Genomic DNA, 57,671 nt, shown 5'->3' on the forward strand with positions numbered 1-57,671 from the left:
CGCGCCAGCGACCCGACGCAAGCCCCCGACGCCCGCAAGCGCCGCGAAGCGATCCGCGAGCGCAATCTGGTGATCGGCTCGGCCGTGCTGAGCGCGCCACTCGTCGTGCCGATGCTCGTCGCGCCGTTCGGCATCGACGCAATGCTGCCCGGCTGGCTGCAGCTCGTGCTCGCGTCGATCGTCCAGTTCGGCTTCGGCGCACGCTTCTACCGCGCCGCCTGGCATGCGGTGAAGGCGCGTACCGGCAACATGGACCTGCTCGTCGCCTTGGGTACGTCGGCCGCGTTCGGCCTGAGCCTCTGGATGCTGCTGCGCGACCCCGCCCACCCGGGCCATCTGTATTTCGAGGCATCGGCCGTCATCGTCACGCTGGTGCGCTTCGGCAAATGGCTCGAAGCGCGCGCGAAACGCCAGACGACCGAGGCGATCCGCGCGTTGAACGCGCTGCGCCCCGACCGCGCGCGCGTCGTCGAGCACGGCGTCGAACGCGACGTGCCGCTGGCCCGGGTGCGCGTCGGCACGACCGTCAGCATCCGTCCCGGCGAGCGCGTGCCCGTCGACGGCCGCATCGTCTCGGGCCGCTCGCACGTCGACGAATCGCTGATCACCGGCGAAAGCCTGCCGGTGCCGAAGGACGACGGCGACCCGGTCACGGCCGGCTCGATCAACGGCGAAGGCGCGCTCGTCGTCGAAACCACCGCGATCGGCGCGGAGACGACGCTCGCGCGCATCATCCGCCTCGTCGAATCCGCGCAGGCAGAGAAGGCGCCGATCCAGCGGCTCGTCGATCGCGTCAGCGAAGTGTTCGTGCCGGCGATCCTCGGCATCGCCGTGCTGACGCTGATCGGCTGGCTGATCGCGGGCGCCGGCACCGAAACGGCGATCCTCAACGCGGTCGCGGTGCTCGTCATCGCGTGCCCGTGCGCGCTCGGCCTCGCGACGCCCGCCGCGATCATGGCCGGCACCGGTGTCGCGGCCCGCCACGGCGTGCTGATCAAGGACGCGCAGGCGCTCGAACTCGCGCAGCGCGCAACCGTGATCGCGTTCGACAAGACCGGCACGCTGACCGAAGGCAAGCCGTCCGTGACGGCGTTCGACGCCGTCGGCATCCCGCGTGAGCAAGCACTCGCTCTCGCGGCCGCGGTCCAGCGGCAAAGCGACCACCCGCTTGCGCGCGCCGTGGTCGCCGCGCACGATGCGGACGTCGTGGCACGCGGCGGCGACGCAGGTTCGGTCGAGGTCGCCGTCAATGCGCGCGCGGTGGCCGGACGCGGCGTCGAAGCGCGCGTCGACGGGCAGTTGCTCGCGCTCGGCAGCACCCGCTGGCGCGATGAGCTCGGCATCGTGGTGCCGCCCGAACTCGACGCGCGTGCCGCGGAACTCGAACGCGCGGGCAACACGATTTCGTGGCTGATGCGCGCCGATGCGCCGCGCACGTTGCTCGCGCTGATCGCGTTCGGCGACACCGTGAAGCCCGGCGCGCGCGACGCGATCGCGGCACTGTCGGCGCGCGGCGTCGCGAGCGTGCTCGTGACGGGCGACAACCGCGGCAGCGCGGCGGCCGTCGCGGCATCGCTCGGGATCGGCGAAGTGCATGCGCAGGTGCTGCCCGACGACAAGGCGCGCGCGGTGGCCGAACTGAAGCGCACGCACGGCGGGATCGTCGCGATGGTCGGCGACGGGATCAACGACGCGCCCGCGCTCGCCGCGGCCGACGTCGGCATCGCGATGGCGACCGGCACCGACGTTGCCATGCATACGGCCGGCATCACGCTGATGCGCGGCGATCCGGCGCTCGTCGCCGATGCGATCGACATCTCGAAGCGGACGTACCGGAAGATCCAGCAGAACCTGTTCTGGGCGTTCGTCTACAACCTGATCGGCGTGCCGCTCGCGGCGCTCGGCTGGCTGAACCCGGTGATCGCGGGGGCGGCGATGGCATTCTCGAGCGTCAGCGTCGTGACGAATGCGCTGCTGCTGCGGAGATGGAAAGGACGGGCGAGGTGATGGGGGCCGTGACGAGCGCCGGACCGTCCGATGGGCAGCCGGCGCTCGTCATGTATGGAATGCGGAAGGTTGCGGCGCTTGCCGACCTGTGGGGCGCAGCCGCAGCATGCATGCCCTGCGTCGAGACAGATGGCCGGAAGAAGGCCGGGGAAACGGTAACGCGCGTCACCGGCACGCACACGACCGGCTTCAGCCCGGAACAACCGGCTTGATCAGCGTCGTCGTGATCGGCGCGAAGCCGCAGGCGCGATACAGCGCACGTGCGGCCGTGTTGTGATTGAACACCGACAGCCCGATCTCGGTGACGCCATGGCGGCGTGCCTCGACCTCGAGCGCATCGAGCGCGCGCGTGGCCCAGCCCTGGCGACGCCGGGACGGAACGATGTCGAGGTCGTAGATGAACAGCGTGCGGTTCGGCCCTTCGGGCACGATCGCGTACCAGAGGTCGCCAACCGTGTCGCCGCTGGCGGCGTCGATCAGTTGGACGAGTGTCTGGCCGGAGGTGAGCAGGCCGTCGGGCAGCAGCGTATCGAAGCAGGCGCGGGCGCGGGCCGCCGCGTCGCCGGTCTCGTTCTGCCCGGATGACACGAGATCGCGCGCGTAGCCGTCGATGGCGCGCGTGCGGTATGCGTGGAATTCGCCGGCCGTCATCGGCCGCATCTGCAGCATGGCCTGGGGTCGCGAGGGAAGTCGGACTTCCAGTGTAGCGGGACGGTCGCACCGGCGCGCGATGCGGCGGTGGAAAACGGGCAGGCAGTTGCGGCGAACGCCGCGCCGAATCAGCGAATCAGCGAATCAGCGAATCAGCGAATCAGCGAATCAGCGAATCAGCGAATCAGCGAATCAGCGACGGTACAGGACGATCGGCACGAGGTTCGCACGACGCACGCGCTCGGCTTCGGCATGACGCGCGGCGTACGAGTATTCCGCGTCGAGCGGCAGGTGCGGGGAGACAAACAGGTCGTCGATCTTTTGCAGCAGGGCGAAAATGAAGCTCATGAGAGACTCCTGACAGATGATTCTAGGGTTTTCCCTTAGGTTGACTCCATTCTAAGGGTTTTCCCTGAACTCCGCCAGCTCGCCGCATCAGTTTGCCGCACCCGCTCCGCACCACAGACGGACGAGCCATCACGACCTCCTTGTCAGGTCGCGGTTTGCAGGTAGGGTCGGAATATTTAGTGCGCCCGACGCATGCGCTTTGCGGCCGCCGCCTCACGGTTCGCGTTGCGCTGAAGCCGGTCGACCTGCGACAGCATCGCCTCGTGGTGTTCCGCGAGGGTCATCAGCGTTGCCTGCTGCGTCGACAGATCGGCAGCCAGCCGGTCGATCCGCAGTTGCCGGGCGTCCAGGTCCTGATTCAGGTGCGCGATCTGCCGCGTTTGCAGCACCAGCGCGACGAGCCCCGCGAACACGACGACCGCCAGCGCCAGCAGCATCCGGTTGACGCGGCGCATCTCGCGATCGGCCGCCTGCTTCAGGCCGGCCATCTCGGCCTGCAGCGTGGCAAGCCGATCCGACAGCGGGCGCAGATGGGTGTCTGCATCGAAGGCCGGCGCGCTCGGCGCGTCCGGTTGCGGGCGATCCGCCGACGGCTTCGTCACGAACGACGCCGCGGACGCCATCGGCTGCGCGACCGGCGCGGCCGGCGCGGCGGTTGCTCGCGCGGCGTCGCGGGCACTCGCGGCACTCGCGGCACTCACGGCAATCGAGGCAATTGCGGGCTCGGCCGGTTCGGCCGACGCCTGCGGTTCATCAGATGGCGCGGTATGCGCCGGGGGCGATTCCAGCTCGGCGCCGACAGCCGCCGCTTCCGGCGCGCTGCGCACTGCCGCCGTTTCGCGTGTGCCGGCGGCCGCACGTCGCTTGCCGCCGGAGGCTCCGCGACGCCCTCCCTTCGTGGTCTCGCCGGCCGTCCGCGCTGCTTCAGCGTGACCGACCGGCGCGGCGGCACCTTCCGCCTCGCCGCCCGCTTTCACCGAACGGTCGCCGAGCACCGCATCGATCGCACCGCCAACCGCGCCACCATTCGCCGTCGTACGATCGGCGTTCGTCTCGCCCGCGTCGCCAGCTTCCGACACGCTGCCGGTCTTCACCTGGCCACCGCCGGTTGCCTGCTCAGCAGCTGCAGTCGCGGCGATGCCGTCGGACTGCTGCGCATCGGCTAGCGTCGCTACGTCGGCATCGGCCGCGCGCACGACATCGACCGCATCGCCGTTTCCACGCGTCGATGCCGACGCTGTCGTCGTCGCGACGTCGGGAGCCTGCTCCACCGCGCCGGCGGTGTCGCCCGGCGCGGCGAATCCGTCGAGCGTCGCCTGCCGGCCGGCGTCCTCGCTGTCCGCGACGGCGGCGGCCGTCTCAATGTCCGTCACCGCGTCATCGCGCGCGACGACCGGTGCACGCGCAGCCGGCTCGAGCACCGGATCGCCGAACAGGTCGAGCCTACGTTCGTCCCGCGGTGCATCGCCGCCCGCCGCGTTGCCGGACCGCGCGGTTGCCTTGGCGGCGGTGTCTGCCGCGGCCGCGACGGAGCGCGGACGCGAACGGGCCGACGAGCGGCCGGAGCGGGAATGGGAGCGAGGCAGGGAAACGGATTCGGTCATGGAGTCGGATGACAGGCCCGCGAGCGCGGAATCGGAGGTCGAACGGAATCAGCGACGGCCATTGTCGCATGACCGATCGCCGATCCGGCCGATCGGATGCCGTCTATTCGTCGCCCGACAACCCGTTGCCTTCCTCGAATCGAGTCACGCACGACAGCCCGCGCAGCTTGTCGCAGATCGCGCGGTATTCGAGATCCGACACGCGGCCAAGCGCGATACGCACCTCATCGTGCTCGCCCGTGTCGTCGGCGCGCTGCACGATGAACTGCTTCACGCGCGCGCTGTCCGGGCCGAGCGCCGCGTGCAGCGAATCGAACGTCAGCGCGCCGCTCACCACCGTCAGCGCGAGCTGGCGGCGCTGCCGCACCGTGAAGTAGCGCCGCTCGAGCGGCTTGATGCCGGCCAGGATGATGATCGTCGCGGAGATCGCTGCGACGTACAGGCCACCGCCCACCGCAAGGCCGACCGCGGCGACCGACCACAGGCTTGCGGCCGTCGTCAGCCCGCGCACGATCTCGCCGCGCAGCAGGATCGAGCCAGCGCCGAGGAAACCGATCCCCGACACCACCTGCGCGGCGATCCGCGACGGATCGAGCACGATATGGTCGCTGCTGCCGAGCACGTCGGCGAAACCGAACGCCGACACGATCATGATGAGCGTCGCGCCGACACAGACCAGCATGTGCGTGCGCAGGCCGGCGGCCCATGAAAGGCGCTCGCGCTCGAAGCCGATGACGCTGCCGAGCGTCGCCGCGAGAACCAGCCGCATCACGAGTTCCAGGTTGCTGAGCATCCGATTTATCTCCTTTTTTGAGGATGGCCACGCGGAATGGTTTATCCTTGGCCCCGGCCGCGCCGCTCCGGGCCGCGCCGACTCGATTCGATCCAAGCGCTCAACCCCGCCATGTCCGTTCCCGATTCCGCTTCCGCCCAGACCGCCCGATTGCGCGACCATTTTGCGCACGTCATCTTGCCGATCTGGCAGAGTTCAGGGTTCGACCGCACGCTGCGGCTGCCGTTCGAGGCCGTCGATCCGGCCACCCATGCCCCGCTGCCCGTCACCCGTTATCGCGCAATGGCGTGCGCGCGGCAACTGTTTGTGTTCGCGCAGGCCGGCGACACCGCGCACGCGGCCACGCTGTTCGACTCGCTGTGCAGCCGCTTCCGCGACCCGCGCCACGGCGGCTGGTTCTACAGCGTCGACGCCCAAGGCGCGCCGCTCGACACGACCAAGGACCTCTATACGCACGCGTTCGTCGTGTTCGCGTGCGCCGCATGGCATGCGGCGTCGGGCGACGCCGCGGCGCGCACGGTCGCCGAGGACACCGCCGCACTGATCCAGGACCGCTTCGCGCCGCAGCCGGGTGACGCGCTGCTCGACGCCGCGCGCCACGCCGATTTCTCGTCGTCGGGCAGCGGCGCGCTGCAGAATCCGCTGATGCACCTGACCGAAGCATGGCTCGCGGCCGCCGATGCGTTCGGCGACGCCGCGTTCAACGATGCGCTCGCGCGCACCGCGCAGGCCATCGAGCGCACGTTCGTCGATCCGGCGAGCGGCTGCGTCGCCGAGCTGCCGCTCGGGGCGGCCGACAACCGCTTCGAGCCCGGCCACCAGTTCGAATGGTTCTACCTCGTCGACGCGGCCGGCACTCGGCTCGCGCAGACCGGGCTCCCCGACGCGCTCGCGCGCGCGTTCGCGTTCGCCGAACAACACGGGATCGATCCGCAGACGGGCGCCGTATGCGCGGCGGTCGACGCGCAAGGCGTCTGCATCGACGGCACGCAGCGGATCTGGGCGCAGACCGAATACCTGCGCGCGCTCGCGACGCATGGCGGCACGTCGGCCTCCGCGCCGCTCGCGCAGCAGATCGAGCACTTCGCCGCGCGCTTCCTGCATCCGCGCGGCTGGTTCGAGTGCAAGACGGCCGACGGGCAGGTGTCGCGCGCCGACATGCCGTCGACGACGCCCTACCACCTCGCGACCGCTTACGCGGCGCTACCCGCCGCGTCGTAACCGGCTGCGGCAAACGACGACGCGCGCGCATCGCGAACACCGCGAACCGCGCGCGCGCCGCCCAGTTCGAACACCGACACCGCCTGCATCAGGTGCGCGGTCTGGTCGTTCAGCGACGCGGCGGCGGCCGCGACTTCCTCCACCAGCGCCGCGTTCTGCTGCGTGAGCTGGTCCATCTGCGTGACGGCCTGGTTCACCTGCTCGATGCCGACGCTCTGCTCGACCGACGCGGCCGTGATCTCCGACATCGTCTGCACGACGCGCGTGATCGATGCCGATACCGTCCGCATCGCGTCGCCGGCACGCTCGACGAGCTCCGAGCCGCCGTCGATCTGCGCGACCGACTCCTCGATCAGTGCCTTGATCTCCTTCGCCGATTGCGCGCTGCGCTGCGCGAGCGAGCGCACTTCGCCCGCGACCACCGCGAAGCCGCGGCCCTGCTCGCCGGCCCGCGCGGCCTCGACCGCCGCGTTCAGCGCGAGGATGTTGGTCTGGAATGCGATGCCGTCGATCACCGAAATGATCTCCGCGATCCGCCCGGAGCTCTGCGCGATGCCGCGCATCCGGTCGATCACGCTGTCGACCACGCCGCCGCCGTGGCGCGTCGCATCGAGCGCCGCGTCGGCCAGCGCGCTGGCTGCACGCGCGCTGTCGGTGTTCTGGCGGACGGTCGCGGTGAGCTCCTCCATGCTCGCGGCGGTTTCCTCGAGCGACGCGGCCTGCGTGCCCGTGCGCGCGGACAGGTCCGCGTTGCCGCCTGCGATCTCGCCCGCGCCGAGGTGGATCGCGTCGGACGCGTGACGCACGGTGCGCACGGTGTCTGCGATGCTTGCCTGCATCGCGGCGAGGCCGCGCAGCATCCGGTCGATCTCGAACACGCCGCCCGCCCGCACGGCTTCGTCGAGCCGACCCTGCGCGATCCGCTCGAAATGACGGCCGGCTTCGTCCAGCGGCGCGACCACCGCGCGCCGCGCGGCCGTGTAAATGGCCGCGCTCGCCGCGAGCATCGCCACCAGCAGCACGATGCCGACCCACTTGAACCACTGCATCCCGCTGTCGATCGTGTCGAGCGCGTCGCGGCTCGACGCGCCGCCGTACTCGGCGAAGCGGTGCAGTTCGGCGAGGTACGCGTCCTGGAAGCCTTGCGTCGGCTGGTCGAGGAACGCCTGGATGTTGTCGGCGTCGAGGAACTGCACGAGTTCGCCCAGCGCGCCACGCAGCGCGCGATAGCGCTCGGCGAGCGCCGCGACGCGCGCGCGGTTCGTTGCGTCGACTGCCGGTGCGGCCGTCAGCGCGGCGAATGCCTTGTCCGCTTCGGCAAGCGACGCGCTTGCATGGCGGATGATGTCGTCGGGCTTCGGGCCGCCGCGCACCATCCGCGTGCCGGCACGCGACAGGTTCACGCGCGCGTCCAGCAGGCGCTCGGTCGCCTGGCTGGCCGCGTCGACCTGCGCGATCGCGACCTTCGACAGAGCGTCGACGCCGCCGCGCGTCGACGCGAGCGCCCAGAAGCCGAGCGCCTCGATCGCGAACAGAAAGAGGCAAAACACGGTCAACACGCCGAGCAGACCCGACGCGAGCTTGATTTTTCCGAACATGGGGGAGATTCCTGGAGAGCCGACGATGGAGCAATGCCCCGACATTAGCGGCATTTCTTCGTCGGACTTTAGGCTCCTGGCCAGCGGATCTCCGCTATTCCCGCCGAATCACCCGCAAACGAGAGCATCTCGCGCGTTCGACGCAATAATCGCGTCGCATCGCGCCAGCAATCGCAAGAAACGCGGACGAATTTCCTTGCTTATCCGCAGCCCCCTTCCTAGAGTTCAGCGCAAGCGGACACGGATTGCGAGGAAGTCGATGACGGACATCACGGATCACGCGCGCGGCGCATTGCGCGCGCAACCGTTCAGCATGCTGCTGGGCACGGAGCTGATGCATATCGGCGACAACGAGGTGTCGCTGTGCCTGCCCGTGCGGGAAGAACTGCGGCAGCAGCACGGCTTCGTGCACGGCGGCGTGATCGGCTATCTCGCCGACAACGCGCTGACGTTCGCCGGCGCGCTCGTGCTCGGCCCGCGCGTCATCACCGCCGAATACAAGATCAACTACCTGCGGCCGGCCGTGAGCGGCACGCTCGTCGCGCGTGCGAAGGTCGTCTATGCGGGCCGGCACCAGGCAACCTGCCAGTGTCACGTGTTCGTCATCGACGGGGATCACGAGCGGCTCGTCGCGATCGCGCAAGGCACGATCAACCGCGTCGGCGACGGCAAGATGCCGGATGCGCCGGAGGAAAAGGCGTGAGCCGGATTGGCCGATGACGTGCTTCGACGAGCCCTATTCCGTGTCCTGAACCGAAAATTGAAATGGAACGTCGGGACGCACGAATCGAAGCCGAATGTCGTTCAGGACGGGGACGAAGCGTCGCTTTTCAAACACGTAGTACGACATTGAGAGACCGATACGAGACTCCTGCGCATCGTCCAGCAGATAGCTGTTCTTCGGAAACGCAAACTTCCCGTCCGGTGTTGCCAATACCGCCCGACAGGACGAAAGCAGGCTGGGCAAATGAAGAAACGTCACGTCCTTTTTCGCCGCAAACGGATTGATCAGCAGGTAAATCTGCCGGTGGCGGTCAGCTTCGCCCGACCCGCTGCCGCTTCCTTCCACGCAGAGAGCGGGCGGACGGTGGCGCACGCTTTCGGCAAAAAATACGCTAGCGCTGCCTGGGTAAATTTCTACTGGATGCTCACCCGGGAAAGTCGTTGCGTTCGAAAAGCGATAGATTTTTCTGCCAATCGTCACGCGGTTCCCCACTATTTCGACGTGTTGGGTCTTCCCGCCCGACTCGACGCCAAATTCTCCGTAGACATCCCCGCTCCGGTCGGAATATAGAACGCTTGCGTCGTGCTCGATCGGGCCGCCGAACGCCGCACGCGATTGGACTGCATAGAACTCGTCATAGCTGCCGTAGGTCGTCGAGCCATGGGCGCCGCTTGCGAAGGCTGCCAGGATAGCCGCCAACATCACTGCAGATTTCATCGGTATGCCTTTCCCCCGCTCGCGTTCAGGTAGTGAAGATCGTGCTGCCCAAATAGCGTGCTAACGTGCGCGGCCGTCGACACCCATACCGGTCGCAGCGCCCGCATTCACCACCGTCGACGATTGTCACGGTTCTCTTGTGACGGATTCTCCATTAAACAATGGCCTCGCGCCGCTTCTCCGGCACGCCGAAAAATGTTGTCCGATGGCGAGCCCCATTTGAAGCCGTCACGAATCTTGAGACGATTGCCGCCATTGATAAGGATTGCTCGACGCAAAGTCCGGCACGCCTATTCCGCACCGTCCCCCGTCGACGGCAGGTACCGCGGCGCCACGCGCGCGCGAATATTGCCGTTCCCGTCGATGCGATAAATCCCGCGCGCCGCATTGTGCGGATGCGCCGCCGCTTCGGCCATGCTCAGCACCGGCGCAAAGCACGCGTCGGTGCCTTCGAGCAGCGTGCGCCAATGCGCGGACGGCTGCTGCGCGAACACCTCGGCGAAACGCGCCTTCAGCGCCGGCCAGCGCGCGCGATCGTACTGCGACGCCGGATCGACGTCGGTCAGCCCGAGCCGCTCGACCAGCAGCGCATAGAACGGCGGCTCGAGCGCGCCGATCGTCACGCATTCGCCATCCGCGCAGCGATATACGTCGTAGAACGGCGCGTCGTGGAAGAGGCTCGGCTGTGCGCCGTCGAGCTGCCCGTTCGCGCGCGCCCACAGCGCGAGCGAGCCGAGCATCGACACGATGTCGACGATCGCGCCGTCGACCACGCGCCCCGGGCCGCCGCCGCGCACGTCGAACAGCGCGCAGACGATCCCGAACGCGAGCCCGAGCGCGCCGCCCGCATCGCCGACGACGGTCGGCGGCACACCCGGACGGCCGTCGCGCGGCGCGGACAGGGACAGCAGCCCCGTCAGCGCGACGTAGTTCAGGTCGTGCCCGGCGGCCATCGCGAGCGGGCCGTCCTGGCCCCAGCCCGTCATCCGTCCGTACACGAGCTTCGGATTGCGGCGTGCGCACGCGTCGGGCCCGAGGCCGAGGCGCTCCATCACGCCCGGTCGCAGCCCCTCGATCAGCGCGTCGGCCTGCGCGATCAGCGCAAGCGCTGCGTCGCGGCCGGCCGGGGTTTTCAGATCGAGTTCGACGATCGTCTTGCCTTCGCGCAGCAGGTCGCCGTCGCGGCCCTGCAACGCGTCCGGCGCGCTCGTGCGACCGGCCGGACGCGCGATCAGCGTGATGCGCGCGCCCATTCCGGCAAGCATCCAGCCCGCGAGCGGGCCGGGGCCGAGACCTTCGAATTCGACGATATGGACGCCGGAAAGCGGCGCATCAAGCGACATGCGATTCTCCTGTCGACCAGCGTTAGCGCTTTAGCGCTTACGCTGGTCCCATGCTTCGCGGTCGACCAGCGTACCTCTTCAACGCTTACGCTGGTCCCATGCTTCGCGGTCGACCCGCGTACCTCTTCAACGCTTGCGCTGGTCCCATGCTTCGCGGTCGACCCGCGTCGGCTCTTTAGCGCCTGCGCTGCCCTCATGCACCACGATCGGCCCGCTTGCGCGCATCGGTACGACCACGGGCCCAACGCATTGGGTATGAGGATCGCCTCCGTCACGCGTGCGTTCAACGAAAAAATCCCTGCGCAGCGGGTTCGCTTCGCAGGGATCGGGTACCGGTTCACCGCCGCGTGGTTGCACGCGAGAACCGTCGCGCGTCAGAACGCATCCCCCGGCACGCGCACCCAGCCTTCCATCAGCACACGCGCGCTACGGCTCATGATCGCCTTCGTGACGGTCCACTCGCCGTTCTCGAGCTGCGCTTCCGCGCCGACGCGCAGCGTGCCCGACGGATGCCCGAAGCGCACCGCGTTGCGTTCGCCGCCGCCCGCTGCAAGGTTGACGAGCGTCCCGGGAATCGCCGCAGCCGTGCCGATCGCGACCGCCGCCGTGCCCATCATCGCGTGGTGCAGCTTGCCCATCGACATCGCGCGCACCAGCAGGTCGACGTCGCCCGCGTTCACGCGCTTGCCGCTCGATGCAACGTAATCGGCCGGCTTCGCGACGAACGCGACCTTCGGCGTATGCTGCCGCGTCGCGATTTCATCGAGCGTGTCGATCAGGCCCATGCGCAGCGCGCCGTGCGCGCGGATCGTCTCGAACTTCTCGAGCGCCTTCGCATCGCCGTTGATCGCGTCCTGCAGCTCGGTGCCCGTATAACCGATCGCTTCCGCCTCGACGAAGATCGTCGGGATCCCCGCGTTGATCATCGTCGCCTTCAGCGTGCCGACGCCCGGTACCGCGAGATCGTCGACGAGGTTGCCGGTCGGGAACATCGACCCGCCCGACCCTTCTTCGTCGGCGGCCGGGTCCATGAACTCGAGCTGCACTTCGGCGGCCGGGAACGTGACGCCGTCCAGCTCGAAGTCGCCCGTCTCCTGCACCGCGCCGTTCGTGATCGGCACGTGCGCGACGATCGTCTTGCCGATGTTCGCCTGCCAGATCCGCACGGTCGCGATGCCGTCGCGCGGCACGCGCGCCGGATCGACGAGGCCGCCGCTGATCGCGAACGGGCCGACCGCCGCCGACAGGTTCCCGCAGTTGCCGGTCCAGTCGACGAACGCCCGATCGATCGCAACCTGACCGAACAGGTAGTCGACGTCGTGACCGGGTCGCGTGCTCTTCGACACGATCACCGTCTTGCTGGTGGACGACGTCGCGCCGCCCATTCCGTCGATCTGCTTGCCGTACGGATCTGGGCTGCCGATCACGCGCAGCAGCAGCGCGTCGCGCGCGGCGCCCGGCGCCTGCGCGGCGTCCGGCAGGTCCTGCAGCCGGAAGAACACGCCCTTGCTGGTGCCGCCGCGGATGTAGATCGCCGGAATCCTGATTTGAGGAATATGAGCCATGTTTGCGTTATCCCTGTTTGCCCCGGTCAAGCCGCCTGCGACGATTCGAGGAAGTCCTGCGCGAAACGCTGCAGCACGCCGCCCGCGTCGTAGATCGACACTTCCTCGGCCGTATCGAGCCGGCACGTCACCGGTACCTCGACACGCTCGCCGCTCTTGCGGTGAATCACGAGCGTGAGATCGGCGCGCGGCGTACGCTCGCCGATCACGTCGAAGGTCTCGGTGCCGTCGATGCCGAGCGTGGTGCGGTTCGTGCCCGGCTTGAACTCGAGCGGCAGCACGCCCATCCCGATCAGGTTCGTGCGGTGAATCCGCTCGAACCCTTCCGCGACGATCGCCTCGACGCCCGCGAGCCGCACGCCCTTCGCGGCCCAGTCGCGCGACGAGCCCTGGCCGTAGTCGGCGCCGGCGATCACGATCAGCGGCTGCTTGCGATTCATGTACGTCTCGATCGCTTCCCACATCCGCATGACCTTGCCTTCCGGCTCGACGCGCGCGAGCGAGCCCTTCTTCACCGCGCCGTCGACGACCGCCATCTCGTTGATCAGCGTCGGGTTCGCGAAGGTCGCGCGCTGCGCGGTCAGGTGGTCTCCCCGGTGCGTCGCGTACGAGTTGAAGTCTTCTTCCGGCAGACCCATCTTCGTGAGGTACTCGCCGGCCGCACTGCTCGCGAGAATCGCATTCGACGGCGACAGGTGGTCGGTCGTGATGTTGTCGCCGAGTACCGCGAGCGGACGCATGCCCGTCAGCGTGCGTTCGCCGGCAAGCGCGCCTTCCCAGTACGGCGGACGGCGGATGTACGTGCTCTGCGGACGCCAGTCGTACAGCGGCGCCGCACGCTCGCCCGCATCGGCCGTGCGCGCGAACATCGGTTCGTAGACCTTGCGGAACTGCTCGGGCTTCACGCTCGACGCGACGATCGCGTCGATCTCCTCGTCGGTCGGCCAGATGTCCTTCAGCGTGACGGGCTTGCCGTCCTGATCGTGGCCGAGCACGTCCTTCTCGATGTCGAAGCGGATCGTGCCGGCGATCGCATACGCGACGACGAGCGGCGGCGACGCGAGAAACGCCTGCTTCGCATACGGGTGGATGCGGCCATCGAAATTGCGGTTGCCGGACAGCACGGCGGTCGCATACAGGTCGCGATCGACGATCTCCTGCTGGATCTTCGGATCGAGCGCGCCCGACATCCCGTTGCAGGTCGTGCATGCGAACGCGACGATGCCGAAGCCGAGCTTCTCGAGTTCCGGCAGCAGGTTCGCTTCTTCCAGATACAGCTCGACCGCCTTCGAGCCCGGCGCGAGCGAGCTCTTCACCCACGGCTTGCGCGTGAGACCCTTCGCATTTGCGTTGCGCGCGAGCAAGGCCGCGGCGATCACGTTGCGCGGGTTGCTGGTGTTCGTGCAGCTCGTGATCGCGGCGATGATCACCGCGCCGTCGGGCATCTCGCCCGCCTTCTCTTCCCACTGGCCGGCGATCCCGCGCGCGGCGAGATCGGACGTCGGCAGCCGCTTGTGCGGATTCGACGGTCCGGCCATGTTACGCACGACGCTCGACAAGTCGAACGTCAGCGTACGCTCGTATTGCGCATTGCCCAGCGTGTCGGCCCACAGGCCCGCCGCCTTCGCGTAGGTCTCGACCAGCTTCACCTGCTCGTCGCTGCGGCCGGTGAGGCGCAGGTAGTCGGTCGTCTGGCCGTCGATGAAGAACATCGCGGCCGTCGCGCCATATTCGGGCGCCATGTTCGAGATCGTCGCGCGGTCGCCGAGCGTGAGGCTCGCCGCGCCCGGGCCACGGAATTCCAGATACGCGCCGACCACCTTTTCCTTGCGCAGGAACTCGGTCAGCGCGAGCACGACGTCGGTCGCGGTGATGCCGGGCTGGCGCTTGCCGGTCAGCTCGACGCCGACGATGTCGGGCAGGCGCATCCACGATGCGCGGCCGAGCATCACGTTCTCCGCCTCCAGGCCGCCGACGCCGATCGCGATCACGCCGAGCGCATCGACGTGCGGCGTGTGGCTGTCGGTGCCGACGCAGGTGTCCGGATACGCGACGCCGTCCTGCGCCTGGATCACCGGCGACATCTTCTCCAGGTTGATCTGGTGCATGATGCCGTTGCCCGGCGGGATCACGTCGACGTTCTCGAACGACTGCTTGGTCCATTCGATGAAGTGGAAGCGATCCTCGTTGCGGCGATCCTCGATCGCGCGGTTCTTCGCGAACGCGTCCGGATCGAAGCCGCCGCACTCGACGGCGAGCGAGTGGTCGACGATCAGTTGGACCGGCACGACCGGGTTCACCTTCGCCGGATCGCCGCCGCGCTCGGCGATCGCGTCGCGCAGGCCCGCGAGGTCGACGAGTGCCGTCTGGCCGAGGATGTCGTGACACACCACGCGCGCCGGGAACCACGGGAAGTCGCGTTCGCGCTTGCGCTCGATGATCTGCTTCAGCGAATCGGCGAGGATCGCCGGATCGCAGCGGCGCACGAGGTTTTCGGCGAGCACGCGCGACGTGTACGGCAGCGTGTCGTACGCGCCGGGGGCGATCGCTTCGACTGCAGCACGCGCGTCGAAGTAGTCCAGCGACGTGCCGGGCAGGGGTTTGCGGTAGGCGGTATTCATGATGTGGGGCGGAATTCGGGGTAAGACGTTGCGCGCGCGCCGGCGGCCCGCATCACGGGCGCCGGCGCGCGCGGCCGGCGATCAGCGCTTCTCGATCGGCACGAACTGCAGGTCTTCCGGACCGGTGTAGTTCGCGCTCGGGCGGATGATCTTGTTGTCGACGCGCTGCTCGATGATGTGCGCGCTCCAGCCGGACGTGCGCGAGATCACGAACAACGGCGTGAACATCGCGGTCGGCACGCCCATCATGTGATACGACACCGCGCTGAACCAGTCGAGGTTCGGGAACATCTTCTTCGCGTCCCACATCACCGACTCGAGGCGCTCGGCGATGCTGTACAGCTTCAGGTCGCCCGCTTCCTTCGACAGCTTGTGCGCGACGCCCTTGATCACCTTGTTGCGCGGATCGGAGATCGTATAGACCGGGTGACCGAAGCCGATCACGACTTCCTTGTTCTCGACGCGGCGGCGGATGTCGGCTTCGGCGTCGTCCGGCGAGCTGTAGCGGCTCTGGATTTCATACGCGACTTCGTTCGCGCCGCCGTGCTTCGGACCGCGCAGCGCGCCGATCGCGCCGGTGATCGCCGAGTAGATGTCCGAGCCCGTGCCCGCGATCACGCGGCCGGTGAACGTCGATGCGTTGAACTCGTGCTCCGCGTACAGGATCAGCGACGTGTGCATCGCGTCGACCCACGACTTCGACGGCGTCTTGCCGTGCAGCAGGTGCAGGAAGTGGCCGCCGATCGAATCGTCGTCGGTTTCCGTCTCGATGCGCTTGCCGTTGTGCGAGAAGTGGTACCAGTACAGCAGCATCGAGCCGAGCGACGCCATCAGGCGGTCGGCGATGTCGCACGCACCCGGCAGGTTGTGATCGTCCTTCTCCGGCAGCACGGTGCCGAGCACCGACACGCCGGTGCGCATCACGTCCATCGGGTGGGCCGATGCCGGGATCTGCTCGAGCGCGGCCTTCAGTGCGTTCGGCAGGCCGCGCATCGCGCGCAGCTTGGTCTTGTAGGCGGCCAGTTCGGTCAGGTTCGGCAGCGTGCCGTGCACGAGCAGGTGCGCGATTTCCTCGAACTCGCACGATTCGGCGACGTCGAGAATGTCGTAGCCGCGGTAGTGCAGGTCGTTGCCGGTCTTGCCAACCGTGCACAGCGCCGTGTTGCCGGCCGTCACGCCCGACAGCGCCACCGACTTCTTCGGCTTGAATGCGCCTGCGGCGGCCGGTGCTGCTGCGTCTTTCGTCTCGCTCATGTTTCTACTCTCCAATGTGTATCGGTGTAGGCCGCACTTGGCGCTTTAGCGCTTGGTGCGGTCCCATGCAAAGCTGTCGACCGCATCCGGCGCTTCAGCGCCTGGTCCGGTCATGCAAAGCGCCCAGGACACGCGTCCCGGCGCGCGGGCCGCGTTACTTCTTGCCCTGCGCGAACAGCTCGTCGAGCTTCTGCTCGTATGCGTGATAGCCGAGGAAGTCGTACAGCTCGGCGCGGGTCTGCATGGTCGGAACGGCAGCCTTCTGCGTGCCGTCGCGGCGCAGCGTCTCGTAGAAATTCAGTGCGGCCTTGTTCATCGCGCGATACGCGCCGCAACAATACAGCGCGATGTCGACGTTCGCCTCGCGCAGTTCGTCCAGCGTGAACAGCGGCGTCGAGCCGAACTCGGTCAGGTTCGCAAGGATCGGCACCTTCACGGCCGCCTTGAAACGACGGTAGTCGTCGAGCGTCTTCATCGCTTCCGGGAAGATCATGTCCGCACCGGCTTCCACGTAGGCAATCGCGCGCTCGATCGCCGCATCGATCCCTTCGGCGGCGGCCGCGTCGGTGCGGGCCATGATCACGAACTGGTCGTCGGTGCGCGCATCGACCGCGGCCTTCACGCGATCGACCATTTCCTCGGTCGGCACGACTTCCTTGCCCGGACGGTGGCCGCAGCGCTTCTGGCCGACCTGGTCTTCGAGGTGGACGGCCGCGACACCGGCCTTGATGAACGAGCGCACCGTGCGCGCGATATTGAACGCGCCGCCCCAGCCCGTATCGATGTCGACGAGCAGCGGCAGGTCGGTCGCGTTGGTGATCCGGTTCGCGTCGATCAGCACGTCTTCCATCGTGCTGATGCCGAGATCGGGGATCCCGAGCGAATTCGCGGCGACGCCGCCGCCTGACAGGTAGACGGCCTTGAAGCCGACGGCCTGCGCCATCTTGGCCGCGTACGCGGTGATCGCGCCGACCACCTGCAGCGGCTGCTCGGCCGCGACTGCCGCGCGGAATTTCGCGCCGGCGCTCTGAAGATGCGTATTGCTCATGAACGGCCTCCTGAAGGAATGCCCATACACAGCAAGAGCCGGGCCAGCTCGCGAAATGCCGCTAACCCACTGATTCTTAAGCAACCGGCACGTGAGATGAAACGCCCGGATATTTCAATTCAGCAATTTCATGTTTCAAAAATGAAATCACACGCGCATAATCGGTCGTCATGGATCTCTCCTCGACCAAGCCCGTCGGCCCGGCCGATCGTACGGTGCGCCCGCGCATCTGGGCGATGGGCATCAGCCGCCTGCGCGACCTGTTTCGCGAGATCGCCGGCGAATTCGACGAACGCGCCGACGTGCGCATCGTCACGCGTGCGTACGAAGACGCGCTGAGCGCGATCGCGGAGGCCGGCACCGCGCGGCCCGACGTGATCGTCGCGGCCGGCTCGAACGGCGGCTTCCTGAAAACGCGTGCGCAGGTGCCGGTCGTGGTCGTGTCGCCGACCGGCTTCGACGTGATGCAGGCGCTCGCACGCGCACGACGCGATGCGTCGCGAATCGCGCTCGTCAGCGCCGGCGAGACACCGCCCGAAGTGCGCCGCTTCGTCGCCGCCTACGGCCTCGACGTGCAGTTTGCGTCATATCAGTCCGCGCAGGAAGCCGAAGCCTGCGTGCACGACCTGCACGACCGCGGCATCGAGACGATCGTCGGCCCCGGCCTCGTCACCGATCTCGCGGCGAGCGCCGGCATGGGCGCGGTGTTCCTGTATTCGCACGCGTCGGTGCGCAAGGCGGTCGAGACGGCGCTCGAAGTCGCATACGCGACGCACGCCGAGGCGTTTCGCCGCCAGCGACTCGACAACCTGTTGCAGCACCTGCGCGATGGCGTGGTCGCGCTCGACGCGCGCGGTCGCGTCGAGGCGATCAACGAGCGGCTCGCGTCGGCGCTCGGGGTCGAACCCGCAGCGGCCGTTGGCCATGCGCTCGTCGACCTGCGGCCCGAACTGCGCACGCTGCGCGGCGAGGACGGCGACGCCCTCGCGACCGTGCGCGGCGTGCGCTACGTCGTGCACCGCGGGCCGCTCGTCGACCGCGGCGTCACGTCGGGCAGCGTGCTGACGTTCCAGGAATCGCGCGCGGTCGAACGGCTCGACCGTGCGCTGCGTTCGCAGCCGAACACGCAGCAGTTCGCGGCACGCTACGCGCTCGACGACGTCATCGGCGCGTCCGCGCCGATGACGCGCGTGCGCGATCTCGTGCGCCGCTACGCGAAATCCGACGCGACCGTACTCGTGCTCGGAGAGAGCGGCACCGGCAAGGAAATGATCGCGCAGAGCCTGCACGCGCTGTCCGTGCGGCGCAGCTATCCGTTCGTCGCGATCAACTGCGGCGCGTTTCCGGAAGCGCTGCTCGAGAGCGAGCTGTTCGGTTACGAGGAAGGCGCGTTCACCGGCGCACGGCGCGGCGGCAAGACCGGGCTGTTCGAGGCCGCGCACCGCGGCACGCTGTTTCTCGACGAGATCGGCGAGATGCCGCCGTCGCTGCAAAGCCGGCTGCTGCGCGTGCTGCAGGAGCGCGAGGTAATCCGCCTCGGTTCGACCGAGCCGATCCGCATCGACGTGCGCGTGATCGCCGCGACGCACCGGCCGCTGCTTGCGGCGGTCGAAGCCGGCACGTTCCGCGCCGACCTGTATTACCGGCTCAACATCCTGAACATCGGCCTGCCGCCGCTGCGCGAGCGGGCCGCCGACATTCCGGCGCTCGCGGCCACGCTGCTCGTGCAGGCCGCGCGGCGCGAGCCGAGGCTGACCGAACGCGTGCGCGAGGTCGACGATGCGATGCGCGTGCTCGACGCGACGCAGGCGACGCTCGCGCGCTACCGGTGGCCCGGCAACGTGCGCGAGCTGCAGAACGTGGTCGAGCGGATCGCGGTGGAACTGGCCGAGGACGTCGACGAACACGAGCCGGACGCCGCGTGCGCGGCGCTCGCGCCCGACGCGCTGCAGGCGATCGCGCCCGAGTTGTTCGCGGGGCCGCCCGACGCGGACGATGCCGACGACGCGCAGACGCTCCACGCACGCCGCCGCCGCGCGGAAGCCGACGAGATCCGCGCGGTGCTCGACGCGTGCGGCGGCGACCGCGATCGCGCGTGCGCGATGCTCGGCATCAGCAAGACGACGCTGTGGCGGAAGCTGTCGGCGAAATAGGTTCGGGTCGGACGGACGGGATGGGTGGAACGGTTGGAACAGGCGGCCCCATCAATCGACCTTGTGATAGTGGCGGTACGCCTTCGCGCGATTGCCGCACGACGACATCGAGCACCAGCGGCGGCTGCCGTTCTTGCTGTCGTCGATAAACAGCCACTGGCATGCGTCGTTCGCGCAACGCTTGACCTTCGCGAGCCGCGCGCCGCCCAGCAGGTCGGTCGCCGACCACAGCACCGGGCTCAACAGCCCCGCGAGCGTCGCGCCCGCCTCCCCGATCCGCCACGCATAGCCGCCGTCGACCCGCGCGAGCTCGACGCGCGGTGCCGCTTCCACCAGAAAACCGCCCAGCAGCGCGAGATCGCCGGCTTGCGGCTCGCGCCGCTCGGCCTGCGCATGAAAGAGCCGATAGAGCGCCTCGCGCAACGCGAGCGCACGCGCCAGCATCGCCGGCTCGCCATTCCTTTGCTGCGCTTGTGCGCGACACGCGTCGGCCAGGCCGGCCGGCACGCGCGCCTGTTCGCGGCACCAGGTGAACAGATCGCCCGGCGTGCAGAAGGTTTCCGTCGGCGCGTCGGCGCCGCGCCAGTACAGCGTGTTCGCGAAATCGATGCTCAGCGTTTCGGACGGCGCCGGAATCAGGCAGTCCATCGTGACGGAAGGTTGCGTTTCGTTCATGCCTCGATCGTATCTAACCACCATGCCGGTTGACAAGCACGCAGGCGCTTCCTAACATAACCGTCATGGTGGTTAAAAACAGGTTTGCTGCACTGACGTCCCCCTTCAGTTCAAGGAGCCACACATGATCGATCACCTTTCGTTCGGCGTTGCCCACATCGACCGCAGCCGCGCGTTCTACGACAGCACGCTCGGTGCACTCGGCTACAAGCGCCTGCACAGCGACGACGGATCCCTCGGCTATGGCACCACCGAACCGGTGCTGTGGTTGCAGCACGCGGCGCGTCCGGTCGTTGCCGATCCCGAGTCGGGGTTGCACGTGTCGTTCCGCGCGGCATCGCCGGTGGAAGTCGATGCGTTCTACCGCGCCGCGCTGCAGCACGGCGGGCAGGACAACGGCGGGCCGGGCAAGCGCGAACACTACGGTCCCGGCTATTACGCGGCGTTCGTCGTCGATCCCGACGGGTATCGGCTCGAAGCCCATTGCGAGCTGGACAACGTCGTCTGATCCGCTTCGTACGGACGCGGATGAACGACAAGGGCCCGGTTCCGCATCGCGCGGAACCGGGCCCTTGTCTTTGCTGCATCGGTGTTCGGTGCGCGACGGTCGCCGCCTGCGATCATGCGAGGCGAGCGGGCTGGCCGATCGGACAGCACTGCGGATATCGGCGAGTGGCGGCGGGTTGCACGCGCCACGCGATCCACGCAAGCGCTTACTGCGCGTTGCGCGTGCTCTGCAGCTGCTCGCCGAGCCCTTCGATCCCGAGACGCACCATCTGGCCGGCCTTCAGGAACACCGGCGACGGCTTGATGCCCATCCCGACGCCCGGCGGCGTACCGGTCGTGATCACGTCGCCCGGCTGCAGCGTCATGCAGGTCGACAGATAGGCGATCAGTTGCGCGACGGTGAACACCATCGTGCGCGTGTTGCCGTTCTGATAGCGATGGCCGTCGATCTCGAGCCACAGGTCGAGGCGCTGCGGATCGGGCACCTCGTCGCGCGTGACGAGCCACGGGCCGATCGGGCCGAACGTGTCGAAGCCCTTGCCCTTGTCCCACTGGCCGCCGCGCTCGATCTGCCACTCGCGCTCGGACACGTCGTTGACAACGCAGTAGCCGGCGACGTAGTCGAGCGCGCGCGCTTCGTCCACGTTCTTGCACGTCGCGCCGATCACCACGCCCAGCTCGACTTCCCAGTCCGTCTTCACGGAGCCCTTCGGAATGTCGATGCCGTCGTTCGGGCCGCAGATCGAACTCGTCCACTTGCCGAATACCACTGGCTCCTTCGGCACCGGCATGCCGGCTTCGGCAGCGTGATCGGCATAGTTCAGACCAATGCCGATGAACTTGCCGACACGCCCGACGCACGCGCCGATGCGCGGCTCGCCGGAGACGAGCGGCAGCTTGGCCGGGTCGATCGCGCGCAAGCGTGCGAGACCGGCGTCGGACAGCGCGTCGCCGGCAAGATCCGGCACGTGCGCGGACAGGTCGCGAATCCGGCCGTCCGCGTCGAGAATACCGGGCTTTTCGTGGCCGGACGGGCCATAGCGAAGCAGTTTCATCGTGCTCAACCTCTGTTGTCGAATGTGACAGGATACCGGCCGACGCAGCCGCTTGCGGCCACGCGCCGGACTGAATATCGATCGTCGATGACTCGCGTCGGCGCCGTATCCGGCAGGCCGTTCGACACGCGAGGCTCGCGCGGGCGCAGCGATCGCGGCATCGCACCGAAGTGCGACACGCATCGAACGGGCGGCCGCCGGTCTGCGCATCGGCGACGACGGCGCGTTATCCGCGGCATGTGTCGGCCCATGCCGGCCGGCTTCACGCGCGGCCACACCGTCGCTGGCCCGCTGCTCTTTGTACCATCGGCGGCCCGCCGTGAAATGGCGCGCGACGGATACCGACTATTGGTGCGCCCGCGGGCATTGCACCGCAGCATTGGAGCCACGGGCGCGATGGCACCGGTGTCGCACGGCACCCTGCATTGCCATCGGGACATGAACAGACACTATTTGATGCGACCCTGTCATCGAAAACCACACGTGATCCGTTCTTAATCGGTAACGATCGGTAAAAACACGCTGCATTGCACACTGAAAGTTTGTTGTTAAGCTCGCGCGGATGGCAGTCATATCCGCAAGCGGCTTCACGAATCCGCGTGCAAAACCGGCCAGCGTGCGTCGCCCACCGATCGGCAAATCCCGGACTTCCTACATATGATGCAAACGACCACTAATCCGCTCCCCGGCAGCGACGCACGGGAGTCGATGGGCGCAGCCGACCGCTATCGTGCGCCCGCCCTCGACAAGGGTCTCGACATTCTCGAACTCCTGTCGGAACAAAAGGAAGGACTCACCCGCACCGAAATCACGAAGGAGCTCGGACGCAACGCAAGCGAGATCTACCGGATGCTCGAACGTCTCGTGGCGCGCCGCTACGTGATGCGCTCGAGCAGCGGCGACCGCTACACGCTCAGCCTGAAGCTGTTCGCGCTCGCGCACCGGCACCCGCCGATGAACCGGCTGATCGCCGAAGCCTTGCCGCTGATGCAGCGCTTCGCCGACGCCACCGAACAGTCGTGCCATTTGACCGTCTACGATCGCGGCAACCTGCTCGCGATCGCGCAGGTCGACGGCCCCGGCCCGTGGGGCGTGTCGGTGCGGCTCGGCTCGCGCGTCGGGCTCGCCGATACGGCGTCGGGGCGTGTGATGCTCTCGTTCCAGGGTGCCGAGCAGCGTGCGCACATGCTGGTCGAGCATCGCAAGGTCAAGGGCGAAACGCCGATCAACGAGCAGGAACTCGCCAACGCGTGCCAATCGATCCGGCAGTCCGGCTACGTGCGCCAGGACAGCCGCCAGGCATACGGCGTCACCGACTTGAGCGCGCCGATCCTCGGCCCGTCCGGCCATGCGATCGCGGTGCTGACCTGCCCATACATGCGCCGGATCGACGCGCACATGGCGCCATCCGTCGACGTGGTCGTCACAGGGCTGCGCGATACGGCAGGCCAGTTGTCGATGTGCCGCACGGAAACTTCCTGAACGCGCGACGGTGCTGAAGGGGGGGACGGTCAGTCGGTTGTTCGGGCGCGGCAGGCCTTCAGTCACTCGGCCAGCAAGTCGGGCAGGCGCACGGCGGCGTGCGGCGGCGACGCCGTGGCATGCAATGCAATGCGGTGTCGCGGACGCTCGCACCGGCATTACGCAGACCATTGCCGGACCTGCGAGCGCTGCGCACCCCCGGCGCTACGCTAGAATAGCGGCCCTCTCAAAAACTACGGCGGCCGGCTGTCGCGGCCGCCGTGTCCGATGGATGTCATGGCCAAACTTCTGAACGATCAAGAATTCCAGCGTTTCTCCGAACTTCAGCAGAAGCAGGCGAGCTTCACGATCACGCCCGAGGAAGCGGACGAGCTGCGCGACATCGTCGCGCGCGCGCAGAAGAAGCGTGACGATCGCTCCGCAGCGATGCTGGCGATCGAGAACTACATCGAGCAGTTCGACATCACGCCCGACGAACTCTTCTCGCCCGAGCAGATCGGCGACGCCGCGCGCACCTACGGCCTCATCACGGCCTCCAAGAAGGAACGCACGCTGCCGCCGTCGATCACGTTCAACGGCAAGCCGTACCAATGGACCAAGACGCTTCCGGACGACGTGCGCGGCGCGCTGTTCGACGCGTTTACGTCCGGCGAATCGGTCAAGCGCTTCATCGCGATGCCGAAGGACGCCGCGCGTTGCGCACTGACGATCGCCCGCCTCGAGCGCGAAACCGGCGGCGTCTATGCGGAAGCGCACCTCGAGGAACTCGCGATTTCGCGTGACCAGGTGAACGACGCGGCGTCGAAACTCGCTGCATAAACGCCGTCGCGGGCACGGTTCATGCGTGCCCGCACCGGCGCGGACGCCGGCAAACGCTGGCGCCGCGCCTGCTGGGGTACTGCGTCCGCAGGCTCCCGAAAAGTCTCACCAAAGCCTCCCGTAAGCGCTCACCCGGGTATCCCGGAAAAGCTCACCCAACGCTCCTGAAGAGGCTCACCGGCTCTTCCCGAACGTCCTCACCGACGCCTCCCGCAGACGCTCACCGCCCTTTCCCGCAAGGGCTCACCGGTGGCTCCCGAGAAGGCTCACCGAGTGCTCCCGGATCAGCTCACCCAGACGCTCCCGGAAAAGCTCACTCGCGGCTCCCGGAAAATCTCACCTTTGTTCTGTTTCCGATGCTGCAAGTGCGAAATGCAGGTGTCAGCGCGCCCGAGTACATGACCGGAATCGGCAATATGCGACGAGCATCGGCGCTTGCAACTCGCTCGCCGCGGATGCCGTAACTCGACACCGACGCCTTTCTCTATCGGTCACGAAGCGTTGTATCGCTTCGCGGATCCGATCGAGCACAGCGGATGATCTGCATTCCGAACTGCGAAGAGTCCGTGCAACCGCGATCACGCATCACCCACATCGTGCGTTCCGTCTACAGCGCACGATACCGCCGCACGTTCGAGCACCACCTGCGCCGATGCGGCTACGGTTGCAGCTTCATCCTGAACCCCACCACGCCGGGTTCCTCCGTCGTCGACACTTCGAAACCGCACGACTTCGCCAGCGAAATCATCGCTGTGTTCTCGCGCAGCGCCTCGCCGATCATCCATGCGGTGCCGCGCGATCGCGCGTAGTCGATGATGCGGGTCATCATCAGCCGGCCGAGCCCCTTGCCCTTCTGGTCCGGCCGCACGGCGATCGCGAACTCCGCCGTCTCGTTGTCGGGATCGGAGACCGCGCGCGCCACCGCGAGCGTGTGCGAGCGCCCCGACACGTCGGTGAACGACACGATGAAGGCCATCTCACGGTCGTAGTCGATCTGCGTCATGCGCGCGACTTGCGAATGATCGAAGCTGCGCACCGCACCGAAGAAACGCATCCGCAGATCGTCCGGCGTCATCGCGCCAAGCAGCTCGTTGTGTGCCTCCTCGTCTTCCGGACGGATCGGACGGATCGTCACGGTCTCGCCGCGCCATTCGAGCGTCTGCTCGAGATGGCGCGGATACGGCATGATCGCGAGCCGGCTGCGCCCGGCCGCCAGCGTGAGCCGCGGCGCGATGACGTATGCACGGTCGGACAGCACGCGCAGCGTGATCGACATCGCGACGACTTCGCGCACGTCGCAAACGACTTGCGACAGCGCAGTCAGCGCGTCGAGCGTGGGTTCGACGGGCGCACGGCGCGCATATGGCGAACGCGCCATCACCGCGCGGGCGAGCACCGTATTCAGCGGCGGCAGCCCGTACACGACGAACGGCGCCGACACGCCGTCCGCCGGCGGCACGGCATAGCGGAACACCGGGCCGAAGTTCGAATCGTCGTACATGTCGACCGTGACGTCGACGACTCTGGCGCCCGCGGACGCATCGGCCGGCTCGCCGTGCAGGCCGAAGTGAGAGAGCCAGCGCAACGCCGCTTCGCCGGCCAGTTCATGGTCGCCCGCCTCGACCATCCGACGGGCCTCGGCCTGTGCGGATGCAATGCACTCGGCCGGTTGCGGCGGCGTGCCCTCGGGCGTCTGCATCAGCAACTGCCGCCCGAGGCTGTAGTCGACCAGCCGTGCGTATGCGCGCGCAAGCCGCTGCGGGGTGGTATGCACCGGGATGCCGTTCGCATGCAGCGCGTCGCGCGTCGCCGCGTCGACCGCACCGAAGAAGCACGCGAGAATACCGCGGTATGCATATTGTCGCGATTCGATCAACGTGCGCGCGACCGCCTCGGCCGGCGCGCTGTGGGACGTCGAATGCACGACGAACAACGTGCCTGTTTGCGGAAACGGCGCGAGCGCCTTGATGGCGGTGCCGAAATGTTCGGGACGCGCATCGTCGCCGAGCGTCAGCGGATTGCCGACCCCGGCGAGATGCGGCAGCGCGGCCGCTACCGCCGACGTTGCCGCCGCCGGCCAGTCGGCCAGCACGTCGCGCACCTCCGCGACCGCATCGACCGCGAGCTTCGCGACGCCTGCGTCGCTCGTCACGAGCGTTGCAGCCCCCCGCGCGGTGACGCGACCGACACCGAGCGTCTCGATCTCGTCGAGCAGATCATCGAGCGCATCGACACGCACCATCCCCGCGCGCTGGAACGCCGCCGTGTAAAGCGCATCGCCGGGATCGGCGCGCCCGGTGCGCAGCGCGAGCACCGGCTTGTTGCGCGCCGCCGCACGCGCTGCCGACATGAACTTGCGCGCGGCGCATACGGTGTCGAGCTCGAGCAGGATCGCGCGCGTGCCGGGATCGCTGGCGAGGTAGTCGAGGACATCGCCCGCATCGACGTCTGCCTCGCTGCCCAGCGCGACGACATGCGAAAAGCCGAGGCCTCGTGCATCGGCCCAGCCCAGAACCGCGTTCGTCAGCGCATTCGATTGCGACACCCAGGCGACGCCGCCCGATCGCGCCGTGTAGGCCGGTGCGCCGAAATGCGCATGCCGCGCGGGCGACAGCACGCCGAGACTGCCGGGGCCGACGATACGGAGCACGAACGGCTTCGCGGCCTTGAGCGTGCGATCGAGTGCGGCGCGATCGGCATCGGTGCGCGCTTCGCCGACGATCACCGCGACGCGCGTGCCGAGTTCGCCGAGCTTGCGCACGATACCGGCCCACGTGGCAGGCGGCGTGCAGATCACGGCGACCGACGGCGGCGCCGGCAGCCGGTCGACATCGGCCACGACCGCGTGCCCGCTCAGTTCGCGATACTTCGGATTGACGGGCCACACGGGCCCCTCGAACGCGCCGTCGAGCACGCGCGCCCACACCATCGCACCGATACTGCCCGCACGCGATGACGCACCGACGACCGCAACGGACCTGGGCTGGAACAACGCATCGAGATGGCGGACGGTCACATCGGCTCCATACGGTAACGAAAGACGATCCGACCGGCATGCGAGCCCGATGGCCATGTGCCGGTCGACGCGAACTCCAAGCATAGGCGAACGCGATGCGGCTGCCTATATGCCGAACGGCCGACTGTGCGACGGGCATCAATGCCCGCAACATGGGCCGGTAACCGACGCCTTCGCACGACGCAACGAGCGAAGGCAACACGAGGCGGTCATCCGGCCGCCTCGTCAAAGGTGAGGATTTACAGGAGCCATGGTGAGCAAGTTCGGGAATTGCACGGCGCAGCGCGTCAATGCGCGAGCGGTGATGGCGATCGACGGTACATCGGCACCGCGAAGCTCTCGCATGTCATCGAGAATGCCGATACGCGTGTGCCGCGTAATTGCGGGGTTGTTTACCGGAATTCACGGCGATATCCGGTTCAATCGCAGCGAATTCGCAAAAAAGCATCCGTTAATCGCACGGCATTGCCGTTCAATTCGCGGTTCCGAATCGCGTGGCGGCCGTCCAAAAACAAAACGGTGCGACGGCCACATGGCCGTTCGCACCGTCGGTCAGCGCACGAAAGGTGAGGATTTTCGGGAGTCAGTCCTTGATCAGGAAACGCGCGCGGTTCTTGCCGAGCCACGCCGGCGCACGCCCGCGGCCGCTCCACGTTTCGCCCGTCTTCGGGTTCAGGTACTTCGGCGGCAACGAACGCTTCGGTTTCGCGGCAACGGCAGTGCCAATCGGACGGAAACCGAGCTCTTCGGCCGTAATGTCGAATTCCTCGATTTTTGCCCGAATGGCGGCAATCGCATCGGCAATCGCCTTTTCTCGTTCCTTGTCGATCTTTTGTTGAAGTCTTTCGAGCTGCGCTGTCAGTTGCCTGTAGGTCGCCATATGGATGGGACTCCGTGAGTGTTATTCATGAAAAATAGCCGACTCCAAGCCAATAGAAAAGCGCTTCACCCGATTAGGGTCTCCTTATCCGGTCATATCGGGATCAATAGCCGCTTTTCTTCTTGCATGCGAAGAGAAGATTTCGCACGGCGTCATCGGTCGATTGCTGGAGGACGTCGAATTCCCCGTTGCAGATGGCTCGGGCATTGTCCGTGCAATTGCTCCAGCCGCTTCCGGTGCACTGCACCTGCGTAGTCGGGCGCCCGTCCGAAGTGAACAGTGGCGCCCCGCCGCCACACCCGCCGAGCCCCGCAACCAGGGCCAACAATCCGGCCCGACGCCAATGCGTCCGTGGCCACCGACAGACCGACGCAAGCATGTGTTTCATTGTTCTTTCCGTCAACCTATTTTTGAATGTCGCGAGTATGCCATGCGCTGCCCTCCCGCGTTCAGTCCGGTGTCCGGTCGGGCCGCCCGCGCGTCTTGTACGGCACGGCCCGGTGCGGATCCTCGGTGATGCGAACGAACACCTGCTCGACGTCGGGAAGCGCGCCGAGTTCGCGCGCCAGCGCCTGCCGATCGAATGCCGGATCGGCACACCCTTCGACATAGATGAAGCGCCGCTGCACGGTGATCCACAGGCTCGTGCCCTGCAGACGATCGGTGCCCGCGAAATGCGCTTTCGCCGCCGCGGCGATCGGCGCGTCATACATATAGGAATTCGGTTTCGTGCAGCGGTGCGCAAGCCAGCAGGTGGTCCCGCGCTCGACGCGGTAGTGCGCGTCGTCCTCCATCTCGGCGCGCGTCATCCACGGGCCGAGCGGCAGCGGGCATTCGGCGAAGTCCCGCGACAGTGCGATGAACGGGTCGTTGTACCAGTTGCGCCGTACCGCAGGTGCGTCCGCGTCATTCGACTGTGCGAACGAGGACGTCGCCACCAGTGCGGCCAGCCATCCGGCAATGCCGATTCGCTTCATCGTTGTCTCCTGTCGGGCACGTCACCGGTGCCGTTCCTCATGTCCGCGTGCACCCGCCGCCGCGTGCTACCGGTCGATCCCCAGCGCCGCCAGTTTCTTGTAGAGCGTTGCCCGACCGATGCCGATGCGCGCGGCCGCTTCCACCACCTTGCCGTCGCAAGCCGCAAGCGCATCGATCAGGAACTGGCGCTCCCACGCAGCCAATGCATCGGTATACGAAACGACCGGCGCACCCCGCGCATCCGATGCGTCGCCCGCATCCCGGCCGACCGCGGCAATCCGAGTACCTGCCGGCACGCTATCGGGCGCCGCGCGCACCGGCCCGAGGAACGGCGCGAGCGCACCCGCATCGATCACCGAGCGATCCGACAGCATCAGCGCACGCTCGAGCGTATTGCGAAGCTCGCGCACGTTGCCCGGCCACGGGTACGCGCACAGCATCCGCAGCGCATCGTCGGTCAGCTCGCAGTGGGCGGCACGGCCGTGCTGCGCGGCCAGTTCCTCCAGCGTCGCATAGACGAGCGCCGCGATGTCGGACGCGCGCTCGCGCAGCGGCGGCGCGTGAATCGTCAGCACGTTGAGCCGGTAATAGAGATCCGCGCGAAAGCGGCCGGCCTCGACCAGTGCGGGCAGGTCGGCCGACGTCGCGGCGATGATCCGCACATCCGCGCGCACGATCCGGTTCGAACCGACCGGTTCGAACTCCTTGTCCTGCAGCACGCGCAGCAGCTTGCCCTGCAGCGGCAGCGGCATGTCGCCGATCTCGTCGAGAAACAGCGTGCCGCGATCGGCCAGCTCGAACTTGCCGACGCGCCCCTTGCGGTCGGCACCTGTATACGCCCCCGGCGCCGCGCCGAAGAATTCGGTTTCGAGCAGCGTGTCGGGAATCGCGGCGACGTTGACGGTCACGAGCGGCTGGAGCGCGCGCGCCGACGCCGCGTGGATCGCATGCGCGAGCAGTTCCTTGCCGGTGCCCGTCTCGCCGAGCAGCAGCACCGGCGAATCGACCTGCGCAGCGCGGCGCGCCTGCCGCTTGGTTTCGAGGCTCGCGGTGCTCGTGCCGACGAAGCTTGCGAACGTGTATTTCGCACGGCGCGCCTGTGCGAGCGAACGCTGCGTCGCGATCAGCTGCTGCTGAAGCTGCGCGTAGCGGGAAAAGATCGGCGTGAGCGTTTTCAACTGGTCGAACAGCGCGAAACCGATCGCGCCGACCGTCTCGCCCGCCTCGTTCTTCAACGGCAGGCGCGTGACGACGAGCGGCTCCCGGCCCGTCTCCATGATGTCGAGCAGGATCGGCTGGCCGGTCGACACGACCTCACGCATCAGGCTGTTCGGCATCACCGCCTCGCAGTCGAGGCCGACCGCCTGCTGCGGATCGGCGAACCCGAAGCGCGCCGCATAACGCTCGTTCATCCACACGACGCGTGCGTCGCGATCGACCACCACCGTGCCCGCACTCGAATCCTCGAACGTACGAAACAGCGACTCGGCGGCGCGCCGCAGCACGTCGCCGTAATTGACGGGCAGGCGGGCCCAGTCGTTCATCATCGTGTCGTCGTCTCCGCGTATGCTTGGCCGAATGTCTCCAGAACGAGACGAAGTATCTCACTTTGGAGACATGCCGGAATGCCTTGTCCGGGAAAGCCCTGCCCGATTCGGCGGGCTGCCCCGGCGGCCGGATCGTCTCCAAATGGAGACGATTTATGTAGAATCGTCAGACATTGGCCGGCGCGGGCCCGCCGGTCTGCGCCGGACCCATGTCCGGCGGCGCAATGCGGCCGATGGCACGAAACCTGCACGAACCTGAGCCGGTCCGCGGCGCGTTCCGCGATCGAACAACAACCAAAGCCATTCCAAGCATTTAGGAGACTCCCTTGTCTTTCGTGATCGTCCTCGCCGCGCTGGCGTTTCTGATGTTCGCCGCGTATCGCGGCTACAGCGTGATCCTGTTCGCGCCGATCGCCGCGCTCGGCGCGGTCCTGCTGACCGAACCCGCCGCCGTCGCTCCAGTCTTCTCCGGCATCTTCATGGAGAAGATGGTCGGCTTCGTCAAACTCTATTTCCCGGTGTTCATGCTCGGCGCCGTATTCGGCAAGGTGATCGAACTGTCCGGGTTCTCCGAGTCGATCGTCCATGCGGCGATCCGCTACATCGGCCGCTCGCGCGCGAATGCGGTGATCGTCGCGGTGTGCGCGCTGCTCACCTATGGCGGCGTGTCGCTGTTCGTCGTGGTGTTCGCGGTGTATCCGTTCGCGGCCGAGCTCTATCGCCAGAGCAACATTCCGAAACGTCTGATGCCCGGCGCGATCGCGCTCGGCGCGTTCTCGTTCACGATGGATTCGCTGCCCGGCACGCCGCAGATCCAGAACATCATCCCGACCACGTTCTTCAAGACGACTGCCTGGGCCGCGCCCGCGCTCGGCACGATCGGCTCGCTGTTCATCATCGTCGTCGGCCTCACCTACCTGGAATGGCGCCGCCGCTCGGCGATGGCGAAGGGCGAAGGCTACGGCACGTCGCTCGTCAACGAACCGGAACGCGTCGAAACGACGGCACTGCCGCATCCGGCGCTGGCGATCCTGCCGCTGATCCTCGTCGGCGTGTCGAACTTCGCGTTCACGAAACTGATCCCGCAGTGGTACGGCGCCGCGTCATACACCGTCGCGCCGGAGGTGCTGCCCGGCGTGCATGCGCCCGTCACGACGTCGATCAAGACGGTCGTCGCGATCTGGTCGGTCGAGGCCGCGCTGCTGCTCGGCATCGTGCTGGTCGTGCTGACCGCGTTCAAGCGCGTGAGCGGCCGCTTCGCGGCCGGCTCGAAGGCCGCCGTCGCGGGCGCACTGCTCGCCGCGATGAACACCGCGTCGGAATACGGCTTCGGCGGTGTGATCGCCGCACTGCCTGGCTTCCTCGTCGTCAGCGACGCGCTGAAGAGCATTCCGAACCCGCTCGTAAACGCAGCCGTGTCAGTCAGCTCGCTCGCCGGCATCACCGGTTCGGCGTCGGGCGGCATGAGCATCGCGCTCGCCGCGATGTCGGACCTGTTCATCAAGGGCGCACAGGCCGCCAACATTCCGCTGGACGTGCTGCACCGGGTCGTCGCGATGGCCAGCGGCGGCATGGACACGCTGCCGCACAACGGCGCGGTCATCACGCTGCTCGCGGTCACGGGCCTCACGCACCGCGAGTCGTACCGCGACATCTTCGCGGTCACCGTGATCAAGACGCTCGCGGTGTTCTTCGTGATCGCCGTGTACTACACGACGGGCCTCGTGTAAGCCTTCACATCGGGCGGCGTTCCGCACGCCGCCCCCCTCGGCCGGCCGCATCGACGCGGCCGGCACCCCCTTCTTCCCTGCGCGTGTCACGGCGGCTCGACGGCCTGGCATCGCCGCAACAGACAGCGCTGCGCGATATCCATCGCGGGGCACGTTCCCGGCACGTCTGCATGCAAACCGGGGCGGGGCGCCCGGCATTCGCATCGGCCGATGCGTCCCCCGACCGACCGGAGCCGCACAGCGCCGCACTACCGCACGGCCCGGAGGCCCAACGTCCGCCGCGTACCGCAATCCGGCACAGCCTGCTCACCCTGTCCATTGTTGTCCGTTGCAGAACACTGCGTTGGGAGCGATCGCATTTTTCCCGCGCGAGGCCGGGCCTAGACTGTTTCCAACCGCCGCCGCTTCGTCGAACGAAGGCCGGCCGCCCCGTCGGAAACATGGAGGTCCCGATCATGAAGCGCCTGATTCATGCAGTTGCCATTGCCCTGGCCGTATCCGCCCCGCTCGCCGCGCAAGCGCAGTCGAACCCGCCGCTCACGCGTGCGCAGGTCCACGCCGAAGTGAAGGCGCTCAAGCAGGCCGGCTTCCAGTCGAGCGACTGGTTCTATCCGGCCAGCATCGTTTCCGCCGAAGCGAAGATTGCCCGCCAGCAAAGTGCCGGCTATGGCAGTAATCACGGCGCGTCGTCGGAGTCGGGCCAGTAATCACCATATCAATACGCCCGAGCGCGCGCCCTCCCATCGTTACGCCTTCACCGGCTGAATCGGTTTCGCGCATGCCACTGTCTGCGGATCGCCCGCAGGCAGCTTCGCGCATACGCCGTCGAACTGCCTCACGACCGGCCTGACCGACGCATCGTGCGCGCGGGCGCGGCGACGAGCACGTCCGAATCGGCCCGCGCCAGTACCGGCTCGCGCAGTACCGCGCGTAGCGCATCGGCGAGTGCGGCCTTGTCGCGCATACCGGCCAGCATGCCCGCGTCGACACGCGTCGATTACTGCCGCCCCTTGATCCGCGCCATCTGATACACCGACGCATACGCACCGTCGCGCAGCGCATAGTTCGGCGCCTCGCCCTCGATCCTGAAGCCGTGCCTTTCATACAGCGCGATGGCCGCCGCGTTGTCGACGAACACGGTCAATTCAAGACGCGTGACGTTCAGCCAGTTTTCGGCGAGGTCGATGGCGGCGGCCAGGAGCCGGCCGCCGATGCCGCGCCCGTGATGCGACGCATCGACCATCATCCCGAGCGACGCCGCGTGACGCCGGCGCGGGTTCTGCTCGGGATGCAGCGCGAGATGGCCGACCACCGAGCCGTCGAGTTCGGCGACGAGACTCACGCCCTGTTCGCGCAGCCGTTCGAGCCGCTGCTGCCATTTCTCGTGCGACGGAAACGGATGCTGGAGCGTGTTCAGGTACACCGCAGGGTGAGCGACGATGTGCCGGATCGCGTCGACGTCGTGCGTCTCGCTGTGCCGGATCGTGATATCGGTCATGACTGGGTAGAGTCGAAAGTATCGGGCCGGGGCATGTTGCTGCACGAACGCAACAACGCATCGAGCTTATCCGATTTCACGCAAATGAAACATGGTCGCCACATAACGCGATTCTGTTGCATGCACAACTACACGGCGTCACGCAAATTTCACGCAGCCGGCAATTCTTGACCGCTCCCGCCGGGGAAACCGGTAATTTCCATCCATTCCGCCATCTTCGCGACGCGCCTCCAATTAGTTGCGCACACAACGTAACCGACGAAATACGTCATGTCATTTCCGCATCACGTCGACGTCATCTGCGCTCCCTAGACTGGCCGCGCCCTGCCCGGCACTTGCCGGGCCCGCGTGTGCCGACGTCCTGCCCCGCGCATCACGAGCGCGCGGCGCACAGGATCACGACAACGGCCGACGCGCTCGAACGCACACGCATCGCGGACCGTCCCGGGGGGACGACGCACGAGCGCAACCAGACGAAGTCACGAACGCTCCCATCATCACAGGATCAGAACGCCATGACGTCACGCCGCAAATTCCTTCAGCAAACCGCCACTTCCGGCCTCGCCGCCGCCGCGCTTTCCGCGTTTCCGCCGAGCATCCGCCGCGCGCTCGCCATTCCCGCGTTTCACGAAACGGGGACCATCAAGGACGTGAAACACGTCGTGCTGCTGATGATGGAGAACCGCGCATTCGACGGCTACTTCGGCACGTTCAAGGGCGTGCGCGGTTACGGCGACCGCTTCGCGGTGCCGTCGCCGAACGGCCGCGACGTGTTCTACCAGACCTACACGAAAGCGACGCCCGCGACGACCTTCACGCCGTACCATCTCGATGCGAGCCAGGGCAACGCGCAGCGCGCGGGCGGCACGCCGCACACGTGGGCCGACGCGCAGGCCGCGTGGGACCATGGCCGGATGAACCGCTGGCCCGACGCCAAGACGCCGCTGTCGATGGGCTATTACGATGCGGCCGAAGTGCCGTTCCAGCGCGCGCTCGCCGACGCATTCACGCTGTGCGACCACTACCACTGCGGGATGCATACGGGCACGATCGCGAACCGGTTGTTCTACTGGAGCGGCACCAACGGCCCGAACGGCATCAGCCCGGCCGACGGCAGCCACGTGAAGCTCGCCGCATTGAACAACCAGTTCAACGGCGGCAACGACATCGGCCCGTCGAGCCAGGGCTGGACATGGACAACCTACGCGGACCGGCTGCAGCAGGCCGGCGTGAACTGGAAGGTCTACCAGAGCCTGATCGACAATTTCGGCTGCAACGAGATGATGAGCTTTCGCCATTGGCGCGCGGCCATCGAGCAGATGCCGCCCGCACGCCGGCCCGCGTACGTCGCGTCGACGGACATCACGCAGCCGGTGACGGCGGCCGGGGCGTTCTACGATCCGGCGATCGACGATCCGTTGAGCCCGCTCGCAAAGGGCTTCGGCAACACGATGCCGTACGGCTTCCTCGAAACGTTTCGCGACGACATCCGCAACGGCAAGCTGCCCGAGGTGTCGTGGATCATCCCGCCGTCGGTGTACAGCGAACACCCGGGGCCGTCGAGCCCCGCGCAGGGCGCGTGGTACGTGCAGGCGGTGCTCGATGCGCTGACCGCGAATCCGGACGTGTGGAGCAAGACCGTGCTGCTGATCAACTACGACGAGAACGACGGCTTCTTCGACCACATGCCGTCGCCGGCCGTGCCGTCGCGCAATGCGGACGGCTCGCTTGCGGGCGGCCATACGCTCGCGGATGCCGACGTCGCCGTCGAGTACCACGACTTCGCGCCGGCGACGTCGAGCCAGCCCGCGGCCGACGGCCGTCCGTACGGCCCGGGGCCGCGCGTGCCGATGTGGGTTGTGTCGCCGTGGAGCCGCGGCGGCTGGGTCAACTCGCAGGTGTTCGACCATACGTCGACGCTGCTTTTCCTCGAGAAACGCTTCGGCGTCGTCGAGCCGCAGATCAGCGCGTATCGCCGCGCGGTGTGCGGCGACCTGACGAGCGCGTTCAACTTCCGCGCGCCGAACAACGAACCGCTGCCGACGCTCGCGGGTCGTACGACGAAAAACCAGGTCGACGCGCTGAGCGCCGCGCAGCAGGCCGCGCCGAAGATCACGCCGCCGGCCACGCCGTCGCTGCCCGCGCAGGCCGCCGGCGTGCGCCCGTCGCGCGCACTGCCGTACGAGCTGCATGCAAGCGCGCACGTCGATGCCGGCCAGGGCACCGTCACGCTGAAGTTCGCGAACACCGGCCGCGCGGCAGCGGTATTCCACGTGTACGACAAGCTGCACCTCGACCGCGTGCCGCGCCGCTACGTCGTCGAGCCGGGCAAGGCGCTGCGCGGCGACTGGGCGGCGCTGGCCGACGACAGCGGTAAATATGACCTGTGGGTGCTCGGTCCGAACGGCTATCACCGCCGCTTCACCGGCGACCTCGCCCGACTGGCCGGCGCGCGCGCACCGCATCCGGAAATCCGGGTCGGCTATGCGGGTGCGAGCGGCAACCTGCATCTGCGGCTGCGCAACGACGGCGGCAGCGCCGTGCGCTTCACGGTGAAGTCGAACGAGGTGTACGGCCCGCTGTCCGGCCGCGGCGCGAACGACGACCGCGGCCACGGCAACGACACGGGCACGACGTGGACCGTCACGGTGCACGCCGGCGGTCAATCGGAATTGCACTGGAAGCTCGACTCGACCGGGCACTGGTACGACTTCGTCGTCACTGCCGACAGCGACGCGAGCTTCTCGCGCCGCATCGCCGGCCGCGTCGAAACGGGCCGCCACTCGGTCAGCGACCCGGCGATGGGGCTCGCCGACCGCTTCTGACGGCACGCACCCGCCCGGCCGGATCATCGGCCGGACGCCGGGCGCGGCGTCGGCCGATCCGGCTGAGACGCCCGCCTGGCGCGGCTCAAATATCAGAAGGATAGGTGGTGCAGCCCTCTTTTCATGCCCACGAAAATGCTCCGTGTTGCGGCCCGTTCGCGTTAAACTTCGTCAAGCTGCATTCAATAACGACATCTTCGCCAACCTGGCACACACGACACGAGGATAGGTTCGATGCGCACTACCGGCTCATCCGGGGCAATGACCCTGCTCACCGAACACGACCCGGCCGACGGCCGTGAACTGCGCTCGCTCCGGCTCGAATCGACCGGCGACGGCAAGAGCGTGCTGCTGATCGAGATCGACGAACGCAAGCCCGGCATTCACCGCGAGGTCCGCTACGAGATCACGCCAGCCGAGCTGATCGCGGCGATCCGCTCGCACGGCGCCGAGTTGCCCGGCGAAAACCACGGCGTCGCATCGCTCGCCCGCACCTCTTCCTGATGTCGAGCGGTGAGCCGCGCGCAATGCATCGGCTCACCGTCCCGCCCGCATCTCCCTGCCGCCGTCAGGCGCTTTCCGTCATTTCCCGCCGTCCGGTTGAAAATGGCCGATAATCGGCCCATCTGCGTATCCTCCCCACGCGCTTCCTTTTCGGCCAGCCGTCATGCTCCTCCGTGACCTCGTCGCCCAATACGGGCCGCTTCTCGTCTTCGCCAATGTGCTCGCGGCGGCCATCGGGCTGCCGGTGCCCGCGATGCCGACGCTCGTGCTGTTCGGTGCGATGTCCGCGATGCATCCGGCGATGATCGGCTCGCAACTGATCACGGTGGTCGCGCTGTCGGTGCTCGGCGCACTGATCGGCGACACCGTGTGGTACCTCGCCGGCCGGCGCTTCGGCGGCACGACGCTGAAGACGATCTGCCGGCTGTCGTTGTCGCGTGACAGCTGCGTGAAAAAGACCGAACGCTTCTTCGGCCGCTACGGCGTGCGCGTGCTCGCCGTCGCGCGCTTCATTCCGGGGCTGTCGCTCGTGTCGGTGCCGATGGCCGGCGCGTTCGGCACGCGCTATCGCACGTTCGTCGGCTACGATGCGCTCGGCGCCGCGCTGTGGACGATCGTCGGGCTGGTGGTCGGGGTGATGTTCTATCGCCAGATCGACTGGCTGTTCGCCGGCGCGGGCCAGCTCGGCCGCGTGGCGCTGCTGGCGGCCGTCGCGGTGCTGGCGGTGTACGCGGCGATCCGCTGGATGCGCCGCCGCGCGCTGATCCGCCAGCTCGCGAGCGCGCGAATCGGCGTCGACGAGCTCGACGTGATGATGCGCGATGCGTCCGCGCCGGTGGTCCTCGACGTGCGCTCGCCCGAACACCGCAAGCTCGACCCGTTCACGATTCCCGGCGCGCAGTTCGCGGACGAACGCCAGATCGGCGACATCGTCGCGCGCTATCCGTTCACGCAGAAGTTTGTCGTGTACTGCTCGTGCCCGAACGAGTTCACGGCCGCGCTGATGGCGAAACGCCTGCTCGACGCAGGCTTCACCGATGCGCTCGCGCTGCGCGGCGGCCTCGACGCATGGCGCGATACGGGCCGCCAGCTCACGTCGCTCGTGGAAGACATGCCCGCTGCGAACGATCCGGTCGCGGGGCTGCACAAGCCGGCCTGATCGTTTCGCTCGCAGGCCGGCCGTGTGATGCGGGGGCGCATGCGCCCCCTTCGATCAGAACGCGTGCAGCGGCACGTTCACGACCAGGCGATACTCGCGGTTCGTCGCGTCCGAGTAGTGCGCGGAACCGTTGTGCCACATCGCGATGAACGTGACCTTCGTGTCCTTCAGCTTGCCGCTCTGGAACGTGTACGACGGGATGAAGCCGAACTCGTGGTGACGGCCCTGCACCGGCGCACCGTTGCTCCAGTAGATGCTTGACTTGCCCGGATCGTTCGCGGCCCCCGCGCTGCCGTCCGCACCCCAGCCCGTCACGCCCCAGACCATCGCCTTGAAGCCCGGCAGGCCCGCTTCCTTGCCGTAGAACGTGTAACGCAGCTGCAGCGACTTTTCGTGCGGCGCGTTGTAGTCGACGTCCATCGAGTTGGTCAGGAAGATGCCGTTGGTTTCGTTCAGGTAGTCGAAGAACTGGTCACCGAGGATCTGCTGGTAGCCGAGCAGCAGCTCGTGCGGGCCGTGCTGCGCGGCCAGCGACAGGCTGTATGCGTTGTTGTCGATCTTGCCCTGCAGCGCGTCGCCCGTGTCGTGCGTCGAGTAGACGTTGCCGAAGCCCGTCCACTTGATCGTCTGCGTGCTGCCGATGCTGTGCTTCACCGACGCGTAGTACTGGTGCCATACGTCGTCGGCCTGGTTCGCGTACAGCGCGACTTCGCCGTTCGGCGAGTAGTCCCACGTGCCGCCGACATAGGTCAGGCGATTGACGCGCGTGCCACCGTATTGCGTCGTGAGGTTCGTGAGCGTCGTATGGCCGCGTGCGTCGTTCTTCGTGAAGCTGCCGGCCTCGAGCATCACGTTCTTGAATTCATTGCTGACGATCGTCGCGCCGAGGAACGTCGGCGGCAGCGCACGGTTGTCGTGCTGCTCCATGAACGGGTTGTCGACGGCCTGCAGACCGTACTTGATCACCGTGTTCGAGATGCGCGCCTTCACGTCGTAGATGCCCGGGTATGCCCACGCGAGCTGGTTGCCGCCACCGCCGCCCTTCGCGATGTGGACCATGCTGCCCGCGCCCGCGCCGCCGTCGAGTTTCAGCGCCGCATACACCGACGCGTCCACGCCGAAGCCGATCAGGCCCGTCGTGTAGCCCGATTCGAAGTTCGCCATCACACCCTGGACCCACGCATGGCGGTGCGGTCCGCCCTTGCTGTCGAGCACGTCCGAATAGTTGCGGAACAGGAAGTTCAGATGGCTGTCGGCGATGAAGCCGTTCGACTTCGACTGTGCCGACGGCTCGTCCGGCGGCGTGACGGCCTGGCTCGCCTCGGCATTGATCACGGCGTTCGGGGTCGTTGCCTGCGCAACCGACACGCTCGCGCCCGCGGACGGCGCAGCCTGCGCGACCGTCAGCGGCGCGGGGGCCGCGTCGTCCGCGTGCGCGACGCCGGTCAGCGATACGCCGGCGAGCGCCGGCAAGCCCCATGCAAGCAGCATCTTCGATGCCGTCCCGATCGTCTTTTGCTTTTTCATCGTCATTCTCGTCTTGTGTTGATGTCGTCCACGCCGGTTGCGATCCGCTTCCGGCCCCCCGGCGAGCCCGGCTAAGGACGCGCCTCTACCCGCGGCGCGAAGATCGTTCGCGCCGCACCCTACCCCTGTCGACCTGCCTGGTTATGGTTGCTGCGTCACTTCACGCCGCCGCGCCCGCCCGAATGCACGCGACACGTGCGGCCGAGCCGTGCCGCACTTCCGGCAACGGCACGTCCTGCGAGCACGCGTCGATCGCGACCGGGCAGCGCGTGCGAAACGCGCAGCCGGACGGCGGGTTGAGCGGCGACGGCATCTCGCCCGCCAGCAGCATCGGACGGCGAGCACGCTCGCGTGCCGGCTCCGGCGTCGGCGCCGCATCGAGCAGCGCCTTCGTGTACGGGTGCTGCGGCACGCCGTACACGTCTTGCCGCGTGCCGAACTCCATCACGCGGCCGAGATACATCACGAGCACGCGCTGGCTGATGGCCTTCACCACCGCCAGGTCGTGCGCGACGAACAGATAGGACAACGACAGTTCGCGCTGCAGATCGCGCAGCAGGTTCACGATCTGCGCCTGGATCGACACGTCGAGCGCCGATACGGGTTCGTCGCAGATCACGAGCTTCGGCTCGCCGATCAGCGCACGCGCGATACCGACGCGCTGGCACTGCCCGCCGGAAAATTCGTGGGGATAGCGCAGCAGGTGATGCGCATTCAGGCCGACGCGCTCGAGCATCGTGACCACGCGGCGCCGCACCTCGGTGCGGCCGAGGCCCGCATGGTGCGTGACGAGCGGCTCCGCGACGATCTGCTCGATCGTCATGCGCGGATCGAGCGACGCGAGCGGATCCTGGAAGATCATCTGCACTTCGCGGCGCATCGCGGTGCCGCGCAGGTGATCGGGCGCGACGGCGTCACCGCGCCAGCGCACCGTGCCGGCCGTCATCGGCACGAGGCCGATCAGCGCGCGCGCGAGCGTCGACTTCCCGCAGCCCGACTCGCCGACGAGCCCGACCGTTTCGCCGCGCTTCACGTCGAACGACACGCCGTCGACCGCACGCAGCGTGCCCTTCGGCGACCACGGATAGCCGCCGAGCGGCACGCGGAAATGCACCTTCAGATCCTCGACGGACAGCAGCGTATCGCTCGTCGTGCCCGTCGCGCCGGCATTGCGGCGTTCATCGACGCTCATCGCAGACCTCCCGTCAGATCGGCCAGCGGCCGGTGGCATGCGCGCACCGCGCCCACCGCGCCGTAGGTTTCGAGCGCGGGGCGCGCGGCACCGCAGCGCTCCTGCGCATACGTGCAGCGTTTCGCGAACGCGCAGCCGGCCGGCGCGGTGCCGGGCATCGGTGGATTGCCGGGAATCGCGACGAGCGGCGCGTCGTCCGCATCGGTCAGGCGCGGCAGCGCATTGAGCAGGCCGATCGTGTACGGATGCGACGGCGCCGCGAAGATCGATTCGGCCGGCGCGTATTCGACGGTGCGGCCCGCATACATGACCATCACGTCGTCCGCGAGGCCCGCGACCACGCCCATGTCGTGCGTGATCAGCACGATCGCGGTGCCGCGCTCGCGGTTCAGCTCGCGCAGCAGGTCGATGATCTGCGCCTGCACGGTCACGTCGAGCGCGGTGGTCGGCTCGTCGGCGATCAGGATTTCCGGCTCGGACAGGAGCGCCATCGCGATCATCACGCGCTGGCGCATGCCGCCCGAGAACTCGTGCGGATACATGCGGATGCGGCGCGCTGCGTCGGGAATGCGCACCGACTCGAGCACCTCGATCGCGCGCTTCGTGGCTTCCTTGCGCGACAGCTTGCGATGTAGCTGCAGCGTCTCGGTCATCTGCCGCTCGATCGTCAGGAACGGATTGAGCGACGTCATCGGATCCTGGAAGATCATCGCGATCCGGTCGCCGCGTACCGCGTTCAGCGCGCGCGTATCCATCGCGAGCAGGTTGTCGCCGCGATAGCGCGCGACACCCGTCGTCGTGCCGTTGCCGGCCAGAAGGCCGAGCAGCGCCATCACGGTCTGGCTCTTGCCCGAGCCCGATTCGCCGACGATGCCGAGCGTCTTGCCGGCTTCGAGCGTGAACGACACGCCGCTTACGGCGTCGATCGGCGGTGCGTCCTTGCGCGAGAAACGCACGCCGAGGTTGTCTACTTCGAGTAGTGCTGTCATGCCAGCCTCCGCCGGGCCGCCCGACACTTCGATGGAAGCGCCTGGGGGAGACGGGGGGGCTGCGCCCCCCCGAGCGAACATAGTGAGCGTGGGGGTTGTTTCATCTCAGCGATCCTTCGGGTCGAGCGCGTCACGCAGGCCATCGCCAACGAAGTTCACGCAGTAGAGCGTCACGCAGAGCATGACGGCCGGCGCCAGTAGCAGCCACGGCATCGATTCCAGTTTCTGCGCGCCGTCCTGGATCAGCACGCCCCAGCTCGTCATCGGCTCCTGCACGCCGAGGCCGAGGAACGACAGCACCGATTCGGTCAGCACGATGTTCGGCACCGAGACCGTCGCGTACACGACGACCACGCCGAGCAGGTTCGGCACGATGTGGCGCAGCACGATCGATGCCGGCGACACGCCGATCGCGCGCGCCGCATCGACGAACTCGCGGTTGCGCAGCGACAGCGTCTGGCCGCGCACGACGCGCGCCATGTCGATCCACGAGAACGCGCTGATGGTCAGCACGACCAGCATGAACGAGCGGCCGAACAGGGTCATCATCAGGATCGCGATCAGCAGGTACGGGATCGCGTACATCATGTCGACGACGCGCATCATCGCGGAGTCGACGCGGCCGCCCGCGAAGCCGGCGGTCGCGCCCCATGCGACGCCGAACAGGCCGGACACCAGCGTGCCGAGCAGGCCGACCTCGATCGACACGCGGCCGCCGATCAGCGTGCGCACGAGCAGGTCGCGGCCGAGTTCGTCGGTGCCGAACCAGTGCTGGTTCGCGAGCGTCGGCGCCAGGCTGATCGAGCCCCAGTCGCTCGCGGCGGGATCGGCCGCGAGCAGCCACGGGCCGACGAAGCACGCGAGCGTGATCAGCGCGAGCAGCACGAGGCTGAACACGGCCGCACGGTTGTGAAGGAAGCGCGCGAACGCGAGCGCGAGCGGCGAGCGCGAACGCGGCGGCGAGTCGGTCTGCACGGGCAGACTGACGACGGGAGTAGTCGGAGTCATCGCAGCGCCTCGCTCAATAACGGATGCGCGGATCGAGCCACGCGTACGCGAGGTCGACCAGCAGGTTGAACAGCACCGCACAGACGGTCGTCAGCACGACGAGGCCGAGCACCAGCGTGTAGTCGCGGTTGATCGCGCCGTTCACGACAAGCTGTCCGAGCCCCGGCAGCGCGAACACCGATTCGGTGACGACGGCCGCCGTGATCGACGTGATGCAGACCGTGCCGAACAGCGACACGACCGGCATCAGCGCGGGCTTGAGCGCGTGGCGCAGCACGATCGTCGAGCCCGGCAGGCCCTTCGCGCGCGCGGTGCGAATGTAGTTGCTCGACAGCGTCTCGATCATCGAGCCGCGCATCACGCGTGCGAGCAGCGACACGTTGATGAAGGTCAGCAGCACGATCGGCAGCAGCCGGTACTGCCAGCCGCCGTCGCCCCAGCCGCCGGCCGGCAGCCAGCCGTTGCCGGCCGACGTCTTCAGCAGGATCGCGAAGATCCATACCAGCACCGGGCCGAGCACGAACGGCGGCACGACGTTGCCGAAGTTGCCGATCAGCATCACGAAGCGGTCGATCAGACTGTCGCGCCGCACGGCCGCGACGGTGCCGAGCAGCACGCCGAACACGATCGAGATCGGGATCGACACGCCGCCCACGCCGAGACTCACGGGCAGCGCCTTCTTCACGAGATCGTTCACCGACCAGTCGACGTAACGGAACGACGGACCGAGATCGCCGTGCAGCAGCGCGTTCAGGTACAGCAGGTACTGCTTCCACAGCGGCTCGTCGAGGTGGTACTTCGCGTTCAGGTTCGCGAGCGTCGCCGCGGACAGCTGCTTCTCCGTATCGAACGGACCGCCGGGCGTGAAATGCAGCAGCAGGTAGCAGACGGTGATGACGGCGAGAATCGTCGGCACCGCCCACAACGTGCGTCTCAATGCGTAGGCCAGCATGATCGCTCCGCTCAGTGCTTGATCAGGTACATGTCCTGCGACGCACGCATGTCGATCACGTTCTTCAGCGAGTAGCCGCCCACGTAGGGCTTCACGAGACGGTCGGCCGAGTACTGGAACAGCGGCACCATCGGCGTGTCGTTCATCGCCGTGTCGTGCGCCTGCGTGAGCAGCGCGGCACGTGCCTTGTCGTCGAGCTTCTGGTTGCCTTCGTCGACGAGCGTATCCATCTGCTTGTTGCAGTAGCCGACGGTGTTCTGCGAGCTGCCGCAGCGGATCAGGTCGAAGAAGGTCATTGCGTCGTTGTAGTCGGCGAACCAGCCGTCGCGCGCGATCTGCACCTTGCCGTCATGCCGTTCCTTCATCAGCACCTTGAACTCGACGTTCTCGAGCTTCGTGTTGATGCCGAGCTTCGTGCGCCATTCCGATGCGGTGAACAGCGCGACCTTCTTGTGCAGGTCGTTGGTGTTGTACGTGAGCGTGAACGACAGCGGCTTCGCGTCAGAGTAGCCGGCCTGCTTCAACAGGTCCTTCGCGGTCGCGATGCGCTTGGCCATCGGCCACGACGCCCATTCCGGCGTGAACGGCTGCGCGCCCTTCGTGCCGTTCGGCATCAGGCCGTACATCGGCTTCTCGCCGGCCTGCGTGAGCTTCGACGTCAGCACGTCGCGATCGATCACCATCGACAGCGCCTGGCGCACGCGCTTGTCCTTCAGCGCCGCGTCGCTGTTGTTCAGGTAGTAGTAGTAGGTCGCGAGCTGCAGGCCCGGGCGCAGTTCGCCGCCGAACTGCTTGCTGACCTGCTGGAAGATGCCCGACGGAATCGAGTAGCTGTAGTCGATCTGGCCGGCCTGGTACATGCGCATCGCGGTTTCGTCGCTTTCGATCGGCAGGTACGTGACCTTGCTGATCACGACCTTCGGCGCGTTCCAGTACTTCGCGTCCTTGGTCGCCACGATGCGGTTGTTCGGCTGCCAGTCGACGAGCTGGTATGCGCCGTTGCTGACGATATTGCCCGGGCGCGTCCATGCGTCACCGAACTTCGTCACCACGTCCTTGTTCACCGGCGCGAGCGGCGCCATCGCGGTCAGCTCGGGGAAGAACGCGACGGGCACGTCGGTCGTCACTTCCAGCGTGTACGGGTCGACCGCGCGCACGCCGAGCGTCGACGGGGCGGCCTTGCCGGCGATGATGTCCTTCGAGTTCTTCACGAACTCGACGAGGATCGTGTACTTCGAGCCCGTCTTCGGATCGACGAGACGCTGCCACGAGTAGACGAAATCGGCGGCCGTCACGGGCTGGCCGTTGCTCCACTTCGCATCGTGGCGCAGCTTGAAGATCCATGTCGTCGGCGTCTTGCGCTCCCACGACTGCGCAACGCCCGGCACGACCTGGCCGGCCGCATCGATGCGGGCGAGCCCTTCGAACAGGTCGAGGCCGATCGTGTTGCCGGTCCACGATTCAATGTGCGCCGGATCGAGCGACTCGACTTCGGCAGGCACCTGGCGCGTCAGGTCCTGTTGAGGGGCGAGCGCGACGTTCGACGGAACGGTAACGGCGTGAACGGCGGGCGTCGTCAGGGCGAGCGCGGCCAGCACGGCCGACATGGCATGCAAGGATTTCATCGTGGCAGTTTTGAGAAGGTTGTTCGGTGAGCGTTGCGCGGCGGATGCCGCGGATTACGCGTGAGACGCTGACGGGTGCAGCGATTGAGGAGGCCCGTGATTCTCGTATTGCATTTTAGTATTCCTTACGTTTCTTTCGACAGGTATCCCGTCTCTGAAACGAAGGAATACCTGTGCGTTAGAACAGCCGCGGCGTACCGACCCAGACCACCACCGACTCGATCGTCGCGGTGTTGACCCAGCTGTGCGGGACCGTCGACTGATAGTGCGAACTGTCGCCGGCCTGCAGGACGAACGTCTTGCCTTCCAGCGTCAGCGACACTTCCCCTTCAATTACATACAGGAACTCCTCCCCTGCATGCGTCGTCACCTCCGACCGTTTCTGCCCTGGCGGCATCCGCACGAGGATCGCCTCGAGCTGACGCCCTTCGGACACGTTCGTCAGCCTCGCGAACAGGTTCGCCGAATCGGCGAATCCGAAGAAGCGCAACTGCTCGCCTCGGCAGACCGAGCGTTCCTCGCTCGGCGTATCCACGAAGTACTGCACCGTCACGCCGAGCGCCTGGGCGATACCGGCCAGCGACGTCAGCGACGGCGACGCGAGCCCGCGCTCGACTTGAGACAGAAACGGCTTCGAAATCCCCGCGGCGGTAGCGGTGTCGTCGAGCGTGCGCTTGAGTCGTTGGCGCAACGCGCGAATCTTGCTGCCAAGTGCGACAGCGTCTGCCGATCGCGAGTTTTCAGTGGGGGGAACCATAGCAGGCCGAAAAGTGGTCGTCAAAAAATGTTTGATGGAAAGTAACTAAGTTTAACTTGAGATGGCTTAATCTTCGGGTTCGCACACGTCTTCGGCGTTGAGCCCGGTGCACTAAACAGGGCCCGAAGCGAGCGAAACGACGCGCTATCTTGCCAGACTCGCCGTCTTCACAGGCAAGCTGCAAGCGGCTCTCCGGGAATTTGCGGAGAACGGGCGCCAAGCTTACAAGTAGATGATGAGACAAATGTTCCTGAAAGCTGCTGCCATATCGGGAGTTTCCCTGAGTGGCGCGGACCTGACGCACCGGACCGGCAAACGTTACCACTCGCGCGCCGGTCGGGGTCTCTCGCCGCCTCGTCAGGCGGAGTCCGACCCCGGCCCGACTGCTCCATCGCCGACGCAAAGCCTACCCGGCCACCGTGCTCCGGCGCCAGTTCGACCCCCAAGGCGACGCGCGATCCGCGCCGTCCGTTTCAAACGAGATTGATGATGCACGCACCTGTTTCACAAACCCGATCGTTTACGACGGTCTTCCTCATCGAAATGTGGGAGCGCTTCGGCTACTACGGCATGGCCGCGCTCCTGGTCCTCTTCATGGTCGACCGGCTCGGTTTCACCGACAGCCACGCGAACCTGACCTGGGGCGCGTTCACCGCGCTCGTCTACGCGTCGCCGTCGATCGGCGGCTGGATCGGCGACAAGGTGCTCGGCGCCCGTCGCACGATGATCATCGGCGCGGCCGTGCTGTGCGCCGGCTACCTGATGCTGGCGGTCCCGAACGACGCGCTGGCGTACATGTACGCATCGCTCGGCGTGATCGTCGTCGGCAACGGCCTGTTCAAGGCCAACGCGGCGAACCTCGTGCGCCGCATCTACGAAGGCGACGACGCACGCATCGACAGCGCGTTCACGATCTACTACATGGCTGTCAACATCGGCTCGACCGTGTCGATGCTCGCGACGCCGTGGATCAAGGATCACTGGGGCTGGCACACCGCGTTCGCGGTCTGCTGCGCCGGCATGCTGCTCGCGATCCTGAACTTCATGCTGATGCACCGCACGCTCGCGCACATCGGCTCGCAGCCCGACGACGAACCGATCCGCTGGAAGCGCCTCGGCGGCGTGGCGGCAGGCGGCGTCGCGCTCGCGCTGGTCACGCTGTACGTGCTGCAGCACAAGCAGCTCGCGGTCGCGAGCGTGTGGACGGCAGCATTCGCGATCCTCGCGATCTTCGCGTACATGATCGCGAAGTCGGAGCGTTCGGAGCGTGCCGGCCTGATCGCGGCGCTCGTGCTGATCGGCCAGGTGATCCTGTTCTTCATCTTCTACGTGCAGATGTCGACGTCGCTGACGCTGTTCGCGCTGCGCAACGTCGATCCGCGCTTCATCCTGTTCGGCACGACGCTGTTCACGTGGAGCGCCGCACAGTTCCAGGCACTGAACCCGATCTGGATCATGATGCTGAGCCCGGTGCTCGTGTGGATCTACAACGCGTTCTCGAAAAGCGGCCGTGACCTGCCGGTCGCGGCGAAGTACGCGTTCGGCTTCGGCGCGGTGGCTGCCGGTTACCTCGTGTTCACGATCAGCGGCCGCTACGCGGTGGACGGTCGCGTGTCGTCGTGGTTCATGGTGTGGGGCTACGGCCTCTACTCGCTCGGCGAACTGCTGGTGAGCGGCCTCGGCCTCGCGATGATCGCGCGCTACGTGCCGGCGCGCATGAGCGGCTTCATGATGGGCGCGTATTTCGTCGCGACGGGCGTGTCGCAGTATCTCGGCAGCGTCGTCGCGAACTTCGCGCAGATGCCGTCGCACGACCTGCCGGCCACCGAATCGCTGCCGCTCTACCTGTCGCTGTTCGAGAAGCTCGGCTGGCTCGCCGCGATCGGCATGCTGCTCGCGCTGCTGCTGCTGCCGATGATGAACCGCCTGTCGCGCCAGCATCAGCGCTGCGCGGAAGAACGCCGCGAGGAAGAAGCGTTGCAGGCGCAGGCGATGGCTTCGGCCCAGTAAGTACTATCCCTCGGCGTGCGGCATGCACGCCACATTCTCCCGCCAGCGCGGCCAGCACGTCCTACACTGGTTGCAACGGTCCATCCGTTCCACGCGATGCGCACCGGCGGGAGAAGATCATGAAAAGCAAAACGACTCGGCTCTTGAGGATACTGTCGGACATCCGGCACGCGCAGCGCTGCACCGCATTGCGCGCCGCCCGCGCCGCAGCCGAAGCCGACGCGGTGCTCGCGCAGCAGGACGATCCGACGTCCGACGAACGCGACGACACCGAATCCGATGACGCGACCGCCGTCCCCCGCTCCCGCATCGGCTCACCTCACTGACCGCACCGCCGTCGCGCGGCCGCTTGCGTGCCGCCTGCGCGCGCTCCCGCGCCGCTCACGCGGCCGCGGCGCGCCAGCGCGCGAACCACGATCCCGAACCCGCCACGGCCATCATCAGCCCGACCGCGCATGCGTCGGCCGCGAGGCCCAGGCCGATGCGCCGCAACTCGGCGCCGTTCGCGACAGGATGCAGCAGCGAATCGATGACGAGAGAAATCGCCGCGCCCGCGACGAAGCAGATGAGCCCGCGCTGGCCGACCGCCACCACGGGCTGCACCGCGCGCGCGATCCGCGCGATCCAGCCGTGGCGCACGCAGTCCGCCATCAGCCACGCGACCGCTGCGAAGCTCACGATGCGCGGCAGTGCGAGATCGCGCTTGAGCACGCCTTCGGGCACCGGCAGCCCCGAGAACAGCTTGTAGCTCGCGCAACCGAGCACGATCGCGCATGCGACGCCGGTTGCCGCGGCACTCCAGCGTCCGAGCGCGACGTGCCGGTAGAACGGCTGGCAGCGCGCGAGCACGCCGGCGACGAACATCAGCTGCCACGCGAACGGGTTGAAGCTCCAGCGGAACGAGTCGGTGTCCAGCAGCTCGGGGCCGAGCCAGCCAGCCGCCAGCCACGACGCCGCGCTGAACGCGACGAGCAGCCACGGATGGCGGCGCGCGAACGGCACGATCACCGGCGACGCGAGCGCGAACAGCACGTACATCGGCAGCACCGACGCGAGATACGGCTGGCGCTGGAACGTGAGCAGCTCGGCTGCGCCCGTGAGCGGCGACGCGAGCATCACGCTGACGTCGTCGAGCGCGAGGTTCGGCGCGTCGATCCCGTAATGGTCGAGCACGGCCGACACGACGAGCATCAGCGTCGACGTCGCGAGAAACGCGCGATAGATCTGCATCGCGCGACGCACGAACCGCCGCTGCGCGGCGCGCGCGCCGTGCCGGTCGGCGATCGCGCCATACGCGCTCGCGGTCGCGAAGCCGCCGAGGAACACGAACACCTCGGCCGCGTCGCACAGCGCGAAGGCGTGGAGCGTCACGCGCGACAGCACGCTCGCGCCGATGTGATCGACGACGATCATCAGCAGCACGATGCCGCGGAAGAAATCGACTTCGATCAGGCGGCCGCTGCGCGCCGGCGGGAACGAGGCGGCGGGTGGCGTACTCAGCGACATGGCCGCACCTGCGCGACGACGGCGCGACACGCACCGGCGGGAGATTCGAAAGGGAGAAGGCGAACCTGATCGGCGGCGATACGCGTATGCCCGCATCGCGCCAACCCGGCCGGCCCGGCACGGAGATGACCGTTCATGGAAACGCTGCATACGAAGAGAAGACGGTCAGGTCAGTCTAGCGGCCGGTCGGGGGATACCCTAAGTAACAAAGTGCAACGGAATCTTCTGTTCGATTACAGGCGTGACATCGACGATACGAAGCTGGCGGTGCGGCCAGCGTGATGTCAGTGCGTCGCCAGTTCGACGTCAGCATCGCGGGATTCGACACGACGAATGCGCGATGCACGATGCGCGGCATGTCGGCGCCGCGATCGAGTCGGGTGCGACTATGCTCGGCCAGGCGCGGGCAGCCGCCGCATCAGCATCGCGCTGTGCCACGCGGTCAGCGCGACGGCGGCCCAGATCGGCCCGTAGGTCGCGAGCTGCGCGGCGCTCAGCGTCTCGCCGAGCAGCAGCAGCGACACCGCGACGAGCAGCACCGGCTCGACGTAGCCAAGGATCCCGAACAGCGCCATCGGCAGCATCCGGCTCGCCTTCAGGTAGCTCGCGAGCGCGAGCGTGCTGAGCACGCCGAGCCCCGGCAGCAGCGCGGCCCACAGCAGCGGATGGCTGGCGACCGGCGTCGGGCTCGTCGACACCATCGCGAGCGCGACCGGAGACAGCAGCACGATCTCGAGCGCGAACGCGGCCAGCGAATCGGCGTTGATCCGGCGACGCAGCACGAAATACGGCGGATAGCCGAGCGCGACGACGAGCGTCGGCCACGCGAACGCGCGCGTCGCCCACACCTCGTGCGCGACGCCCAGCGCCGCGCACGCGACCGCCGCCCATTGCAGCGGGTCGAGCCGTTCGTGATAGTAAAAGCGGCCGACGAGCACCATCGTCAGCGGCAGCAGGAAATAGCCGAGCGATACTTCGAGCATCCGCCCGTGCAGCGGCGCCCACAGGAACAGCCACAGCTGCAGGCCGAGCAGGCCCGCGCTCACCGGCAGCGCGATCAGCAGGCGCCAGTCGCGCGCGCTGCGCCGCGCGAGTTCGACGAGCGCCGGCCAACGGCCGCGCAGCGCGATCAACGCGAGCGCGCCCGGTACGGTCCACAGGATTCGCCACGCGAAGATGTCGAGCCCTGTGAGCGGCGCGAGCAGTTTCGCGTAGACGGACATCAGCGCGAACAGCGTTGACGCCACGACCGACAGCGCGATGCCGCGCCCGGCCTCCGGATACCCCGTCATGTTGTTTTCGCCTTACTGCTGCTGGAAGCGCTCGAAGCGCTTTTCGGTCCGACGCTCCTCGAACGTGACCTCGGTCACGCGCGCGGACGGCGGCCCATGGCGCAGCCACGCGAGCATTCGGTCGATCTGCGGACCGGGGCCCTGGATCATCGCCTCGACGCTGCCGTCCTCGAGATTCGCGACCCAGCCGCGCAGCTTCAGCGCATGCGCCTCGCGCACCGTCGCGTGACGGAAACCGACGCCCTGCACGACGCCGCGCACCCGCACGTAGTAGGTCTCGATCCGTTCGTCCAAGTCATTGCGGCTCATCGCGTCGCCCTCCCGTAGTGCATTCAAGCCCGGCATTGTAGACGCGTCGGCCGCTTCGCACACGGGCCGGGCGGGCCGGCCGCGGGGGCCGACGCTGTCCGGCTCGGCCGCCGCGCGGCACTCGCGTCGCCGCGCGCGCCGACCACGTACAATCTCGCCGACGCACAACCGCCGCGCCGCCCGCGCGCGGCCCTGAAGGAAACGCATGACTGATACCTCCCGCGATCTCGTTCTCGTCACCGGCGCGTCCGGTTTCGTCGGCTCGGCCGTCGCACGCATCGCGCAGCAGAAGGGCTATGCGGTGCGCGTGCTGGTGCGCCCGACCAGCCCGCGCACGAACGTCGCGGATCTCGACGCCGAGATCGTCACCGGCGACATGCGCGACGAGACGTCGATGCGCGCCGCGCTGCGCGGCGTGCGCTACCTGCTGCACGTGGCGGCCGACTACCGGCTGTGGGCGCCGGATCCGGACGAGATCGAGCGCGCGAACCTCGAAGGCGCGGTCGCGACGATGCGCGCGGCGCGTGCCGAAGGCGTCGAGCGGATCGTCTATACGAGCAGCGTCGCGACGCTGAAGGTCACGAGCGCCGGCGATCCGTCCGACGAGAACCGGCCGCTGACCGCCGAGCAGGCGATCGGCGTGTACAAGCGCAGCAAGGTGCTGGCCGAGCGCGCGGTCGAGCGGATGATCGCCGACGAAGGGCTGCCGGCCGTGATCGTCAACCCGTCGACGCCGATCGGCCCGCGCGACGTGAAGCCGACGCCGACCGGCCGCATCATCGTCGAGGCCGCGCTCGGCAAGATTCCCGCGTTCGTCGATACCGGCCTGAACCTCGTGCACGTCGACGACGTCGCGCACGGCCACTTCCTCGCGCTCGAGCGCGGCCGGATCGGCGAGCGCTACATCCTCGGCGGCGAGAACCTGCCGCTGCAGCAGATGCTCGCCGACATCGCGCAGATGACGGGGCGCAAGGCACCGACGATCGCGCTGCCGCGCTGGCCGCTCTACCCGCTCGCGGTCGGCGCGGAAGCCGTCGCGAAGTTCACGAAGAAGGAGCCGTTCGTGACCGTCGACGGGCTGCGGATGTCGAAGAACAAGATGTATTTCACGTCCGCGAAGGCCGAGCGCGAGCTCGGCTACCGCGCGCGTCCGTACCGCGAAGGGCTGCGCGACGCGCTCGACTGGTTCGGCTCGGCGGGCTACCTGAAATAGCACAAAGCGGCGTGCGCCACGCCGCTTTGCGCACTTTGTTACACGTCGTTGACGGACCGGCACCGGCGCAGCGGTTAAAATCGCGGGTCTTACGCAGAGAAGACACGCATGAACCTGAACGATCAGATCGATTCGCTCAACGCGGGCGTCGATCATCTCCTCCACGATCACCACGCCGCGCAGCAGGCGGCACGCAGCGCGGAAGCGTTCGCGCGCGCCGCCGCGGCGGAAGCCCAGGCTGCCGCCGAACGTCACGCCGCTGCGGAGACCGAAGCACAGGCCGCCGCGCAGCGCCACACGGCCGCAGCCGCCGACGCCGATGCCGCGCAGCAGCGCCACGCCGACGCCACCGCCGCGGCCGAAGCCGCCGCCCAGCGCCACACCGAAGCCACCGCGCAGGCCGAAGCCGCCACCCAGCGGCACGCCGAAGCGACCGCGCTGACCGAAGCGCTCGCGCAACGTCACGCAGATGCCGAAGCCGCGTCGCAACGCCACGCGGCCGCGATCGCCGAAGCCGAGGCCGCCGCGCAACGTCATCACGCCGCCGCGACCGAAGCGGATGCGGCCGCGCAGCGTCATGCCGCCGCCACCACGGAGGCCGAAGCCGCCGCGAAGCGCCACGCGCAAGCGACCGCCGAAGCCGAGGCCGCGACGCAGCGCCACGCGGCCGCGATCGCGGAAGCCGAAGCGCTCGCGCAACGCCACACGCAGGCGATCGCCGAAGCGGAAGCCGCCGCGCAGCGCCACGCCGATGCGACTGCCGAGGCGCAAACCATCACGCAACGCCACACCGAAGCCATCGCGCAAGCCGACGCGGCCGCGCAACGCCACGAGGCGGCAACAGCCGAGGCCGAGGCCGTCGCGCAACGCCACACCGAAGCGATCGCACAGGCCGAAGCGGCCGCCGAGCGTCACGCGAAGGCGATCGCCGACGCGGAAGCGCTGGTCGAAGCGGTCGTGAAGGACGCCGCGACGAACGCGGCAGCGTCGGAAACCGCGACGGCCGTCGCGGCTGAAGTCGTCGAACCGGTTGTCGAATCGGTTGTCGAGCCCGTCGTCGAGCCGGTGGCAAACGCAGCCGCCCCGGTGGCTGCCGATGAAGTCGCTGCAGCGCCGGCCGACGCGACCACCGCCGTCGTCGCGACGACCGCAGCCGACACTGCGATCGAAGTCGCCCCCGCCGAAGCGGCGGACACGCCTGCGGACAAAGCGACGCTGCAAGTCGCGCGCCCGTCACAGAACGAACTGACGCTGACCGTCAACGGCCAATCGATCACGCTTCACCCGGAACAACTGGGCCAGCTGATCGAGGAACTCGCGCACGCACGCGCGTCGATGCAGCCGGAACCACCGCCAGGCATCCCGGCCGGCTGGCGCTTCGTGACGACGAAGAACCCGATGATGGCCGTGCAGAAGCAATCGAACGGCGACCGCCTGCTGGTCGCGCGCCACACCGGCTACGGCTGGGTGCCGTTCACGTTCTCGCCGGACGTCGTGATCCAGATGTACATGATGCTGACGCAGCGGTAAGCGCGCGCGGCCCCGCCGCAAACAAAACAGCCCGACCGGTTCACACCGATCGGGCTGTTTGCTTTCCGAAGTCCAGGAGACAGCCGGCATACGCCGGCGTCATTCGGCTCAGCGCTCCACCGGCGCCTGCACGCGCGCCTTCCACTGGCCGCCCTTGCCGCGCCAGTAGCGCCACGCGGACGCGAACGTCGCGCCGACGTAGAACAGCGCGACCAGCGGCAGCGCAGGCGCCCACAGAGGCGAGCGCCGGTAGTAGCGCAGCATCGGCGCATACGCTGTGCACATCGACGCCCACGCAAGCCACGCCGGCCATGCACGCGCGCCGTAGACGATCGCGGCGACGGGCGGCACGAGGTAGATGATCGTCATCCCGAGCAGCGTGCCCGCAAGCAGCAGCGGCGAATAATGGAGCTGCGTGAACGCGGTGCGCGCAATCATGTTCCAGATGTCGCGCCAGCTATCGTACGGACGCAGCGACACGCTGCGGTCGGCCAGATCGAGCCGGATCGGATGCCGGCCGCTGCCGCGATGCTTGATCTGCGCGGCGAGGCTGCAGTCGTCGATCAGCGCGCCGCGGATCGACTCGATGCCGCCCGCTTCCTCGAGCGCGCTGCGCTTGACCAGCATGCAGCCGCCCGCGGCGCCGGCCGTCCGGTTGCGCGGATTGTTGATCCACGAGAACGGATAGAGCTTCGCGAAGAAGAACACGAACGCCGGGATCAGCGCCTTTTCCCAGAACGAATCGCAGCGCAGCCGCACCATCAGCGACACGAGATCGCGCTGTTCGGCCTGCGCGCGCGTGACGAGCTGCGCGACGGCGTCGGGCGGATGGCCGATGTCGGCATCCGTCAGCAGCAGGTAGTCGGCCGGCAGCCCGAGCGTGCGCACCGCGGCGATGCCCTGCGACTGCGCCCACACCTTGCCCGACCAGCCGGCCGGCAACGGCTTCGCGGCCAGCACCGTCAGGCGGTCGGCGCGGTTGATCGCGAGCGCGGCCGCGCGAGCCGCGTCGGCGGTGCCGTCGTCGCTGTGGTCGTCGACAATGATCAGATGAAAGTCGCCCGGATAGTCCTGCTCGAGCAGCGACGTCGCCGCCCGGGCGATCACATCGACCTCGTTGCGCGCCGGCACGACCGCGACGACGGCCGGCCAGCCGGCCTCGGCCGCGGCGCCGCGCGCCTGCGGCGGCAGTGCCCGCGCGGGCCGCGCGCGCCAGAAGCCGCCGCGCGCGACGAGCAGCACGATCCAGATCAGCAGTGACAGGCCGGACACCAGGAAGGTAATCGCCAGCATCATCGGCAAGCCTCCTGCCGGACGCCGGCGCGAGCGGCCCGGCCGCCCGCGGTGCCGGATCGTTCGATTGCAATCAGGGTCGAAGTAAAAATACCCATCACCGCGCGGGCGGCAGGGCAATACGCGTAAGAATCGACGGTCATCGAATGGCCTTGAAATGAGCGCGACGCCGGGCAGCCGGACAGGCTGCCCGCGAAACCGCGCAGTTTACCGGGTTCCGCGCGAGCGAGCGCCGACGCGGCTTAGCGGCCGATGCAACACGGCCGGTACAGCACCAGAGCAAAGACGGCCCGATAGGGTTAAAATGCGCGATTAATTCGGGGTTCCGGGGCCTGGCCTGGCCGGTTCGTTTCCTGCCTTCATAACATCAAGCCGGGGCGAGCGAGCAGTGCCAGCTCCTTGAACCCCGGCGTCTGTCGTCGGAGTTCGCTCACTTATGCGAGTCATCCTTGCCCAGCCCCGCGGCTTCTGTGCGGGGGTTGTCCGTGCGATCGAGATCGTCGATCGCGCGCTGCAACAGCACGGCGCGCCGGTCTATGTGCGTCATGAGATCGTCCATAACCGGCATGTCGTCGAAAACCTGCGTGATAAAGGGGCGCGATTCGTTGAGGAACTCGACGAGGTGCCGCACGGCGCTGTGGCGATCTTCAGCGCGCACGGTGTCGCCCAGACGGTCGAACGCGATGCTCAAACGCGCGGGCTCGACGTGCTGGACGCAACCTGCCCGCTCGTCACGAAAGTGCACGTGCAGGGCCGCCAGTACGTCGCGGCGGGCCGCCGGCTGATCCTGATCGGCCATGCGGGCCATCCGGAAGTCGAGGGCACGATCGGCCAGATTCCGGCCGAGGTGATCCTCGTGCAAAGCGAAGCCGAAGTCGATACGCTGACGCTGCCGGTCGACACGCCGGTTGCGTACGTGACGCAGACGACGCTGTCGGTCGACGACACGCGCGGCATCATCGAAGCGCTGCAGCGCCGGTTCACCGACATCGTCGGCCCGGACACGCGGGACATCTGCTACGCGACGCAAAACCGCCAGGCCGCCGTGCGCGAGCTGAGCGGCCAGGTCGACGTGCTGCTGGTCGTCGGTGCGACGAACAGCTCGAACTCGAACCGCCTGCGCGAGATCGGCACCGAAAGCGGCGTGCCGAGCTATCTCGTCGCCGACGGCTCGGAAGTGAAGCCCGAATGGTTCGCGGGCGTGCAGACGGTCGGCCTGACCGCCGGCGCGTCGGCACCCGAGGAAATGGTTGAGGATGTAATCGGTGCGCTGCGCGCGCTGGGGCCCGTCGATGTCACGACGATGGCGGGCCGTGAAGAAAAAGTCGAATTCAAGTTGCCGGCGAAGCTTACGCAAGCTGTCGCCCGCGAAGTTTAAGGAGGACAACTCTTGTCTATTCCGCTGCTCCAGCAAGTCCGCGTCGGCGCATACATCATGCGCCAACACCTGTCCGGCAACAAACGCTATCCGCTCGCGCTGATGCTCGAGCCGCTGTTCCGCTGCAACCTCGCGTGTAACGGCTGCGGCAAGATCGATTATCCGGACCCGATCCTGAACCAGCGCCTGTCCGTCGAGGAATGCCTGGAAGCCGTCGACGAGTGCGGCGCACCCATCGTGTCGATCGCCGGCGGCGAGCCGCTGCTCCACAAGGAGATGCCGGAGATCGTCAAGGGCATCATGAAGCGCAAGAAGTTCGTGTACCTGTGCACGAACGCGCTCCTGATGGAAAAGAAGATGGACGACTACCAGCCGAACCCGTACTTCGTCTGGTCGGTCCACCTCGACGGCGACAAGGACATGCACGACCATTCCGTGTCGCAGGAAGGCGTGTACGACAAGGCGGTCGCGGCCATCAAGGAAGCGAAGCGCCGCGGCTTCCGCGTGAACATCAACTGCACGCTGTTCAACGATGCGATCCCCGAGCGCGTCGCGAAGTTCTTCGATACGCTGGGGCCGATCGGCGTCGACGGCATCACCGTGTCGCCGGGCTATGCGTACGAGCGCGCGCCGGATCAGCAGCACTTCCTGAACCGCGACAAGACGAAGAACCTGTTCCGCGAAATCCTGAAGCGCGGCGAAGGCGGCAAGCGCTGGTCGTTCAGCCAGTCGTCGCTGTTCCTCGACTTCCTGGCCGGCAACCAGACG

The 57,671-nt window shown here is 67.5% G+C and carries 49 protein-coding genes (2 of these 49 only partly in view); 18 read left to right on the top strand and 31 right to left on the bottom strand.

The genetic code is table 11. The features are described 5' to 3' along the window. Positions 1-2,007: the 3' portion of a heavy metal translocating P-type ATPase gene (locus AC1Z3W_RS00780; RefSeq protein WP_175826812.1), read on the top strand. Its footprint begins 1,056 nt before the window's first position; only the last 2,007 of its 3,063 coding nucleotides appear in the window; its start codon lies beyond the left edge, outside the window; its stop codon occupies positions 2,005-2,007. Between the two features lie 189 nt (positions 2,008-2,196). Here AC1Z3W_RS00780 and AC1Z3W_RS00785 read toward each other — a convergent pair whose 3' ends face one another. From AC1Z3W_RS00785 to AC1Z3W_RS00800, 4 genes are all read right to left on the bottom strand, one after another. After that, complete coding sequence (locus AC1Z3W_RS00785; RefSeq protein ID WP_124832637.1) at positions 2,197-2,676, bottom strand: GNAT family N-acetyltransferase; 480 nt, start codon at positions 2,674-2,676, stop codon at positions 2,197-2,199. A 174-nt stretch (positions 2,677-2,850) separates the two neighbouring features. Beyond that, positions 2,851-3,006, bottom strand: a complete 156-nt coding sequence (locus AC1Z3W_RS00790) for a hypothetical protein (protein ID WP_011548928.1) — start codon at positions 3,004-3,006, stop codon at positions 2,851-2,853. 176 nt (positions 3,007-3,182) lie between these two features. Continuing rightward, entirely contained in the window at positions 3,183-4,610 is a 1,428-nt protein-coding gene (locus tag AC1Z3W_RS00795; RefSeq protein WP_483506650.1) for a flagellar hook-length control protein FliK, read from the bottom strand. A gap of 103 nt (positions 4,611-4,713) precedes the next feature. Continuing rightward, positions 4,714-5,403, bottom strand: a complete 690-nt coding sequence (locus AC1Z3W_RS00800; protein WP_483506652.1) for an MgtC/SapB family protein — start codon at positions 5,401-5,403, stop codon at positions 4,714-4,716. A gap of 111 nt (positions 5,404-5,514) precedes the next feature. Here AC1Z3W_RS00800 and AC1Z3W_RS00805 point away from each other — a divergent pair, with 111 nt between their 5' ends. Further along, positions 5,515-6,624: an AGE family epimerase/isomerase gene (locus AC1Z3W_RS00805; RefSeq protein ID WP_483506653.1), complete on the top strand. Its 1,110-nt coding sequence runs from the start codon at positions 5,515-5,517 to the stop codon at positions 6,622-6,624. Here the strand turns inward: AC1Z3W_RS00805 and AC1Z3W_RS00810 are convergent. Further along, entirely contained in the window at positions 6,597-8,222 is a 1,626-nt protein-coding gene (locus AC1Z3W_RS00810; RefSeq protein ID WP_124832633.1) for a methyl-accepting chemotaxis protein, read from the bottom strand. The two genes, AC1Z3W_RS00805 and AC1Z3W_RS00810, sit on opposite strands and share 28 nt — an antisense overlap. A gap of 259 nt (positions 8,223-8,481) precedes the next feature. On the opposite strand from AC1Z3W_RS00810, the gene AC1Z3W_RS00815 reads away from it, so the two are divergent. Continuing rightward, positions 8,482-8,925, top strand: a complete 444-nt coding sequence (locus AC1Z3W_RS00815; protein ID WP_057925591.1) for a PaaI family thioesterase — start codon at positions 8,482-8,484, stop codon at positions 8,923-8,925. 33 nt (positions 8,926-8,958) lie between these two features. Here AC1Z3W_RS00815 and AC1Z3W_RS00820 read toward each other — a convergent pair whose 3' ends face one another. The 6 genes from AC1Z3W_RS00820 to prpB form a co-directional block, all read right to left on the bottom strand. Next, the gene (locus tag AC1Z3W_RS00820; protein WP_483506655.1) at positions 8,959-9,663 is read right to left on the bottom strand and encodes a hypothetical protein; all 705 of its coding nucleotides are present in this window, start codon (positions 9,661-9,663) and stop codon (positions 8,959-8,961) included. 290 nt (positions 9,664-9,953) lie between these two features. Beyond that, entirely contained in the window at positions 9,954-11,006 is a 1,053-nt protein-coding gene (locus AC1Z3W_RS00825; protein WP_057925589.1) for a CaiB/BaiF CoA transferase family protein, read from the bottom strand. Between the two features lie 374 nt (positions 11,007-11,380). Then, positions 11,381-12,571: a 2-methylaconitate cis-trans isomerase PrpF gene (prpF, locus tag AC1Z3W_RS00830; RefSeq protein WP_124832630.1), complete on the bottom strand. Its 1,191-nt coding sequence runs from the start codon at positions 12,569-12,571 to the stop codon at positions 11,381-11,383. 26 nt (positions 12,572-12,597) lie between these two features. Continuing rightward, positions 12,598-15,192: a Fe/S-dependent 2-methylisocitrate dehydratase AcnD gene (gene acnD, locus AC1Z3W_RS00835; RefSeq protein WP_124832629.1), complete on the bottom strand. Its 2,595-nt coding sequence runs from the start codon at positions 15,190-15,192 to the stop codon at positions 12,598-12,600. A gap of 81 nt (positions 15,193-15,273) precedes the next feature. After that, positions 15,274-16,446, bottom strand: coding sequence for a bifunctional 2-methylcitrate synthase/citrate synthase (gene prpC / locus AC1Z3W_RS00840; protein WP_483506656.1), 1,173 nt, complete (start codon positions 16,444-16,446; stop codon positions 15,274-15,276). A 154-nt stretch (positions 16,447-16,600) separates the two neighbouring features. Then, positions 16,601-17,494 (bottom strand): methylisocitrate lyase, encoded by an 894-nt coding sequence (prpB, locus tag AC1Z3W_RS00845; RefSeq protein ID WP_057925585.1) that lies wholly within the window; start codon positions 17,492-17,494, stop codon positions 16,601-16,603. A 170-nt stretch (positions 17,495-17,664) separates the two neighbouring features. Here prpB and prpR point away from each other — a divergent pair, with 170 nt between their 5' ends. Beyond that, on the top strand, positions 17,665-19,647 hold the full coding sequence (gene prpR / locus AC1Z3W_RS00850; protein ID WP_483506658.1) for a propionate catabolism operon regulatory protein PrpR: 1,983 nt from the start codon (positions 17,665-17,667) through the stop codon (positions 19,645-19,647). A gap of 51 nt (positions 19,648-19,698) precedes the next feature. Here the strand turns inward: prpR and AC1Z3W_RS00855 are convergent, their stop codons facing one another. Beyond that, positions 19,699-20,346, bottom strand: coding sequence for a CGNR zinc finger domain-containing protein (locus AC1Z3W_RS00855; RefSeq protein WP_124832627.1), 648 nt, complete (start codon positions 20,344-20,346; stop codon positions 19,699-19,701). 100 nt (positions 20,347-20,446) lie between these two features. Here AC1Z3W_RS00855 and AC1Z3W_RS00860 point away from each other — a divergent pair, with 100 nt between their 5' ends. Continuing rightward, positions 20,447-20,830 carry a VOC family protein gene (locus AC1Z3W_RS00860; RefSeq protein WP_057925582.1) on the top strand — a complete coding sequence of 128 codons (384 nt, stop codon included), beginning with the start codon at positions 20,447-20,449 and terminating at the stop codon, positions 20,828-20,830. Between the two features lie 205 nt (positions 20,831-21,035). On the opposite strand, the gene AC1Z3W_RS00865 is transcribed toward AC1Z3W_RS00860, so the two are convergent. Further along, positions 21,036-21,884, bottom strand: a complete 849-nt coding sequence (locus tag AC1Z3W_RS00865; RefSeq protein ID WP_483506660.1) for an ureidoglycolate lyase — start codon at positions 21,882-21,884, stop codon at positions 21,036-21,038. Positions 21,885-22,541: 657 nt separating this feature from the next. Between AC1Z3W_RS00865 and AC1Z3W_RS00870 the strand changes: the two genes are divergently transcribed. Continuing rightward, complete coding sequence (locus AC1Z3W_RS00870; RefSeq protein ID WP_185734374.1) at positions 22,542-23,366, top strand: IclR family transcriptional regulator; 825 nt, start codon at positions 22,542-22,544, stop codon at positions 23,364-23,366. Positions 23,367-23,633: 267 nt separating this feature from the next. Further along, on the top strand, positions 23,634-24,185 hold the full coding sequence (locus AC1Z3W_RS00875; RefSeq protein ID WP_057925580.1) for a hypothetical protein: 552 nt from the start codon (positions 23,634-23,636) through the stop codon (positions 24,183-24,185). 658 nt (positions 24,186-24,843) lie between these two features. Here AC1Z3W_RS00875 and AC1Z3W_RS00880 read toward each other — a convergent pair. The 5 genes from AC1Z3W_RS00880 to AC1Z3W_RS00900 all read right to left on the bottom strand — a co-directional run bounded on the left by AC1Z3W_RS00880 (position 24,844) and on the right by AC1Z3W_RS00900 (position 30,606). Beyond that, entirely contained in the window at positions 24,844-27,201 is a 2,358-nt protein-coding gene (locus AC1Z3W_RS00880) for a GNAT family N-acetyltransferase (RefSeq protein ID WP_124832625.1), read from the bottom strand. A gap of 583 nt (positions 27,202-27,784) precedes the next feature. Continuing rightward, the gene (locus tag AC1Z3W_RS00885; RefSeq protein ID WP_057925578.1) at positions 27,785-28,081 is read right to left on the bottom strand and encodes an H-NS histone family protein; all 297 of its coding nucleotides are present in this window, start codon (positions 28,079-28,081) and stop codon (positions 27,785-27,787) included. Positions 28,082-28,184: 103 nt separating this feature from the next. Next, complete coding sequence (locus AC1Z3W_RS00890) at positions 28,185-28,469, bottom strand: hypothetical protein (protein ID WP_242431784.1); 285 nt, start codon at positions 28,467-28,469, stop codon at positions 28,185-28,187. Between the two features lie 61 nt (positions 28,470-28,530). Beyond that, positions 28,531-29,058 (bottom strand): BON domain-containing protein, encoded by a 528-nt coding sequence (locus AC1Z3W_RS00895; RefSeq protein WP_124832624.1) that lies wholly within the window; start codon positions 29,056-29,058, stop codon positions 28,531-28,533. A gap of 66 nt (positions 29,059-29,124) precedes the next feature. Beyond that, a complete protein-coding gene (locus AC1Z3W_RS00900) occupies positions 29,125-30,606 on the bottom strand; it encodes a sigma-54 interaction domain-containing protein (protein ID WP_057925576.1) in 1,482 nt (493 codons plus the stop codon). Positions 30,607-30,932: 326 nt separating this feature from the next. Between AC1Z3W_RS00900 and AC1Z3W_RS00905 the strand changes: the two genes are divergently transcribed. Then, positions 30,933-32,336, top strand: a complete 1,404-nt coding sequence (locus AC1Z3W_RS00905; protein WP_057925575.1) for a GntP family permease — start codon at positions 30,933-30,935, stop codon at positions 32,334-32,336. Between the two features lie 455 nt (positions 32,337-32,791). Next, positions 32,792-33,043, top strand: a complete 252-nt coding sequence (locus AC1Z3W_RS00910; protein ID WP_057925720.1) for a DUF4148 domain-containing protein — start codon at positions 32,792-32,794, stop codon at positions 33,041-33,043. 128 nt (positions 33,044-33,171) lie between these two features. Here AC1Z3W_RS00910 and AC1Z3W_RS00915 read toward each other — a convergent pair whose 3' ends face one another. Both AC1Z3W_RS00915 and AC1Z3W_RS00920 read right to left on the bottom strand, forming a co-directional pair. Beyond that, the gene (locus tag AC1Z3W_RS00915) at positions 33,172-33,312 is read right to left on the bottom strand and encodes a hypothetical protein (RefSeq protein ID WP_160327441.1); all 141 of its coding nucleotides are present in this window, start codon (positions 33,310-33,312) and stop codon (positions 33,172-33,174) included. Between the two features lie 21 nt (positions 33,313-33,333). Continuing rightward, positions 33,334-33,834: a GNAT family N-acetyltransferase gene (locus tag AC1Z3W_RS00920; protein ID WP_483506663.1), complete on the bottom strand. Its 501-nt coding sequence runs from the start codon at positions 33,832-33,834 to the stop codon at positions 33,334-33,336. 515 nt (positions 33,835-34,349) lie between these two features. Between AC1Z3W_RS00920 and AC1Z3W_RS00925 the strand changes: the two genes are divergently transcribed. From AC1Z3W_RS00925 to AC1Z3W_RS00935, 3 genes are all read left to right on the top strand, one after another. Further along, complete coding sequence (locus AC1Z3W_RS00925; protein WP_483506664.1) at positions 34,350-36,659, top strand: phosphocholine-specific phospholipase C; 2,310 nt, start codon at positions 34,350-34,352, stop codon at positions 36,657-36,659. A 234-nt stretch (positions 36,660-36,893) separates the two neighbouring features. Continuing rightward, positions 36,894-37,163, top strand: a complete 270-nt coding sequence (locus AC1Z3W_RS00930) for a hypothetical protein (protein WP_057925572.1) — start codon at positions 36,894-36,896, stop codon at positions 37,161-37,163. 163 nt (positions 37,164-37,326) lie between these two features. After that, positions 37,327-38,322, top strand: a complete 996-nt coding sequence (locus tag AC1Z3W_RS00935; RefSeq protein ID WP_057925571.1) for a DedA family protein/thiosulfate sulfurtransferase GlpE — start codon at positions 37,327-37,329, stop codon at positions 38,320-38,322. A gap of 54 nt (positions 38,323-38,376) precedes the next feature. Here the strand turns inward: AC1Z3W_RS00935 and AC1Z3W_RS00940 are convergent, their stop codons facing one another. The 7 genes from AC1Z3W_RS00940 to AC1Z3W_RS00970 all read right to left on the bottom strand — a co-directional run bounded on the left by AC1Z3W_RS00940 (position 38,377) and on the right by AC1Z3W_RS00970 (position 46,372). Next, positions 38,377-39,849: an OprD family porin gene (locus tag AC1Z3W_RS00940; protein ID WP_057925719.1), complete on the bottom strand. Its 1,473-nt coding sequence runs from the start codon at positions 39,847-39,849 to the stop codon at positions 38,377-38,379. A gap of 160 nt (positions 39,850-40,009) precedes the next feature. After that, positions 40,010-41,041, bottom strand: coding sequence for an ABC transporter ATP-binding protein (locus AC1Z3W_RS00945; RefSeq protein ID WP_124832618.1), 1,032 nt, complete (start codon positions 41,039-41,041; stop codon positions 40,010-40,012). Further along, on the bottom strand, positions 41,038-42,030 hold the full coding sequence (locus AC1Z3W_RS00950; RefSeq protein ID WP_057925569.1) for an ABC transporter ATP-binding protein: 993 nt from the start codon (positions 42,028-42,030) through the stop codon (positions 41,038-41,040). Before AC1Z3W_RS00950 ends, AC1Z3W_RS00945 begins: the two co-directional genes overlap by 4 nt. Positions 42,031-42,135: 105 nt before the next feature. Next, positions 42,136-43,038, bottom strand: a complete 903-nt coding sequence (locus tag AC1Z3W_RS00955; RefSeq protein ID WP_057925568.1) for an ABC transporter permease — start codon at positions 43,036-43,038, stop codon at positions 42,136-42,138. A gap of 13 nt (positions 43,039-43,051) precedes the next feature. Next, the gene (locus AC1Z3W_RS00960; RefSeq protein ID WP_057925567.1) at positions 43,052-43,990 is read right to left on the bottom strand and encodes an ABC transporter permease subunit; all 939 of its coding nucleotides are present in this window, start codon (positions 43,988-43,990) and stop codon (positions 43,052-43,054) included. A gap of 11 nt (positions 43,991-44,001) precedes the next feature. After that, a complete protein-coding gene (locus AC1Z3W_RS00965) occupies positions 44,002-45,615 on the bottom strand; it encodes a peptide ABC transporter substrate-binding protein (protein ID WP_483506665.1) in 1,614 nt (537 codons plus the stop codon). Positions 45,616-45,793: 178 nt separating this feature from the next. Next, entirely contained in the window at positions 45,794-46,372 is a 579-nt protein-coding gene (locus tag AC1Z3W_RS00970) for a cupin domain-containing protein (protein ID WP_057925565.1), read from the bottom strand. A 486-nt stretch (positions 46,373-46,858) separates the two neighbouring features. On the opposite strand from AC1Z3W_RS00970, the gene AC1Z3W_RS00975 reads away from it, so the two are divergent. Together AC1Z3W_RS00975 and AC1Z3W_RS00980 are read left to right on the top strand one after the other, a co-directional pair. Then, positions 46,859-48,382, top strand: coding sequence for a peptide MFS transporter (locus AC1Z3W_RS00975; protein WP_057925564.1), 1,524 nt, complete (start codon positions 46,859-46,861; stop codon positions 48,380-48,382). A gap of 119 nt (positions 48,383-48,501) precedes the next feature. Then, positions 48,502-48,708 carry a hypothetical protein gene (locus AC1Z3W_RS00980; protein ID WP_057925563.1) on the top strand — a complete coding sequence of 69 codons (207 nt, stop codon included), beginning with the start codon at positions 48,502-48,504 and terminating at the stop codon, positions 48,706-48,708. Positions 48,709-48,763: 55 nt separating this feature from the next. Here AC1Z3W_RS00980 and AC1Z3W_RS00985 read toward each other — a convergent pair whose 3' ends face one another. The 3 genes from AC1Z3W_RS00985 to AC1Z3W_RS00995 all read right to left on the bottom strand — a co-directional run bounded on the left by AC1Z3W_RS00985 (position 48,764) and on the right by AC1Z3W_RS00995 (position 51,489). Further along, on the bottom strand, positions 48,764-49,888 hold the full coding sequence (locus AC1Z3W_RS00985) for an OpgC domain-containing protein (RefSeq protein ID WP_057925562.1): 1,125 nt from the start codon (positions 49,886-49,888) through the stop codon (positions 48,764-48,766). Between the two features lie 386 nt (positions 49,889-50,274). Further along, positions 50,275-51,180, bottom strand: a complete 906-nt coding sequence (rarD, locus tag AC1Z3W_RS00990) for an EamA family transporter RarD (RefSeq protein WP_057925561.1) — start codon at positions 51,178-51,180, stop codon at positions 50,275-50,277. Positions 51,181-51,192: 12 nt separating this feature from the next. Next, positions 51,193-51,489, bottom strand: coding sequence for an acylphosphatase (locus AC1Z3W_RS00995; RefSeq protein WP_057925560.1), 297 nt, complete (start codon positions 51,487-51,489; stop codon positions 51,193-51,195). Between the two features lie 205 nt (positions 51,490-51,694). On the opposite strand from AC1Z3W_RS00995, the gene hpnA reads away from it, so the two are divergent. After that, entirely contained in the window at positions 51,695-52,702 is a 1,008-nt protein-coding gene (hpnA, locus tag AC1Z3W_RS01000) for a hopanoid-associated sugar epimerase (protein ID WP_057925559.1), read from the top strand. Positions 52,703-52,810: 108 nt separating this feature from the next. Beyond that, a complete protein-coding gene (locus AC1Z3W_RS01005; RefSeq protein ID WP_124832612.1) occupies positions 52,811-54,232 on the top strand; it encodes a phage tail protein in 1,422 nt (473 codons plus the stop codon). A gap of 108 nt (positions 54,233-54,340) precedes the next feature. Here AC1Z3W_RS01005 and AC1Z3W_RS01010 read toward each other — a convergent pair whose 3' ends face one another. Further along, the gene (locus AC1Z3W_RS01010) at positions 54,341-55,528 is read right to left on the bottom strand and encodes a glycosyltransferase (protein ID WP_124832611.1); all 1,188 of its coding nucleotides are present in this window, start codon (positions 55,526-55,528) and stop codon (positions 54,341-54,343) included. 433 nt (positions 55,529-55,961) lie between these two features. Between AC1Z3W_RS01010 and ispH the strand changes: the two genes are divergently transcribed. Next, complete coding sequence (gene ispH, locus AC1Z3W_RS01015) at positions 55,962-56,903, top strand: 4-hydroxy-3-methylbut-2-enyl diphosphate reductase (protein WP_057925556.1); 942 nt, start codon at positions 55,962-55,964, stop codon at positions 56,901-56,903. 12 nt (positions 56,904-56,915) lie between these two features. Then, on the top strand, positions 56,916-57,671 hold the 5' portion of the coding sequence (gene hpnH, locus AC1Z3W_RS01020; RefSeq protein WP_057925555.1) for an adenosyl-hopene transferase HpnH. The gene runs 405 nt beyond the window's last position; only the first 756 of its 1,161 coding nucleotides appear in the window; the start codon lies at positions 56,916-56,918; the stop codon falls past the right edge of the window.

The organism is Burkholderia sp. 10_S31 (genome assembly GCF_056930375.1).

Coding starts and splice junctions, on each gene's coding strand:
- AC1Z3W_RS00785 (WP_124832637.1), bottom strand. CDS start 2,676: ATGCTGCAGATGCGGCCGATGACGGCCGGCGAATTCCACGCATACCGC.
- AC1Z3W_RS00790 (WP_011548928.1), bottom strand. CDS start 3,006: ATGAGCTTCATTTTCGCCCTGCTGCAAAAGATCGACGACCTGTTTGTC.
- AC1Z3W_RS00795 (WP_483506650.1), bottom strand. CDS start 4,610: ATGACCGAATCCGTTTCCCTGCCTCGCTCCCATTCCCGCTCCGGCCGC.
- AC1Z3W_RS00800 (WP_483506652.1), bottom strand. CDS start 5,403: ATGCTCAGCAACCTGGAACTCGTGATGCGGCTGGTTCTCGCGGCGACG.
- AC1Z3W_RS00805 (WP_483506653.1), top strand. CDS start 5,515: ATGTCCGTTCCCGATTCCGCTTCCGCCCAGACCGCCCGATTGCGCGAC.
- AC1Z3W_RS00810 (WP_124832633.1), bottom strand. CDS start 8,222: ATGTTCGGAAAAATCAAGCTCGCGTCGGGTCTGCTCGGCGTGTTGACC.
- AC1Z3W_RS00815 (WP_057925591.1), top strand. CDS start 8,482: ATGACGGACATCACGGATCACGCGCGCGGCGCATTGCGCGCGCAACCG.
- AC1Z3W_RS00820 (WP_483506655.1), bottom strand. CDS start 9,663: ATGAAATCTGCAGTGATGTTGGCGGCTATCCTGGCAGCCTTCGCAAGC.
- AC1Z3W_RS00825 (WP_057925589.1), bottom strand. CDS start 11,006: ATGTCGCTTGATGCGCCGCTTTCCGGCGTCCATATCGTCGAATTCGAA.
- prpF (WP_124832630.1), bottom strand. CDS start 12,571: ATGGCTCATATTCCTCAAATCAGGATTCCGGCGATCTACATCCGCGGC.
- acnD (WP_124832629.1), bottom strand. CDS start 15,192: ATGAATACCGCCTACCGCAAACCCCTGCCCGGCACGTCGCTGGACTAC.
- prpC (WP_483506656.1), bottom strand. CDS start 16,446: ATGAGCGAGACGAAAGACGCAGCAGCACCGGCCGCCGCAGGCGCATTC.
- prpB (WP_057925585.1), bottom strand. CDS start 17,494: ATGAGCAATACGCATCTTCAGAGCGCCGGCGCGAAATTCCGCGCGGCA.
- prpR (WP_483506658.1), top strand. CDS start 17,665: ATGGATCTCTCCTCGACCAAGCCCGTCGGCCCGGCCGATCGTACGGTG.
- AC1Z3W_RS00855 (WP_124832627.1), bottom strand. CDS start 20,346: ATGGTGGTTAGATACGATCGAGGCATGAACGAAACGCAACCTTCCGTC.
- AC1Z3W_RS00860 (WP_057925582.1), top strand. CDS start 20,447: ATGATCGATCACCTTTCGTTCGGCGTTGCCCACATCGACCGCAGCCGC.
- AC1Z3W_RS00865 (WP_483506660.1), bottom strand. CDS start 21,884: ATGAAACTGCTTCGCTATGGCCCGTCCGGCCACGAAAAGCCCGGTATT.
- AC1Z3W_RS00870 (WP_185734374.1), top strand. CDS start 22,542: ATGATGCAAACGACCACTAATCCGCTCCCCGGCAGCGACGCACGGGAG.
- AC1Z3W_RS00875 (WP_057925580.1), top strand. CDS start 23,634: ATGGATGTCATGGCCAAACTTCTGAACGATCAAGAATTCCAGCGTTTC.
- AC1Z3W_RS00885 (WP_057925578.1), bottom strand. CDS start 28,081: ATGGCGACCTACAGGCAACTGACAGCGCAGCTCGAAAGACTTCAACAA.
- AC1Z3W_RS00890 (WP_242431784.1), bottom strand. CDS start 28,469: ATGAAACACATGCTTGCGTCGGTCTGTCGGTGGCCACGGACGCATTGG.
- AC1Z3W_RS00895 (WP_124832624.1), bottom strand. CDS start 29,058: ATGAAGCGAATCGGCATTGCCGGATGGCTGGCCGCACTGGTGGCGACG.
- AC1Z3W_RS00900 (WP_057925576.1), bottom strand. CDS start 30,606: ATGATGAACGACTGGGCCCGCCTGCCCGTCAATTACGGCGACGTGCTG.
- AC1Z3W_RS00910 (WP_057925720.1), top strand. CDS start 32,792: ATGAAGCGCCTGATTCATGCAGTTGCCATTGCCCTGGCCGTATCCGCC.
- AC1Z3W_RS00915 (WP_160327441.1), bottom strand. CDS start 33,312: ATGCTGGCCGGTATGCGCGACAAGGCCGCACTCGCCGATGCGCTACGC.
- AC1Z3W_RS00920 (WP_483506663.1), bottom strand. CDS start 33,834: ATGACCGATATCACGATCCGGCACAGCGAGACGCACGACGTCGACGCG.
- AC1Z3W_RS00925 (WP_483506664.1), top strand. CDS start 34,350: ATGACGTCACGCCGCAAATTCCTTCAGCAAACCGCCACTTCCGGCCTC.
- AC1Z3W_RS00930 (WP_057925572.1), top strand. CDS start 36,894: ATGCGCACTACCGGCTCATCCGGGGCAATGACCCTGCTCACCGAACAC.
- AC1Z3W_RS00935 (WP_057925571.1), top strand. CDS start 37,327: ATGCTCCTCCGTGACCTCGTCGCCCAATACGGGCCGCTTCTCGTCTTC.
- AC1Z3W_RS00940 (WP_057925719.1), bottom strand. CDS start 39,849: ATGAAAAAGCAAAAGACGATCGGGACGGCATCGAAGATGCTGCTTGCA.
- AC1Z3W_RS00945 (WP_124832618.1), bottom strand. CDS start 41,041: ATGAGCGTCGATGAACGCCGCAATGCCGGCGCGACGGGCACGACGAGC.
- AC1Z3W_RS00950 (WP_057925569.1), bottom strand. CDS start 42,030: ATGACAGCACTACTCGAAGTAGACAACCTCGGCGTGCGTTTCTCGCGC.
- AC1Z3W_RS00955 (WP_057925568.1), bottom strand. CDS start 43,038: ATGACTCCGACTACTCCCGTCGTCAGTCTGCCCGTGCAGACCGACTCG.
- AC1Z3W_RS00960 (WP_057925567.1), bottom strand. CDS start 43,990: ATGCTGGCCTACGCATTGAGACGCACGTTGTGGGCGGTGCCGACGATT.
- AC1Z3W_RS00965 (WP_483506665.1), bottom strand. CDS start 45,615: ATGAAATCCTTGCATGCCATGTCGGCCGTGCTGGCCGCGCTCGCCCTG.
- AC1Z3W_RS00970 (WP_057925565.1), bottom strand. CDS start 46,372: ATGGTTCCCCCCACTGAAAACTCGCGATCGGCAGACGCTGTCGCACTT.
- AC1Z3W_RS00975 (WP_057925564.1), top strand. CDS start 46,859: ATGATGCACGCACCTGTTTCACAAACCCGATCGTTTACGACGGTCTTC.
- AC1Z3W_RS00980 (WP_057925563.1), top strand. CDS start 48,502: ATGAAAAGCAAAACGACTCGGCTCTTGAGGATACTGTCGGACATCCGG.
- AC1Z3W_RS00985 (WP_057925562.1), bottom strand. CDS start 49,888: ATGTCGCTGAGTACGCCACCCGCCGCCTCGTTCCCGCCGGCGCGCAGC.
- rarD (WP_057925561.1), bottom strand. CDS start 51,180: ATGACGGGGTATCCGGAGGCCGGGCGCGGCATCGCGCTGTCGGTCGTG.
- AC1Z3W_RS00995 (WP_057925560.1), bottom strand. CDS start 51,489: ATGAGCCGCAATGACTTGGACGAACGGATCGAGACCTACTACGTGCGG.
- hpnA (WP_057925559.1), top strand. CDS start 51,695: ATGACTGATACCTCCCGCGATCTCGTTCTCGTCACCGGCGCGTCCGGT.
- AC1Z3W_RS01005 (WP_124832612.1), top strand. CDS start 52,811: ATGAACCTGAACGATCAGATCGATTCGCTCAACGCGGGCGTCGATCAT.
- AC1Z3W_RS01010 (WP_124832611.1), bottom strand. CDS start 55,528: ATGATGCTGGCGATTACCTTCCTGGTGTCCGGCCTGTCACTGCTGATC.
- ispH (WP_057925556.1), top strand. CDS start 55,962: ATGCGAGTCATCCTTGCCCAGCCCCGCGGCTTCTGTGCGGGGGTTGTC.